The 41870-nt window shown below is 69.1% G+C and carries 36 protein-coding genes and 2 tRNA genes; 15 read left to right on the forward strand and 23 right to left on the reverse strand.

Annotated elements, in window-relative coordinates:
- From ACRDSQ_RS33430 to ACRDSQ_RS33440, 3 genes are all read left to right on the forward strand, one after another.
- Positions 1–269, forward strand: a 269-nt coding sequence (locus ACRDSQ_RS33430) for an RNA polymerase sigma factor (RefSeq protein WP_431426738.1), incomplete at its 5' end; no start/stop codon positions are given.
- On the forward strand, positions 269–658 hold the full coding sequence (locus ACRDSQ_RS33435) for a hypothetical protein (RefSeq protein ID WP_431426740.1): 390 nt from the start codon (positions 269–271) through the stop codon (positions 656–658). The genes ACRDSQ_RS33430 and ACRDSQ_RS33435, both read left to right, overlap by 1 nt.
- Positions 646–2709, forward strand: coding sequence for a CHAT domain-containing protein (locus ACRDSQ_RS33440; RefSeq protein WP_431426742.1), 2064 nt, complete (start codon positions 646–648; stop codon positions 2707–2709). Before ACRDSQ_RS33435 ends, ACRDSQ_RS33440 begins: the two co-directional genes overlap by 13 nt.
- Here the strand turns inward: ACRDSQ_RS33440 and ACRDSQ_RS33445 are convergent.
- Positions 2698–3777, reverse strand: a complete 1080-nt coding sequence (locus tag ACRDSQ_RS33445; RefSeq protein ID WP_431426744.1) for a S8 family peptidase — start codon at positions 3775–3777, stop codon at positions 2698–2700. The genes ACRDSQ_RS33440 and ACRDSQ_RS33445 overlap by 12 nt on opposite strands.
- Before the next feature lie 239 nt (positions 3778–4016).
- Here ACRDSQ_RS33445 and ACRDSQ_RS33450 point away from each other — a divergent pair, with 239 nt between their 5' ends.
- Complete coding sequence (locus ACRDSQ_RS33450) at positions 4017–4739, forward strand: hypothetical protein (RefSeq protein ID WP_431426746.1); 723 nt, start codon at positions 4017–4019, stop codon at positions 4737–4739.
- A 312-nt stretch (positions 4740–5051) separates the two neighbouring features.
- On the opposite strand, the gene ACRDSQ_RS33455 is transcribed toward ACRDSQ_RS33450, so the two are convergent.
- Positions 5052–6503, reverse strand: a complete 1452-nt coding sequence (locus tag ACRDSQ_RS33455; protein WP_431426748.1) for a PLP-dependent aminotransferase family protein — start codon at positions 6501–6503, stop codon at positions 5052–5054.
- Positions 6504–6563: 60 nt separating this feature from the next.
- On the opposite strand from ACRDSQ_RS33455, the gene ACRDSQ_RS33460 reads away from it, so the two are divergent.
- Positions 6564–7184 (forward strand): YczE/YyaS/YitT family protein, encoded by a 621-nt coding sequence (locus tag ACRDSQ_RS33460; protein ID WP_431426750.1) that lies wholly within the window; start codon positions 6564–6566, stop codon positions 7182–7184.
- Here ACRDSQ_RS33460 and ACRDSQ_RS33465 read toward each other — a convergent pair.
- Complete coding sequence (locus ACRDSQ_RS33465; protein WP_431426752.1) at positions 7181–7726, reverse strand: Clp protease N-terminal domain-containing protein; 546 nt, start codon at positions 7724–7726, stop codon at positions 7181–7183. The genes ACRDSQ_RS33460 and ACRDSQ_RS33465 overlap by 4 nt on opposite strands.
- Positions 7727–7936 carry a sigma factor-like helix-turn-helix DNA-binding protein gene (locus tag ACRDSQ_RS33470; RefSeq protein ID WP_431426754.1) on the reverse strand — a complete coding sequence of 70 codons (210 nt, stop codon included), beginning with the start codon at positions 7934–7936 and terminating at the stop codon, positions 7727–7729. It lies immediately after the preceding gene.
- Between the two features lie 64 nt (positions 7937–8000).
- Between ACRDSQ_RS33470 and ACRDSQ_RS33475 the strand changes: the two genes are divergently transcribed.
- Positions 8001–8819 (forward strand): hypothetical protein, encoded by an 819-nt coding sequence (locus ACRDSQ_RS33475; protein WP_431426756.1) that lies wholly within the window; start codon positions 8001–8003, stop codon positions 8817–8819.
- Positions 8820–8827: 8 nt separating this feature from the next.
- Here ACRDSQ_RS33475 and ACRDSQ_RS33480 read toward each other — a convergent pair whose 3' ends face one another.
- The 3 genes from ACRDSQ_RS33480 to ACRDSQ_RS33490 all read right to left on the reverse strand — a co-directional run bounded on the left by ACRDSQ_RS33480 (position 8828) and on the right by ACRDSQ_RS33490 (position 12800).
- Positions 8828–10156, reverse strand: a complete 1329-nt coding sequence (locus tag ACRDSQ_RS33480; protein ID WP_431426757.1) for a UDP-glucose dehydrogenase family protein — start codon at positions 10154–10156, stop codon at positions 8828–8830.
- A gap of 144 nt (positions 10157–10300) precedes the next feature.
- Entirely contained in the window at positions 10301–11494 is a 1194-nt protein-coding gene (locus ACRDSQ_RS33485) for a glycosyltransferase family 4 protein (protein ID WP_431426759.1), read from the reverse strand.
- Entirely contained in the window at positions 11484–12800 is a 1317-nt protein-coding gene (locus tag ACRDSQ_RS33490; RefSeq protein WP_431426761.1) for a nucleotide sugar dehydrogenase, read from the reverse strand. Before ACRDSQ_RS33490 ends, ACRDSQ_RS33485 begins: the two co-directional genes overlap by 11 nt.
- A gap of 84 nt (positions 12801–12884) precedes the next feature.
- Between ACRDSQ_RS33490 and ACRDSQ_RS33495 the strand changes: the two genes are divergently transcribed.
- Both ACRDSQ_RS33495 and asnB read left to right on the forward strand, forming a co-directional pair.
- Entirely contained in the window at positions 12885–14933 is a 2049-nt protein-coding gene (locus ACRDSQ_RS33495) for a glycosyltransferase (protein WP_431426763.1), read from the forward strand.
- The gene (gene asnB / locus ACRDSQ_RS33500; protein WP_431426765.1) at positions 14933–16768 is read left to right on the forward strand and encodes an asparagine synthase (glutamine-hydrolyzing); all 1836 of its coding nucleotides are present in this window, start codon (positions 14933–14935) and stop codon (positions 16766–16768) included. Before ACRDSQ_RS33495 ends, asnB begins: the two co-directional genes overlap by 1 nt.
- A 59-nt stretch (positions 16769–16827) precedes the next feature.
- Here asnB and ACRDSQ_RS33505 read toward each other — a convergent pair whose 3' ends face one another.
- Positions 16828–17553, reverse strand: coding sequence for a hypothetical protein (locus ACRDSQ_RS33505; RefSeq protein WP_431426767.1), 726 nt, complete (start codon positions 17551–17553; stop codon positions 16828–16830).
- 1 nt (position 17554) lies between these two features.
- Here ACRDSQ_RS33505 and ACRDSQ_RS33510 point away from each other — a divergent pair, with 1 nt between their 5' ends.
- From ACRDSQ_RS33510 to ACRDSQ_RS33520, 3 genes are all read left to right on the forward strand, one after another.
- Positions 17555–17716 carry a hypothetical protein gene (locus tag ACRDSQ_RS33510; RefSeq protein WP_431426769.1) on the forward strand — a complete coding sequence of 54 codons (162 nt, stop codon included), beginning with the start codon at positions 17555–17557 and terminating at the stop codon, positions 17714–17716.
- Positions 17717–18055: 339 nt separating this feature from the next.
- The gene (locus tag ACRDSQ_RS33515; RefSeq protein WP_431426771.1) at positions 18056–18937 is read left to right on the forward strand and encodes an NAD-dependent epimerase/dehydratase family protein; all 882 of its coding nucleotides are present in this window, start codon (positions 18056–18058) and stop codon (positions 18935–18937) included.
- On the forward strand, positions 18934–19482 hold the full coding sequence (locus ACRDSQ_RS33520) for a dTDP-4-dehydrorhamnose 3,5-epimerase family protein (RefSeq protein WP_431426773.1): 549 nt from the start codon (positions 18934–18936) through the stop codon (positions 19480–19482). The genes ACRDSQ_RS33515 and ACRDSQ_RS33520 overlap by 4 nt, the downstream gene beginning before the upstream one ends.
- On the opposite strand, the gene ACRDSQ_RS33525 is transcribed toward ACRDSQ_RS33520, so the two are convergent.
- Positions 19421–20791, reverse strand: coding sequence for an O-antigen ligase family protein (locus tag ACRDSQ_RS33525; RefSeq protein WP_431426775.1), 1371 nt, complete (start codon positions 20789–20791; stop codon positions 19421–19423). The genes ACRDSQ_RS33520 and ACRDSQ_RS33525 overlap by 62 nt on opposite strands.
- A gap of 8 nt (positions 20792–20799) precedes the next feature.
- Positions 20800–21516 carry a hypothetical protein gene (locus tag ACRDSQ_RS33530; protein WP_431426777.1) on the reverse strand — a complete coding sequence of 239 codons (717 nt, stop codon included), beginning with the start codon at positions 21514–21516 and terminating at the stop codon, positions 20800–20802.
- Between the two features lie 127 nt (positions 21517–21643).
- Here ACRDSQ_RS33530 and ACRDSQ_RS33535 point away from each other — a divergent pair, with 127 nt between their 5' ends.
- Together ACRDSQ_RS33535 and ACRDSQ_RS33540 are read left to right on the forward strand one after the other, a co-directional pair.
- Positions 21644–22540 carry a DUF6492 family protein gene (locus ACRDSQ_RS33535; protein WP_431426778.1) on the forward strand — a complete coding sequence of 299 codons (897 nt, stop codon included), beginning with the start codon at positions 21644–21646 and terminating at the stop codon, positions 22538–22540.
- A 179-nt stretch (positions 22541–22719) separates the two neighbouring features.
- Positions 22720–23598, forward strand: a complete 879-nt coding sequence (locus tag ACRDSQ_RS33540; RefSeq protein WP_431426780.1) for a DUF6492 family protein — start codon at positions 22720–22722, stop codon at positions 23596–23598.
- Positions 23599–23603: 5 nt separating this feature from the next.
- On the opposite strand, the gene ACRDSQ_RS33545 is transcribed toward ACRDSQ_RS33540, so the two are convergent.
- Both ACRDSQ_RS33545 and ACRDSQ_RS33550 read right to left on the reverse strand, forming a co-directional pair.
- Positions 23604–24395, reverse strand: a complete 792-nt coding sequence (locus ACRDSQ_RS33545) for a hypothetical protein (RefSeq protein ID WP_431426782.1) — start codon at positions 24393–24395, stop codon at positions 23604–23606.
- A gap of 184 nt (positions 24396–24579) precedes the next feature.
- Positions 24580–28407, reverse strand: a complete 3828-nt coding sequence (locus tag ACRDSQ_RS33550) for a PA14 domain-containing protein (RefSeq protein ID WP_431426784.1) — start codon at positions 28405–28407, stop codon at positions 24580–24582.
- A 268-nt stretch (positions 28408–28675) separates the two neighbouring features.
- Between ACRDSQ_RS33550 and ACRDSQ_RS33555 the strand changes: the two genes are divergently transcribed.
- Entirely contained in the window at positions 28676–29830 is a 1155-nt protein-coding gene (locus ACRDSQ_RS33555) for a glycosyltransferase (protein ID WP_431426785.1), read from the forward strand.
- Here ACRDSQ_RS33555 and ACRDSQ_RS33560 read toward each other — a convergent pair.
- Positions 29827–31287 carry a lipopolysaccharide biosynthesis protein gene (locus ACRDSQ_RS33560; protein WP_431426787.1) on the reverse strand — a complete coding sequence of 487 codons (1461 nt, stop codon included), beginning with the start codon at positions 31285–31287 and terminating at the stop codon, positions 29827–29829. The two genes, ACRDSQ_RS33555 and ACRDSQ_RS33560, sit on opposite strands and share 4 nt — an antisense overlap.
- Before the next feature lie 276 nt (positions 31288–31563).
- Here ACRDSQ_RS33560 and ACRDSQ_RS33565 point away from each other — a divergent pair, with 276 nt between their 5' ends.
- Entirely contained in the window at positions 31564–32622 is a 1059-nt protein-coding gene (locus ACRDSQ_RS33565; RefSeq protein ID WP_431426789.1) for a hypothetical protein, read from the forward strand.
- Positions 32623–32676: 54 nt separating this feature from the next.
- Here the strand turns inward: ACRDSQ_RS33565 and ACRDSQ_RS33570 are convergent, their stop codons facing one another.
- From ACRDSQ_RS33570 to ACRDSQ_RS33615, 10 genes are all read right to left on the reverse strand, one after another.
- A complete protein-coding gene (locus tag ACRDSQ_RS33570) occupies positions 32677–33573 on the reverse strand; it encodes a glycosyltransferase family 2 protein (protein WP_431426790.1) in 897 nt (298 codons plus the stop codon).
- A 1-nt stretch (position 33574) separates the two neighbouring features.
- Positions 33575–34549 carry a hypothetical protein gene (locus ACRDSQ_RS33575; protein WP_431426791.1) on the reverse strand — a complete coding sequence of 325 codons (975 nt, stop codon included), beginning with the start codon at positions 34547–34549 and terminating at the stop codon, positions 33575–33577.
- Positions 34549–35832, reverse strand: a complete 1284-nt coding sequence (locus ACRDSQ_RS33580) for a DUF4910 domain-containing protein (protein WP_431426793.1) — start codon at positions 35830–35832, stop codon at positions 34549–34551. Before ACRDSQ_RS33580 ends, ACRDSQ_RS33575 begins: the two co-directional genes overlap by 1 nt.
- Entirely contained in the window at positions 35829–36866 is a 1038-nt protein-coding gene (locus ACRDSQ_RS33585) for an NAD-dependent epimerase/dehydratase family protein (RefSeq protein WP_431426795.1), read from the reverse strand. The genes ACRDSQ_RS33580 and ACRDSQ_RS33585 overlap by 4 nt, the downstream gene beginning before the upstream one ends.
- A 5-nt stretch (positions 36867–36871) precedes the next feature.
- Positions 36872–37522, reverse strand: a complete 651-nt coding sequence (locus ACRDSQ_RS33590; protein ID WP_431426797.1) for a PIG-L deacetylase family protein — start codon at positions 37520–37522, stop codon at positions 36872–36874.
- The gene (locus tag ACRDSQ_RS33595; protein ID WP_431426798.1) at positions 37519–38295 is read right to left on the reverse strand and encodes a sugar phosphate nucleotidyltransferase; all 777 of its coding nucleotides are present in this window, start codon (positions 38293–38295) and stop codon (positions 37519–37521) included. The genes ACRDSQ_RS33590 and ACRDSQ_RS33595 overlap by 4 nt, the downstream gene beginning before the upstream one ends.
- Positions 38292–39527: a methyltransferase domain-containing protein gene (locus ACRDSQ_RS33600; protein WP_431426800.1), complete on the reverse strand. Its 1236-nt coding sequence runs from the start codon at positions 39525–39527 to the stop codon at positions 38292–38294. The genes ACRDSQ_RS33595 and ACRDSQ_RS33600 overlap by 4 nt, the downstream gene beginning before the upstream one ends.
- Positions 39527–40948 carry a sugar transferase gene (locus ACRDSQ_RS33605; protein ID WP_431426802.1) on the reverse strand — a complete coding sequence of 474 codons (1422 nt, stop codon included), beginning with the start codon at positions 40946–40948 and terminating at the stop codon, positions 39527–39529. The genes ACRDSQ_RS33600 and ACRDSQ_RS33605 overlap by 1 nt, the downstream gene beginning before the upstream one ends.
- 516 nt (positions 40949–41464) lie before the next feature.
- Positions 41465–41538: transfer RNA gene (locus tag ACRDSQ_RS33610), tRNA-Phe, on the reverse strand.
- Positions 41539–41744: 206 nt separating this feature from the next.
- Positions 41745–41818 (reverse strand) — tRNA-Asp (locus ACRDSQ_RS33615).
- Positions 41819–41870: the final 52 nt, after the last annotated feature.

The following is a 41870-nucleotide window of genomic DNA, read 5'->3' on the forward strand; positions in this document are numbered from 1 at the left end:
TGGTCGACCACGTCGGCGAGCACCGCTGGCCGGAAACAGCCACCCTGCGCGGCGAACGCGACGACACCCTGTGGCGCGCTTTCGCGGCGCTGCCGGACCGCTGCCGGTCCGTGTTGGGCCTGCTCGCGTTCGCGCCGGATTTGAGCTACGCGCAGTTGGGGCGGGCGGTCGGGATAGCGGTGGGCAGCATCGGCCAGACCCGCGGCAGATGCCTGGACGTGTTGCGGCGCAAGCTTGTCGCACTCGGCATCCCGGGTGAGGTGGCGTGATGACCGACGAGGAATTGCTCGCTGAGCTCGCGGGCATGTTGGACCGGGTTGATCCCGTGCCTGCCGCCGTTCGCACCGCGGCGATGTTGGCGGGGACGTTCTTGGGCGCCCGTTGGGACTGGCTGGAACTCTCGCCGTTGGCTGGGGTCGAGGTGCGCGGCGACGCGCGGATGTGGCGGTGTGGGGCCGGGGTCATCGAGATCGCCGACCGGGTTTGCGGGCTGCTGACCATTCCGGTCACCCGCGCCGAGCTGCACAGCGCCTCGGGGGTTGTCGTCGTCGCGGTGGATTCGGTGGGGGCGTTTTCCGTGCGGTTGCCCGCGGGGCGGATGCGGCTTGTCCTGCACCGGGCCGATGAGGTGCCGCTGGTCTCGGGGTGGTTCCGCTGACCTGGGCCCACCACCACCAGGCCGCGCTCGCCCACCAGGAACGCGGCGAGCCGCTGCGGGCCCGGCCACACGCGCGGCTGGCCCGCGAGCAGGCGGCGACACCGACGCAGGCGGCGGAGTCCGCGCTGGTCATGGCGTGGATCGCGCAGCAGGTTGGTGACCACGACACGGCGGGCTCGCTGATCGCCGAAGCTCGGCCCGCGCTGTCCGGGGAGCTGCTCGCCCGCGCGGACTGCCTGCATGGACTAGCGCTGTGTATGACGGCCGAGCACGAGTCGGCGCTTACCGTCCTCACCCGGGCGGCGGGGCGGCTGCCCGACGGACACTGGCGGGCCAACGCCTTGGTCGGGCTCGGCGTGTCGGCCGGATACCTGCGGCGCACCGCCGTGGCGGAGGATGCCCTCGACCGGGCGCACGCCATCTATCTGGCGCACGGCAAACCGGAGCGGGCCCGGACTTGCTTGCACAACAAGGGATTCGTCGCCGCTCAGGCCGGTGACTTCAGCCGGGCCCTGCGCCTCTACGACACGGCAGGCATCGACGAGACCAAGCGGCCGGAAGTCCTGATCGACCGGGCGAACGCGCTGCTCGGCGTCGGCCTGGTCAACAGCGCCGGTCGAGCCCTCGCCCGGGCGGCGGTGGCGCTTGGGGCCAACGGACGCGGGCCCGCGTTCGCCGAAGCCACCCTCGCCCACGCGCACCGTGCGCTGCTGTCGGGTGATCCCGACACGGCGGCGGAGGCGGCCGTGACCGCCGCCGAGCTGTTCGAGGAACAGCGCAACGCCGGGTGGTCCGCGCACGCCCAGGCCGTGCGGCTGCGGGCCATGGGACGCACCTCGACCGACATCGCCGACCGGTGTGAGCGGGCGGGCTGGGCCACCGAGGCCGCTGAGCTGCGCCTGCTCGCCGGGCGGCTGCACCTCGTGGAGCCACACCGCTTCGCCGCCGAACCCGGCTTGCGCGCGCTCGGCTGGTTGGCCCGAGCCCGCGGCGCACGCAACCCACGGGCGGCCTTCGCCGCCTGCCGCGCCGGGGGTCTCGGCGACGCGCGGCTGGCCGCGGTCGGGGTGGACGCCGCGGTCTCGGGCGGGCGCCCTCGAACGATCTTCACCTGGGTGGAGCGTTTCCGTGGCGCGGATGCCCCCGCACACCGGGAAATCAGTGCGGCACTGGGCGACCGCGGGCTGCTCGACTTCTTTGTCCACAACGGACAGGTGCGGATGGTTTCAGTTTTCCACGGGCGATTCCGTGAACACGTCATCGGATCGGCGCGCACCGTCGCCGAGGCCGCCGAAAGCCTGCGGGTAACGTCCACATTGGACGCACGCACCGGCGACACCGCGGCTTCGAAGCGCGCGGCACGGCTACTCGATGCGACCTTGTTCGCGAAGGTGGTCCGGGGTCGGGAACTGGTCGTGCTTCCCTCGGCGGACTTGTCGTCGATCCCGTGGGCGGCGCTGCCGAGCCTGGCGGGCAGGCCGGTGTCGGTGGCACCGGCCGCGGCCGCCTGGCTGCGCGCGAAACTCGCACCCGAGCCGACCGGGCCGACCGCGTGGATCGCCTGCCCCGGCTTGACCCACGCGACGCGCGAAGTGGCTGCCCTGCACGCACGACACGGCGGCACCCTGGTCACCGGCCGGGAATCGACCGTCGCGAACGTGCTCGCGGCGATGAACGGAGCGGGCCTGGTCCACATCGCCGCCCACGGACGCCACCACCCGGCGGCCCCGCGGTTCTCCGCCATCGCCTTGGCCGACGGCCCGCTGCACGCCCACGACATCGAGCGGCTCCCCGAACCGCCCCGGCGGCTCGTGCTGTCGTCCTGTGAGTCGGGCAAGGCCGAGTTGCCGGGGCTGATCGCCGTGCTGCTCGGCCTGGGTGTCGGCACGGTGATCGCCAGCACGCTGCCGGTCCCGGACGACCTCGCGGTCCCGCTCATGACCGCCCTCCACGAGCACCTCGCGGCGGGCACGGGCCCGGCGAAAGCGCTCGCGGACGCCCAGGCGGCGCACGGGCACCTGGGCTTCACCTGCTACGGCTCACCGGGATGACCTCACCGGCGACACCCGTTCCCGCGCGGCCGCGTGGGTCAGGCCCTCCTTGATCGCCGTGGCGATCTCCGCCGCCACCCTCGGCGCGGCGAAGGAGGTGCCGCTCCAGCGGGCGGCGCCATAGGTGCGGCCGGTTTCCGACGGGCGGACGTGGGCGCTGACGACGTCCACACCAGGCGCCGCCGTGTCGACCCACGGGCCGTGACCGGAGAACGGGGCGGGCGCGCCGTCCGGCTTGGTGGCGCCGACGGCGACGACCGACGGGAGGGCGGCGGGCCAGAACGGGCGGGACGTCCCGTGGTTGCCCGCGGCGGCGACGACCACGGTGTCGGTGAAGCGGGTGAACTCGTGGACCAGTGCCGGCGGGCAGCGGTCGTCGGTCGTGTGGCAGCCTGCGGTGAGAACGACGACATCGATGTGTTCGCCGCGGCCCGCCGCGTGTTGGCGGGTGCGGCGCAGGGCCATCGCGACCGTGCGGTCGTCGGTGAGGCCGTGGGAGCTCAGCACCCGGTGGTGGCGCAGGACGGCCCCCGGCGCGTGCCGCAGGGCCACGCCGGTGACGAAGGTGCCGTGGCCTGCCTGGGCGTCGGTGACGCCGTCGCCCTCGAAGTCGAGGGTTTCGGGGGTGGGACCCCACTCGCCGAACCAGGGGCGGCTGGTGAACCACGGGTGCGGGTCCACGCCGGTGTCGAGGATCAGCACCGTGACCGGCTTGGGCCACGTCTCGGCGAGCGGTTCCGGGGGCAGCTCGACGGGCTCGGGCTTGGCGCCGGTGCCGTGCAGGATCGGGGCGCCGACCATGACCGTGTGGACGTGGTTGGCCGACACCTTGAGGCGGTCGGCGTAGTCCGCGGCGATCCGGACGGCGTCCGCCGTCGGGCGCAGCCGCAGCGTCGCGTGGTCGGCAGGGTCCACGCGGTCGATCCAGCGGCCGAGCGCGTCGACGGCGGCGTCGAGACCGCCGAGCGGCACGAGGAGCTGGCCGCGGTGGACCAGGCACTCGGCGGGTCCGCCCGGGTCGTGGTGCTGGAAGGCGGGGTGGCGCTCGGCGATCTCTTGAGTGTGCACAAGGGACACGCTCCCGTCGCAAGGGGACATGCGCGCGCGGGAAGGCCCCGAGTCACCCGGAGTGGTGATTTCCACACTCTGTGATGACAGGCCGCCCGGAGTGCGGCCGTTAGCCGTCTTTCCGGGTGGAACGAGCCCGGTTAGGGTGCAGAAATACGGTCAAGTCGTGGATAGTGGCTTGGTTGCGCCGGGTAGTCGGACCGAGTTCGCGGATGGTGGTGACGAACGTGGATCGGACAGTGAGCGTGCTGTTGCTCCGCGTCGCCGCCGTCGCCGGGCTGCTGATGGCGTTCTGGGTCGCGATGGTGCTTTTCGCGTCGAACGCGTCGGCCGAGGACCGGCGTCCGCCGCCGAAACCCACCCGGCCGAGCGCCGGACTGCTCGGTCTCGTCGGGAACACCATCAACGTGGCACGCCCGCTGGCGAGCGGGCTGGTCGGCACGGTGTCGGAGGTTCCACTCGTCGAGGACCCCGTCGACCTGCCGATCCTGGAGCCCCAGGCAGGCGCCAGCCAGTCCAGTGAGACGTTCTCGGCGCCCGCCGCGGTGTCGGTCAAGCCGCCCGCGCCGCCGCGCAAGGTCGTGGTGAGCGTGCCGGAGCCGGTCAAGGCCGCTCCGGTTCGGCCCGCGCCCAAGGTCGAGCGGCCGGTTGAGGCCCCGCGACCGGTCGTGGTCCCGAAGGCACCCGCCCCCAAACCCACCTTCGAACTGGTGGCCGGCTCGTCGGATGAAGAAGCCGACAAGCGCACCGCCCCCGAGCCGCCCGCCGCGCCCGCGGCACCGGCCGCTCCGGGGTCCACCGCCTCCGCCGCCTCCGACGGCGGCGGTCACGCCCGCGGCCTGACCGGCATGCTCGCCGGTCGCGCCTCGCTCACCCCGCCCGCGTCGGCGGGAGTGGCGGGAACGCGCGTCACGGACGCGGCAGGCAGATGCGCGGGGCTTCCCGCGTCGTCCCCCGACTGACCCAGCACCTATATCGGGGACAGGTGTGCCCATAGGGCGCCCGTGTCCACCTTCCGACCATCTCCACAGCCCGATCTGCCGACCGCGCCCGTGCAGATCGGGACCCTGGCCCCGGCGCCGCGATGCCCCCGCGGCGCCGGGGCACCCACTGGCCGTCCACCTTGATCGGCACAACGAGGGGCTGTGCCGAATGACCTTCATGGTGGACGACCAGGTCGAAGTGCGCTGGATGGCGACAGACCCGGAAGGGTCAACGCGTTACGCCATCCAGCGCACTGCGCTTTTTAGCGGGTAAAGGGGTAGGAAAGCTAGTCAAGCGACCGGAATGTGCCCATACGGACTTATCGGCGCGGGCGATCCGGTGACGTTCTCGGCCACCAGCGACAGTCTGCGCACGGCTTCGGCCAGTTGTGCGGGGGGCAGCGTGTAGGGCAGCCGGAGCCAGCGTTCGAGGCCGCCGTGGGCGGCGAACCGCGATCCGGGCGCCACCCGCACCCCGAAGTTCTGCGCGGTCACCGCGAGCCGGGTGCCGATCGGCTCGGGCAGCCTGCACCACAGGCTCAGGCCGCCGCCCGGCACCTCGAAAGTCCATTGTGGACAATGGGTTCGAACCGCTGCGACCAACGCGTCGCGGCGGGTCGCGATCTCCGTTCGGCGTTCCCGCAGAACCGGGTCGGGATCGGCGTAAAGTTCAGCCAGGACAAGCTGTTCGAGCACCGGCGAACCGAGATCGTAGGCGTGTCGGGCGGCGGCGATCCGGCGGATGACGTCCCGCGGCGCGCGCACCCAGCCCAGCCGCAGCCCACCCCAGTGCGACTTGCTCGCCGACCCGACAGCCAACACCGTGGCCTCACCGAACGCGGGCAGCGGCGCGGGGCCGTCGAGCGGGTCGCCGTCGAGGTCGAGTTCGACGAGGGTCTCGTCCACGACGACGGGCGTGCGCGCGCGGCGCAGCGCCGAGACAAGCCGGGCCCGGCCGTCGGCGTCGAGCCTGCGGCCGGTCGGGTTGTGGAAGTCGACGATGAAGTGGGCCAGCCGCGGCGACGCCTGGCGCAGCGCCGCCTCGATGCCCTCGTGGTCCCAGCCGTCCTCGACCAGTGGCACGGCGACGGGGATGGCGTGCGCGGCCTTGATCGCGTCGATGGCGTTGGGATAGGTGGGGAGTTCGACCAGGACCCGGTCGCCGGGGTCGGTCATCGTGCGCAGCACGAGGGCGAGCGCGTGGTGGGCGCCGTTGGTGATCAGGACTTCGGCCGGGTCGGTCGGCAGACCGCGCGCGGTGTACCGCTCGGCGATGCGCTCACGCAGGATGTCGACGCCGTAGTCGTGGTAGCCGTGGCCCGCCAGTTCGGCGGCGAACCGGGAACGCACGGCGTCGATGGCCTTGGCGATGCCCGGCACCGCCTCGGGCGCCGCGCGGGCCAGGTCGAGGGGCTGCTCGTCGAGCGACGCCCAGGTCCGGTCGGCGGCGACCGGCAGGGCGGTCCACGAGCCTGACCCGCGCCTGCTGACGATCAGGCCGTCGGCGCGCAGCAGGTCCCAGGCGGTGCCGACGAGCGTGCGGCTCACGCCGAGAGCCTCGGCGAGTTCGCGTTCGGCGGGCAGGACCGTGCCGGGCGGGAGTTGCCCGTCGAGCACCACCAGCTTGATCCCGGCGGCCAGTCCGGCCGACCCCTGCCTGCTGCCGTGGGCCCGCCACTCGCCCAGCAAGCGGACCAATTGCTGCCGGGACACCCGTCCACTGGGTGGAACACTCGACGCCATGCGGCCAATTGTCGCAGATTGGCTCTCGAAAGGAAGGCCAATCGTTGTCAGGATGGCCGCATGGCCTTGGTCGACCTCCAACATGTCCCGGTCCGGGTCGCGCCCGGACGCCGTCTCACCCAGCTGTTCGCCGGGCTGGCGCTCTACGGCGCGAGCATGGCGCTGCAGATCGAGGCCGTTCTCGGCCTCGCGCCGTGGGATGTGCTGCACGAGGCGCTGAACAAGGTCACCGGGCTCAGCTTCGGCACGATCACCGCGATCACCGGCGTGATCGTCATGCTGTGCTGGATCCCGCTGCGGCAGCGGCCCGGCGTCGGCACGATCGCCAACATCGTGCTGATCTCGGTGTCGGTGGATGTGACGCTGTTCCTGCTGCCCACGCCGGAATCCCTGTCTGCCCGGATCGCGTTCCTCAGCGCCGGGATCGTCCTCAATGGACTCGCGACCGCGGCGTACATCGGCGCCCGGCTCGGACCGGGCCCGCGCGACGGACTGATGACCGGGATCTCCGCCCGGTTCGGGCTCTCGATCCGCTGGGTCCGCACGGGGATCGAGGTCGCGGTCCTCGCCACCGGCTGGCTGCTCGGCGGCACGGTCGGAATCGGGACCGCGCTCTACGCGGTGGCGATCGGGCCGCTCGCGCAACTGCTCCTGCCGCTGGTTTCCTGGAAACAGGACTAACCGGCCTGGGCCAGCTCCGCGCTGACGGTTCGGTGGGTGACGCCGAAGCCTGCCAGGATGTCGGCCACGACTCCCGACTCGGCGAGCAGCGCCAGCAGGACGTGCTGGTCGCCGATCGTGGATTCCTTGCGGGCCAAGGCTTCCCGCAGGGTGGCCTCGATGACCTTTTTGGATTCCGGGGCGATCGGGACGCGCCACCGCGGGCCGAACATGCGCCGCCGCTTGGCCGGAGCCAGGGCGCCTTCGCCGTGGGTGGATTCAAGCGCCTCGACGACCGCGTCGACGTCGATGCCGACCTCGCTCAGCGCCGCGGTGTCCGCTTGGGACAGTCCGCCGCGGCGGTGCGCCTGAGCGATCGCTTCGGTGACCGCGGCCGCGGTGACCCCGTGCGCGGCGAGGATCTTCGCGCTGGTCGTGTCGTCGTGCTTGAGCATGGCCAGCAGCAGGTGCTCGGGCCGGATCAGCGCGGCGCGCTCCTGTTCGGCCAGGTGGACGCCGTCGCGCACGATGACGCGGGCGGACTTGGTGAATCGCTCGAACATCTACTTCCTCCCATATTTCCTGTGCACGGCCTGTTTGCTCACGCCGAGTTCGGCCGCGATCTCCTGCCAGGACCAGCCGTCGATCCGGGCGCTGCGGACTTGGACGGCTTCGAGTTGTTCGAGTAGTCGGCGCAAGGCGGCCACCGCGCGCAGGCCGACCCTGGGGTCCTTGTCGCCCGCCGCCGTGGCCAAGTGGGTTGCTTCAGCCATGTCGTCAACATAGGTTGACGACACCGGGGTTGTCAACCTATGTTGACGGAGGCAGGATCAGGGCATGCCGGGATTCGCAATCGCTGAAGCGGCCGGGGTAGGGCCGGACGGGCACGATCGGCCGAGCGAGGACGTCGTCGTCGTGCTGCCGGACGCGGTCGTGCTGCTCGACGGGGCATCGACCTCACGCACCGATCTGCCCAGCGGCGGGGCGTACGCCCGGGAACTCGCCGCCCAGGTCGCGGCCCGGCTGTCGGCCGCGCCCGAACTCGACTTGGCGCACCTGCTCGCGGGCGCGATCCGGTCTGTGGCCAGGCACAATGGGTTCGCCCCCGGCGAGAGCCCTTCGAGCACTGTGTCGATTGTGCGGTGGGACGAGCGCATCGTGGAGGCGCTCGTGCTCGCCGACAGCCCGGTGGCGGTCTTCCTCGCCGACGCGGTGGAGGTGGTGGCCGACGACCGGCTGCGGCACCTGCGACCCGGGAGCTACCGCGATCGACTCAGCGCCGGCGGTGGGTTTGGCCACGACCACGTCACCGCGCTGCGCGAGTCCGCCGAGCGGGTGGCCCGGTTCCGCAATCAGGAGGACGGGTTTTGGGTGGCCGAGGCGGTGCCCGCCGCCGCGCACCGGGCGATGCGGGCCTCGTGGCATCGGGCCGACGTGCGTACGGTGCTGATGGCCACCGACGGCGTGTCGTGCGGCGTCGACGACTACGGGGTCTTCGACTCTTGGGACGGCATGCGCGCGCTGGCGGCGGCCGAGGGGCCGCAAGCGGTACTGGCGGCGGTACGGGCCGCCGAATCGTCCGATCCGGACGGAAGACGCTGGCCCAGGGCGAAACCCCACGACGACCAGGCGCTCGTGCAGATAGATTTCGAGTGAACGCCTCGTCAGCCCGCCCGGTGCTCGGGCTCACGTCCCACGCCGATCCAGTCGAACCCGGCGCGGCGCAGGATATCCGCGTCGAGCAGATTGCGAGTGTCCACCACCACCGGGTTGGCCACCACCTCGGCCATCCGCGCCCAATCCAGTGTCCGGAAATCGGGCCATTCAGTGAGCACGACCACCACCTCGGCGTCCCGGGCGGCCTCGTACGGATCGTCGACCAAATCGACAACGCCTAGCTCCGGGCGCCGTGCAGCGGGCGTGAGGGCCGGGTCGTAGCCGCGGAGATGGGCACCGGCCTGACGTAGCAGCGCGGCCACCGCCAGCGCGGGCGAGTCGCGCACGTCGTCGGTGCCCGCCTTGAACGTCATGCCCAGCAAGGCGACCCGCACCTTCGACAGCGACCCGGTGCGCTTCCCGGTCACCGCCAGCCGAACTTTGTCGACCATCCGCTGCCGCTGCCGCGTGTTGGTGTCGATGGTCGCGCGCAGCAGGCGGAACTCGAAGTCGACCGAGTCCGCTACCTGCAGCATCGCCGCAGTGTCCTTGGGCAGGCAAGAACCGCCCCAGCCGGGGCCGGGCGACAGGAACGCCTGGCCGATGCGCTTGTCGTAGCCGATGCCCTCGGTCACGTCGTTGATGTCGGCGCCGAGCCGCTCACACAGCTCGGCCACGGCATTGACATAGGACAGCTTCATCGCCAGGAAGCAGTTGGCGGCGTACTTGACCAACTCGGCGCTCTCGGCGTCGGTCAGCACGGCAGGCGCGCCGAGCCGCGCGTAGAGGGCCGCGACCCGCTCAGCGGCGTCCTGCTTGTCACAGCCAACGACGATCCGGTCCGGGTTGAGGAAGTCGTGGACCGCCGAGCCCTCGCGCAGGAACTCTGGGTTGGACACGACGGCCAGATCGCCTCGGCCAAGCAAATCGGCGGTGCGCTGGGCGGTGCCGACAGGAACAGTCGACTTGTTCACCACGACGCAGTCCTGCCTGAGCAGATCCCGGCATTCGGACACGACGGACTCGACCGCCGACAAGTCGGCGACACCACCGACGCCCATGGGCGTCGGCACGCACAGGAACAGCACCTCAGGATCGAATTCAGTGACCGCCGCGGCCGCACCCAGCACGAAGGTCAACCGGCCGGAGGCCAGGCCCTCGGCCACCAGGTCAGGCAGCCCCGGCTCGAGGATGTCGACCTCGCCCTGACTCAGCCGCTTGATCTTGTCCGGATCGATGTCGGCACACACGACGCGGTGTCCGAGCGAGGCAAGACACGCGCCCGTGGTAAGCCCGACATAGCCGGTGCCGACCACCGCGATCCGCCGTACGAACATCCGTGCCACCCCCGAAGTCCCGGTTCCGGACCCGATGGTGGCCACATCTGGGCGCGCGAACAAGAGATATGCCTGGTAGTTGGGCCTCCGGTCAGCAGCATGGCTGCGGCAGGTAACGCGCCGGCCACCTGCGGCCCGTGCCGTTTACCGGGACATCGCCTTGGCGTACGCGGCGACCAGTGTGCGCGCGGAATGCGCCCACGACAGCGGTCCACCCACCCGGGCGCGGCCGATCTCGCCCATCCGAGCCCGCTCGTCCGGGTCGTCGAGCAGCCGCGCGATGAGCTTGGCGAACTCGGACTCGTCGTTGGCCTGGGCATACAAGGCCGCGTCGCCCGCGGAAACTCTGGCCTCCCTCAGGTCGAACGACACGATCGGCCTCGACATCGCCATGTACTCCATGATCTTGTTCATGGTGGACACGTCGTTGAGCGGGTTGAGCGGATCCGGCGCCAGACAAACGTCCGCTGTGGACAGATAGCGCAACAAGTCCTCGTCCGGGATTCTGCCAGTGAAGGTGACCATGTCGGCCAGGTCGAGATCCGCGGCCAGGGCGACCATCGCGTCGAACGTGTCACCCGCGCCGACGAACGCGGCATGCCAGTCGGTCCGACCGAGTTCGTCGCGCAGTTTGGCTAGTGCCCGCAGCGCGTAGTCGACTCCGTCTTGCGGACCCATGACACCCAGATAGCACAACAGGTGCGGCTTGCCCCGCTTGATTGTGTCGTCTCGCGGCGCCTCGCGGAACCGCTCGATCGCAGGCGCGCTGCGCACGACGAACACCTCGTCCGGCAGCTTCCCGCCTCGGCTGAGCGCGGCTTCGCGGTAGCTCTCGTTCGTGGCGATCACCACATCGGCGGCACGGTAGGTGGCCCGTTCCAGCCTGCACACAGCCCGGTAGAGGAAGTCTTCGCCGCGGTTGAATCGCGACAGGTACAGCTCGGGCACCAAGTCGTGCTGGTCGAACACGAACCTGGCACCTGTTCGCTTCAATCGCTTGGCGATCAAGTAGAACAGGTCAGGCGGGTTGCACGCGTGCACGACGTCGATGCGGCCGGAGCGGCGCCGGATCCGGCGGGCGAGCCGCCAGGTGTGCCACAGCGCCGAGCCGTACTCCTTGACATAGCCGCGCGGACCGCCAGTGGCGGCCCTCAACGGGTAGCGGTGGATCTTGACTCCGTCGATCTCGGCGAACGCCTCAGTGTCCCTTTTGGTCCCCTGCGGACAGATCACGTGGACGTCCCAGCCCGCGTCGCGCAGCGCCTTGCTCTCCTGCCAGACGCGACGGTCGAACGGCACGGACAAGTTCTCGACGAGGATGAGTGCTCTACCAGCCAAGGCCCACGTATCCAGGGTCGGCCCGGCGCACGTGCGCGTCGGGGAGGCGGACGAGGTCGATGACGGTGCGGTCGCCCGAGTCACGCAACGCGTCCACCACGAGCTGGTCTTTGGTGCCCACGACACACACCTCGGCGTGCGTGAGAACGTCCGCGACCGAGCTGGTCAGCAGGTCACCCAGGTGCGGGAGGCGACTCTCGATGTACTCGCGGTTGGCCCCCATCAGCCGCGATAGCGTCACGTTGGCGTCGTAGATGCGCAGATCGTATCCCTTGCCGAGCAGCCGCTCCGCGAGCTCGACCAACGGGCTCTCCCGCAGGTCGTCTGTACCCGGTTTGAAAGACAGGCCGAACAACCCCACCCGGCGCCGACCGGTGGCCGCGATCAAGTCGAACGCCCGGCGCAGATGCTCCTCATTGGATGGGAGGACATGCGCGAGGACGGGCACGGCCACATCGGCGCGCCGCGCGGCGTACAGCAACCCGCGCAAGTCCTTGGGCAGGCAAGAACCGCCGAACGCGAATCCCGGGCGAAGATAGGCCGGGCTGATGTTGAGCTTGCGATCGGCCAGGAAGACGTCCATCACCTGGTGTGAGTCCAGGCCGAGCGCGTGGCTGACCGCGCCGATTTCGTTGGCGAAGGCAATCTTGAGCGCGTGGAAGGCGTTGTCTGCGTACTTCGTCATCTCGGCGACCGGGATCGGCACCCGGAACACCGCACCGGGCAGCCCCGCGTACAGCTCTGCGACGACATCGCCGCTCGCCGCGTCGAACTCACCGATCACCGTCTTCGGCGGGTCGAGGAAGTCACGCACACTGCTGCCTTCGCGCAGGAACTCCGGGTTCACCGCCACCCCGAAGTCGACGCCCGCGGTCCGGCCCGAGAACTTCTCCAAGATCGGCACGAGCAGGTCGAGGCACGTGCCGGGCAGCATGGTGCTGCGTAGCACCACGGTGTGCCTGCCGTCCTTCTTGGCCAGTGCGCCACCGATCTGCTCAGCAACCCGTTCGAGGTACTCAGTGAACAGGCTGCCGTTCTGCGCCGACGGAGTGCCCACGCAGATGAGCGACACACTCGTCGCCACTATCGCCTCGACGGCGTCCGTGGTCGCACGTAGCGCACCCGACCCGACAACCTCGGCGGTCAGCTCCCCGATCCGCTCCTCGACGACGGGCGCGTGGCCGCGCGCGATCAGGTCGACCTTGACCGGGTTGACGTCGACCCCGATGACCTCGTGGCCGCGGGACGCCAGACATGCCGCGGAAACGCAGCCGACGTAGCCGAGACCGAAGACGCTGATTTTCATCACATGGGGAGTCGTCTGCCGCGTAACCGGCGTTACCTCGACGTTTGGGGTAACAGCCGAGGCCAGGCGCTCGATCTACCGGACGTGCCTGACGCCAAGCAGCGGCCCCTGGTCGCAGTCGTCGTGACCTACAACAGCGCGCCGGTCATCGGCGACTGCCTCGCCGCACTCGCCGCGGCGGGCGAGCTAGTCAGGGTGATCGTCGTCGACAACGCATCGACCGACGACACCGTGGCCAGGGCGGCCGCCACACCGGGAACGCGGATCGTGCGCCGCCCGGACAACGGCGGGTTCGCCGCGGGCGTCAACGCGGGCATCGCCGCCGCGGAGGGTTGTGACGTGCTGGTGCTCAACGCCGATGTCCGGCTCGCGCCCGGGTCGATCTCCGCGCTGCGCGCCGCGGCGCGAGCAGGCGACGCGGGGATCGTGGTGCCGAAGCTGGTCAGTGCGGACGGGACGCCGCACCCGTCGCTGCACCGGTCGCCCGCGGTGTGGCGAGCGTTCGCCGAGGCGGTGCTGGGCGGAACCCGCGCATCGCGGATCGGCGCTGTCGGGGAGACGATCGGTTCGCCCGCCGCCTATTTGAGCCCGCGCTTCGTGCCGTGGGCGTCCGGCGCGGCGTGGCTGGTCACGCGAGACTGCCTGGATGCGGTCGGGCGGCTGGACGAGCGTTACTTCCTCTACTCGGAGGAGACCGAGTACATGCTGCGGGCGGGGGACGCCGGTTTCCGGGTGTCCTTCGAGCCCTCGGCCGTGGCGGTACACCTCGGCGGTGAGTCCCAGACCTCGGCGAGGTTGTGGGCGCTGCTGGTCGCCAACCGGGTCCGGTTGCACCGCGAACGTCACGGCCCGCTATCGGGCGCGGGCATGTGGCTCGCGGTGGTCCTCAACGAACTGCTCCGGGCCCCGCTGCGCCCACGGCACCGGGCCGCGCTGCGCGGGCTACTCACCCTGCGCCGCTGGCCCAAGCCGCTGCGCGAGGTCGGGGCGCAAGGCTACGTGTGCTTCGCGGCGCAGGACTGGTGGTACCACAACCGTGCCCACTCCGACTTCCAACTGATCCGCCGGGTCGCCGAGCACCGCAGGGTGCTCGTGGTCAACAGCATCGGGATGCGCATGCCGATGCCCGGACGCAGCACCCAGTTCGTCCGCCGGATCGCGCGCAAGCTGCGCAGCATCGCCATGCTGGTCCGCCAGCCCGCGCCCGACTTCTACGTGATGTCGCCACTGCCGTTCCCCTTCTACAGCAAGCCTTGGCAGCGCGCGGTCAACGCCAGGCTGGTGCGCGCGCAGGTACGGCTGGTCTGTCGGGCGCTGCGAATCCGCACCCCGGTGATGGTCGTCACCATCCCCACCGCGTGGGACGTGGTCCGTCCGATGCGCAAGCGAAGCCTGCTGTTCAACCGCTCCGACCTGCATTCCGCGTTCCCCGAGTCCGATCAGCAGGCGATCCGGGGGTTGGAGGACTCACTGTTGGCCGAGTCGGACCATGTGCTCTATGTCAGCCGCGCACTGCAAGCCGACGAGCGCGACCTGGCAGGCGATCGGGGGCACTTCCTCGACCATGGCGTGGACCTCGACCACTTCCGGAAAACCGAGCACCTGCCCGCCGACCTCGCGGCGATCCCCGGCCCCCGGATCGGGTTCTTCGGCAGCCTGGACGACTACCTGGTCGACTTCGACCTGCTCGAGCGCGTGGCAAGCGAGCTACCGGACGCCTCGCTTGTGCTGATCGGTGACGCGACGTGCTCGATGGAGCGCTTCAAGAAGTACCCCAACGTGCACGTCCTCGGCTTCCGGCCGTACGAGCGCATTCCGGCCTACGGCTCGGGGTTCGACGTCGCCCTGATGCCGTGGCTGGACAACGAGTGGATCAAGTACGCCAACCCGATCAAGCTCAAGGAGTACCTCGCGCTGGGACTGGCGGTGGTGAGCACCGAGTTCCGTGAGGCGGATGGGTACCGGCAGGTGATCCGGGTGGGCCGCGACCACACCGAGTTCATCGAGCTGGTCCGCGACACCCTGGCCGATGGTGGGCCTGGGGATCCGTTGTCGCGCAGGCAAACCGTGCTCTCGGCATCCTGGGCGTCCCGCGCGGCCGACCTCATGGCGCTTGCCGAGGGTCGTCGCTGATGTGCGGCATCGCGGGCGTGCGTAGGCTCGACGGGACGCCGGTCGACCCGCGACTGCTCGCCGAGATGGCCAAGCAGCTGACCCACCGCGGCCCCGACGACACGGGGCTCTGGGCCGCGGGACCGGTCGGCCTGGCGCACACCCGGCTGTCCATCATCGACCTCGACTCGTCCGCACAGCCGATGGCTGCCGACGGCGACCGTCTACAACTGGTGTTCAACGGCGAGATCCTCAACTATCGGTCGCTGCGAGCGGAGCTGTCCTACCCGTTCCGGACCGGCGGCGACACCGAGGTGCTGCTGGCCCTGTACCAGCGGGACGGAGCCGCCGGGGTGACCCGGCTGCGCGGACAGTTCGCCTACGCGATCCACGACGCGGTCACGGGCGAGACGCACCTGTGGCGCGATCGGATGGGCATCCTGCCGCTGTACTACTACCTCGACGAGCACGTGTTCGCGTTCGCCTCGGAGATCAAGGCGCTGCTCCCTGTGCTGCCGAGCGTCCAGGTCGATGAGGAGAGCCTGCACGGTTACCTCGCGCACCGCTCGGTGCCCGCGCCGCACACGATGATCAGCGGCGTGCTCAAGGTCCCGCCGGGCCACCACTTGGTGCTCGACGTCGCCGGAAGGGTGCGGATCGAGGCCTACTGGCAGCTGCCTGCCGAGCAAGCGACCAAGCCGATTCCCGCCGAGGAAGCGGTCCGGCGAGTCGGCGAGTCGCTCGACGCCGCCGTTCGCGAGGCGCTGGTGGCCGACGTGCCGGTGGGCACCTACCTGTCCGGCGGAGTGGACAGCAGCTTGATCACCGCGCTGGTCGCGAAAGCTCGCGGGGGCGCCGGGCTGAACACCTACGCCGCGGGCTTCGGTGACCCCAGGATGGACGAGCTGCCGTGGGCCAGGAAGGTGGCCGAGATCGTCGGCAGCGACCACCACGACGTCGTGGTCACCGCTGATGACTTCCGCGACACCTGGACCAGGCTCAGCTGGCACCGGGACGCGCCGCTGTCCGAGCCTGCCGACGTCGCGGTGTTCCGGCTTGCCGAGCTGGCCCGTCGCGACGTCAAGGTGGTGCTGTCCGGCGAGGGCAGCGACGAGCTGTTCGGGGGCTACCCCAAGCATCGCTTCGCCCGCGCGACCCGGCTGGCAGGCCTGCTCCCCGCCCGCCGCACCGCCTTGCGCGGTCTGGAACGCCTCCTGCCCGCCCGGGCCGCCCGGCTCGGCATCGCCTTGCGCGCCGTCACCGAGGCCGAGTACGCCGAGCGCATGCGCGCCTGGTTCGCGCCCTTCACCTCGGACGAGCGAGCCGCGCTGCTGGCCCGCGAACCCGTGCGCGACACGCTCGCCCCCTACCGCGCGGGCGGCGGGGACGCCTTGCGGCGCATGCTTTACGCCGACGCGCACACCTGGCTGGCTGACAACCTGCTCGAACGCGGGGACCGGATGTCGATGGCGGCATCGCTCGAGCTGCGGCCGCCGTTCCTGGACCACCGGCTGGTGGAACTCGCGTTCAGCCTGCCGAGCTCGGTCAAGGTCCGCCGGGGTGTCACGAAGTGGGTGGTCAAGGAGGTCGCGCGGCGGCATCTGCCCGACGACATCATCGACCGGCCGAAGTCCGGCTTCAAGGTCCCGCTCGACGCGTGGTTCCGCCATGGGCTGCGCGACATGGCGCGGGACCTACTCACCGGACCGTCCTCGTTCGTGGGGAGCCGCCTCGACCAGGCCGCGGTCCAGGGCCTGCTCACCGCGCACGAGTCCGGTGACCGCAACGAGCAGCCAAGACTCTGGACGCTGCTGTCCTTGGAGGTTTGGCATCGGGAACTGGCCGCCCGAAGGTAGGCCGGTGGCGCCGCGAGCCGGGGCTGCCCGGCACCACCGGCCCGCGTCAGGGCCAGACCCTAATCGTGCACCTCGGGAGGCGGGATCGGCTGGCCGGTGTCGTGCCAGACGTTGCCGGTGTTCTGGCTGAGCTTCGATTGGGTGCTGAGCAGGATCGGGCACTTGAAGAAGGAGTTTCGACCGAAGCGGTTGTCGCGGATGTAGAGCCCGGTCAGCGGCCCGTTGAGCGGCTTGTGATTGAAGTTGAGCGTGCAGCCGCCGCCATCGAGCAGGTTGTTCTCGACCACCGTGTTCGACGCCGATGACTGCAGTGCCGCGTTGGCGTCCTTGGTGGTGGACATGTCGATCGTGTTGTGTCGCAGCGTCACGCCCGACTCGCCCGCGAAGGACTGGGCGCCGTCGTTGTGGGTGGGGCCGCCGCCCTGGTTGGGGTCCGAGGCGAACCACGCCATGTCGTGGATGTAGGAATCCTGGATCAGGGTGCCGCTGTTGGCCTTGATGCCATCCACCCCACCGTGGATGTTCGCGCGGTAGATGCTGGTGTTGCGGGTCACGAGGCCGTCGATGACCGGCGCCGGGTGCGACGGGACGAACTCGGAGTCCTCGACGACCGTGTTCGTGCCACGCTCGGTGTCGAGCAGCGCCCGGTTGGTCGTGGTCGCTCGGCCGCGGAAGATGCTGTTGCGGAACGTCACGTCGCGCGCGGTGACCCGGACGAAGCCGCGAAACTCTTTGCCCTCGATGACCTGGCCGTCGGTGGCGAAGGTCTGGTCCCCGCTCACCACCGTGAGCACGGTGCCAGGGATGACGCCGGTGGTGGCTGCGGTGGGGAAGCCGGTGGACGGCGGCCGGGTCGTGGTTGGCGGCCTGCTGGTCGACGAGCTGGGCGCCGAGTTGGTCGACGTCGTCGGGGCCGTCGTGGACACGTCGGACGTCGTCGTGGTGTGAGTGGTCGTCGTGGGCACCGCGGTCGTCGGCGTGACGGACGAGCTCGTCGGGGCGGGAGTCGGCCGCTTGTCGGCCACCGGCTCGCATCCCGACAGAACCAGGGCGGCGGCGGTGACCGCCCCCGCTAACACGGCAGGACGCAAGTACCGAATAACGCTTTTAGTATGCAAGACACTTTCCTGTCAATTGGACACACCGGATTGTGCTCGCTACTGCCTACTACCGTTACCTGATCGTAGTCATCGATGGTGGTAAGGGTCACAGTGAAACGGACTCGCCGCCCGGCGAGATGTTCCAGTCGTGCAATCCACTCAATCTTGGCGCGGCCGGCGCGCGCTGGTGACCGGAGCGACGGGCTTCGTCGGCGGCCACCTGACCAGCAGGCTGATCGCTCTCGGCGCCGAAGTGCACGCCGTGACCAGGGGGCACCAGACCCAGCGTGCCCACAGCCCCGCCTGGCACGTGGTGGACCTCGCCGACGCGGAAGCGGTCTCCAGCCTGCTCCGGTCGACCGCACCGGACGTCGTCTTCCACCTCGCGAGCGCGGTCACCGGGACGAGGGACGCGGCACTGGTTCGCGCGGTGCTCGACGCGAACCTCATCAGCGCGGTCAATCTGCTCACCGCGGCGGTCGGGGCGCCGGGTATCAGGCTGGTCCTGGCCGGATCGGTGGAGGAGACCCGAGACGCGGAGGTCACGCCGTCCTCGCCCTATGCGGCCGCCAAGTCGGCCGCGACGGCGTACGCGCGAATGTGCCACCAGCTCTGGGACGTGGCGGCGACCGTGCTGCGGGTGGCCATGGTCTACGGCCCCGACCAGCCTGACACCACCAAGCTGATCCCGTACACAATCCTGGCCCTGCTTCGCGGCGAGGACCCCGAGCTATCCAGCGGAACCCGGCTGGTCGACTGGGTGTACGTGGGCGATGTCGTCGAGGCGTTCCTCGCCGCCGCCGACACCGACAAGGCCGCGGGACAAGTGCTGGACGTCGGCTCGGGCACCCAGGTGTCGATTCGGGACACGATCGAACTTCTGGCGGCGGTCATCGGCGGCTCGGGACGGCCGCGGTTCGGCGCCATCGCGGACCGGCCGCTCGACCACGCCCAGATGTCCGACCCGCGGCCGACGGCCGAGATCCTGAGATGGCGCCCCGAGACCGGTCTGGAAGAAGGCCTGCGGCGCACAGTCGCGTGGTACGCGGCAGACAGGATGGAATCGTGAGAATAGAACCGACTGCCCTCGACGGTGTGCTGCTGTTCCAGCCGACCCCCAGCCGCGACGAGCGCGGCCTGTTCACCCGCACGTTCGACGCGACGGTCGCGCGGCGCGCCGGGCTGGACCCGCACCAGTTCGTGCAGGACAGCCAGTCACGGTCGCACCAGGGCGCGATCCGGGGCCTGCACGGCCGGTCCGGCCGCGGCGAGGCGAAGCTGGTGCGCTGCGCCCGAGGAGCGGTCCACGACGTCCTCGTCGACGCCCGGCCGTCGTCACCGACGTTCGGCAAGCACATCGCGGTCCGGCTCGACGACTCGGACTTCGCCCACCTCTATGTGCCGCCAGGGCTGCTGCACGGGTTCCAGGCGCTGACGGAACACGCCGACGTGTGCTATCGGATCGACCGGGAGCACGACCCCACGGAGGACATCTCGGTTCGCTATGACGACCCGGAGCTGGGCATCGCCTGGCCGCTGCCGGTCAGCGTGATCAGCGCGCGCGACCTGGCCGCGGGCTCCTGGGCCGATCTGGTGGCCGTTCTGCCGTCGTGACCCGCAGCAGCGCGCCCGCGATCCCGATCAGCAAGAACGACAGGCCCTCCGCGGTCTTGAACGAGACCATGTCGAAGGTGGCGCTGCCGAGCAGCGGGACGACGAGGCAGGCGGCGATGGTGAGGCCCAAGTCGCGCCGAACCGGGTCAGTCGACCGCGACCGGACGCGCAGCACGGCATAGATGCCGCAGACGAACACCGCGATGAACGCGGCGGTCCCGACTACCCCACCCTCGACCAGGTGCAGGATGTACTGGTTGTCGAACACCTGGTGTTTGGGCGCGTACCAGGTGCCGTAGCCGCGCCCGAACCACAGGTGCCGCAGCACCTCGGTGCTGGCGGCCGGATAGTCCCAGGTCCGCCACTTGACGCTGTCGTCGGTTCCGGCGTTGGAAAACAGGCTGACCATGTTGCTGATCAGGCCGGGAGTGGCCAGTTTCATGACGACCAGGAAGCCGAGCACGGCGAGCAGCGCATGCGCCCGCCGACGTGCGGGCCAGCCGATGAGCAGCACGATCGCCACCCCCAGGAGTCCGACCATGGCCGATCTCGAGGCCGAGAACATCATGCCCGTCGCGACCAGGCCCACGCAGATCCACCAGCGCGGCGTCGGCTGGGCACGCTGCCGCGCCTGAAGCGCGAAGTGCGCGGCCAACGGCAGGATCATCGCCAGCACCACACCGAACTCGATCGGGTGGCCCATGGTTCCGCCGACCCGACGCAGCCCGTTGCGCTGAACCTCGATCAGGGTCTCCCCGGACTCGTACCGCAGGATCGGCAGCTTGAGCAGCTGGGTCAAGTCCACATTCAGGAGGAACTGGAAGATCCCCACCACCGCTGAGATCGAGCCGCACACCACGACCGCTTTGAGCACGAAGTCGATGCGGTCGATGCCCCGCACGCCATCGCACACGCCCAGGGCAAGCCCGAGGGAGGCGAGCATCAGCACGATCGCGTGGTCGGCCAGGCTGACCTCATCGGCGGGCAGGTAAACCACCATCGAGGACCAATACGTCGCCAACAGCGCCGCGCCGTAGGCGAACACAGCAGTGCGCACGACGTTGCGACCCTTGGCCGCGCCCAGCGTGTGGGTGCATTGCGCGCACAACCAGAACAGGCCGATCACCATGGCCGCCACCGCTGCAGGCGAGAGCGCGAGTGGAAGACCGCGGAAGACAAGCCGGGCAGGGATCACCAGGAGGGCCACGACGAACAGCACGGCCACTGTGGCGCCGTCGGCTCGCTGGGCAGGCGGGCGGAGGAAATCATGTTCGGGGAGTCGGGTCCCGCGCGCAGCGGTGGCGGCCATGATCGGGCTCAGCCGGAAGCGCTGGGTTCGAGTGTGGGCGAGCCGGAACGCGTGGGCCGCGCGGCGCCTGCCCGGCGGCGCGTGCGGGCGCTCATCGCGCTCTCGAAGCCGAACGTGGCGACCAGTGCCGCCAGGACGCCGAGCACCCCCGCGGCGGCCGCGGCACGTATTCGGCTCCCGCCGTGCGCGGCGGGCGTCGTCGGCGGCACCACCTCGATCGCGCTGATGAATGTCGACGACGGGGCGTTGACCTGCCGTTGCCTGCTGCCCAGTTCGACCTTCGCCCGTTCGGTGACTTTGGCCACGATCTCCCGCGCGCCCTCGGGGGTGTCGCTGCTGCCCTGGACGAACACGAACGGTCCGGTGATCAGCAGCTCGGGATTAGTGCTGCCATTGGTCACCTCGTACCAGGTCTTTCCGCTGGGCGCGACGCCGAGTTGAGCGGCGATCCCCGGGTCGCGCAGAGCCTCGATGAGGATCGTGGCCGAGATGGACAGGCCACGGTCGAAGTTGAGCAGCGGATTGGTCTGGTCGGGCGTCCGATCGGGATCGGCGGACTGGCTGGCCCCGCTCGGGGGCAACATCAGCACCAGCACGGTGGTCGACTGGTACACCTTGGGCGCGGTCGCCCATACGGCGAGCGCGAGCAGGATGGACAGCGCGAACGCCGGCAGTGACACATACCACCGCCGGAGCACCACGAGGATCGTCTGCCAGATGTCCATACGGTCAGTGCATCGCTCGCCGACCAGGGGGGTGTTACCGGTAACGGCGGATACGACACACCGATACCGATGAGGATGGGCATCCCGCCAGCGACCCTGATCTGGCGCCGACGTGGAGCTACTGGAAATGACCGAATTGGCCGTCGTAACGCCGAGCTACGCCCCCGACGTCGATCTGTTCGCCGAGTTGCACCGGTCCGTGCTGCGGCACACCGGCGATCGAGTGACCCACCACGTGATCGTGGCCGACATCGACCGGGGGCTATTCGCGCGGTTCGCCGGCCCCCGCTGTCGTTTGTGGACAGCCTCCGAACTGCTGCCGCGGCGCTACCTGCCGCTACCGCGGTCCGGGATGCGGATCAACGCACGGCGCCCGTGGCCACCGGTGCGCGGCTGGGTGATGCAGCAAGCCCTCAAGATCGCGACGACCGCGGCACTGGACGCCGAGGTCGTGCTGATGGCCGACTCCGACGTGGTGCTCGTCCGCGATATCACCGCGGCGACGTTCGTCACCGAGGGCAGGCTCCAGCTCTACCGGCTGCCCGCCGCGGTGCACGAGGGGATGGCTGACCACATCCGCTGGCACCACGTGGCACGCAGCCTACTGGGCCTACCGCCCGACCAGGAGCTGCCATTACCGGACTATGTGAGCGCGCTCAACGTGTGGAGTCCCGGCGTTGTTCGGGCTATGCAAAGGCAAGTCGAGGAGGTGACCGGTCGTTCATGGATCGACGCGTTCACCCGCAGGCTGCAGATCTCGGAGTTCATCCTGTACGGGGTGTTCGTCGACAAGATCGCGATGGCCGACGAGCGGGCGCTGCCCGGGAACAGCACGATCTGCCACAACTACTGGGACACCCAGCCGCTGGACTCCGCGAGAGCGCTCGCCTTCGCGGACCAGCTCGGCGATGACGCCGTGGGGATGATGATCTCCGCCAAGTCGAACACCCCGCGAGACATCCGGCATTCGGCCATCCAGCGGTGCGTGGAAGCCGCGGGCGGCGATCACTCCTTGGGACGCTGACCGCATCCCCCGCATGGGCTACCCACAGTCACCACACTGCGGGATCACGCCGACTGATACACAAACCGCTGACAACCGATACGGTTGGTGTTCTTCGTTATGGGCGATATGGGCGAATCGAAAGACGGGCGACGGATGACCGAGCAGCGTGCCGACGGAGTGTCCATGCCGGAGCAGACATGCTCGCGGTGATCACGCCCACCTGGCGACCGGACGCGCCGCTGTTCGCGGACCTTCATCGCTCGGTGCTCGACCGCACGCCAGAGGACACCGTCCACCACCTGATCGTGCCCGCGGCGCACAGGTCGACGTTCGCCAGGTACGCGGGCCGCCGCTGCCGGATCTGGACCCACCCCGAGCTGCTGCCCCGGCGCTATGTGCGCTTTCCGTCGGGAATCTGGCTCAACGGTCGCCGACCGTGGCCGCCAGTGCGCGGCTGGATCATGCAGCAGGCGGCCAAGATCGCCGCGGCGGCCACCGTCGAGGCCGATGTCGTCCTGATCGCCGATTCGGACGCGGTCCTGGTACGCCACACGAGCGACGACCGGCTGCGCATCGATGGCAGACCAATGCTGTACCGCATGGAGAATGGCGTCCACAGCGACATGCGCCGACACGTCCACTGGCACCAGGTCGCCCATGACCTGCTCGGACTGCCCTCGCCGCCACCGCCACCGCTGCCGGACTACGTCAACGCCCTCGGTGTGTGGGATCCGGCCATTGTGCGCGCCATGCTGCGGCGGATCACCGAGACGACCGGCAAGCACTGGCTCGACGCCTTCACATCGCAGCTGCACATCTCCGAGTTCATCGTCTACGGAGTGTTCGTGGACCAGCTCCTCGGTACGGCGCGGCAACCCGCGGGCGACAACCTGTGCCATGCCAACTACGAGCAGACCGCCCTGAACCTCGATGACGCGCTCAGCTTCGCCGATCAGCTCAAGCCTGAGGCCATCGGCATGATGATCGCGGGCAACTCCGCCACCCCGCACGCGATTCGGCACGCGGCCATCCGCCGTTGCGAGGAGATCGTGTCGCAGGACGGCGACGGCGCCTGATCGGGTCAGCGGCGGACGTGTTCGCTAGCTCCCGAACCGTTGACCTTGGCTTCCGTGGCCTGGTTGCCGTTGGCGGCCGGCCTCGGCACAGGGGCGAACTTGACTGTCGCTGTCCCGTCCACATTCTGCTCAACAGCGGGCTGCTCCGGCGTCAGCCCGCGTCGGGCGGCGCGTGTGCGCCCGACGCCGTAGACACCGGCGAGTCCGGCCACGAAGGTGAAGACAAGCGCGGAGAGAGTGAGCTGGATCTGCGTCCCGCGCACTGTCTCGGGAGCCGAGGGCTGCACAACGTCGATGGCGGTGATGAAGCTGCTCGGCGGGGCGTTGAGTGCCTTCTGCCGGTTGAGCAGCTCGTCCCGGACCCGCTGCAGCGCCCGATCCACCAGCATCCGGGTCTTTTCGACCGACAAGCCGACGGCTTCGATGTAGACAAATGGGCCGTTGGAGCCGTACATCTCCGGCCTGCCGCCGCCGTCGTTGACCACGAGCTTGCCGGAGCCGTCGCCCGCTCCCAACTCGCGCTGGGTCTCCCGGGTGTTCAGCACCTGGATCAGGATGGCGGAAGTGGTCTTGAGACCGTCGTCGAAGTTGAGCAGCGGATTGGTCAGGCCCGTCGGTCGGTCCGGGGTGAGCGTGGCGCCGGACGCGGGTGTGGTCAGCACGAGCATCGTGCTGGAGGTGTAGCGCGCGGGCACGATCAGGAAAGCCAGCGTTCCCATCATGACGGACGCGGCGAGCAGCGGGATGCCGACCCGCTTCCGCCGAATGAGGGACAGGATGGTTTTCCAGAAATCCATCTTCCCTCGACCCCTCTAGTCACACGCCGGAACACAGCGGGCCCTACCGATCCCCTTCGGCTGGGAAATCGCTTGTTGACAACACACCGTTACAACGATCGCATGGTCCAGGTCACCCATCCAGCCTCACCAGCACTCTGCCGCGTAGCTGGATCGCGGTTTCGTCCTGCCGTCAAGCACAGTGCTAAAGCCTGGTTTCCGAGTAACGCGCGATCGCGCCGCCGGTGCGGTCGTAGTATTCGATGACCACGGTGTGGTCGCCCGCCGCGAGGTCGACGTCGGCGGTGTAGGAGGTCAGCCACTGGTCGCGCCAGCCGTCGATCACCAGGACGCTGTCGACGCTCAGCCGGATGCCGTCGTCCCCGCTCACGGTGAACCGGTAGGCGCCCGCCGGGTAATCCTTGGTCCGGGTCCACCGCGCTGAGAAGAAGTCCGTGGGCACCGCTGGGTCGGGCGAGCCGGACTGCCCCCAGTCGAAGTCGATCGCGACGTCGGACCGGGTCACGGTCGGTGGACCGGCCAGGTCCGGGTTGCCGAAGTACTCCGCCGCGAACGGGTCCACGGCCGGGGGCGGCGGCTCCGTGGTCGGCCCGTACTCCAACAGCGCCGTCGCACCCGCGCCCGCCTCGAAGTACTCCATCACGATCTGGTGAGGGCCTTCGGCCAGCGTCACCACAGCCGAATGCGCGGTCGGTCCTTGCAGCACCCAATAGTCGATGACAAGCGCGCCATCGACGAACAGCCGGACGCCGTCGTCAGTCGTGGTGGTGAACTTGTAGTCGCCCGCGGGAACCCGCACGGTCTTGGTCCACCGCGCGGAGAAGTTGTCCACCGGGACCTGCGGGCCAGGCGACGCGCCCGCCCACCTGTGGTCGATCCGCGGTTCGTCGCGGATGAGCACCGGAGCGCCTGCCAACTCCGAGTTGCCGAAGTAGTTGGCGGTGAAGTACCCGTCCTCCGGTCGCACGTCCCCAACCCGGCTGTAGGAGACGACCGCCTGCGCGTCGCCACCGCTTTCGAAGTACTCCACCCGAATGTCGTGGGGCCCGGCGGTGAGAACCTTGTCGACGCTGAATGGGGCGCTCTGTGGCTGCCACAGGTTGACGATCGGGATGTCGTCGACGAAAACCCTGATGCCGTCGTCGCTCACCCCGCTGAACCGGTAGAGCCCCGCCGACAGCACGTCCGTGCGCGACCACCGGGCGACGAAGTTGTCCGGGGTTATCGGCGCGCCAGGCGATCCGCTGTACCAGACGCCGTTGACCGCTTCCTCGGCCCGGGCCAGATCGGGGGGGCGAGTAGGGATCGCGGGACCGCTGCCGCCGTCCGGGTTGTTCCAGTACTCGGCCTGGTAGGCGGGTGGGTCCGGGATCGAGCCGATCCTGCGGACCGCCAGCTTCGCCGTCGCGCCGAACCCGTGCTCGTAATACTCCATGACCAAGCTGTGCGGCGCGCCGTCCATCGGCAGCCGCGCGGTGTAGGTGGACGGGGCCTGGTCGACCCATTTGTCGATCACCGCCGCGCCATCGATGAACAGCCGGACGCCGTCGTCCGCGGTGGCGGTGAACTCGTACTCCCCTGGCGCCAGATTCAGCGTCCTGGTCCACCGCGCGACAAACAGGTCGGGGCTGACCGTGGCGTGCGGAGATCCGCCGCCCCACTCGTGGTCGATCACCGGTTCCGCGCGGCTGAGCGTGGGCGGCCCAGCGGGAATCGACGGCGGCCCGGCCAGACTCGCCAGGTTCCAGTACGCGGCGTGGAAGGACTGATCCGGCTGGTCGACCGTGCCCGCCCAGGTCATCGATGCCGATGCTCCGCCGCCGCCTTCCCGGTACTCAACCCGCACCGTGTGCTCTCCCTCGCCGAGATCAGCGGTGTGGGACGAGTCGACCGACGCCGGGCCGTTCCACTGGTCGATCACCGGTCTGTGATCGAGGTACAGGCGGATGCCGTCGTCAGCCCGCACGGTGAACTTGTACCTTCCCGCGCCGAACCACTGCCGCTTGGTCCAGCGCACGGAGAACCCGTCCGCGGGCATCCCGGGGCCCGGCTGGCCCTCGCCCCAGGCGAAGTCGACGGCCGGGTCCTGCCGGGTCAGCACTGGCGCGCCCGCCAAGGTCTGGTTGTCGAAGTACTCACCGGTGTATGGCACGTCGGGCACGTAGGTGGCGGTGTAGGTGGTGTCGGTGTCGGGGGTGGCGACGGTGTGCCGGATCGGGGCGCCGTCGGACCAGCCGGCGAACTGCAGCCGGGCGCCGTCCGCCCCGGTGGCGCGGTCCGGCGCGGTCAGGCCGCGCTGGAACCCAGCGACGCCCGCGACGGTGTGCGGAGTGGCGACCGGGATGCTGTCGAGCAGCACGCCCAGCCCTGGGGGCGAAGTGGCGAAGGTCAAGTCGGCCGTGCGCGGCCGGATGGTGACCGACCTGGACGTGGACAGCCCGTTGCTGTCGGTCGCGGTGACCGTGAGCTCGTAGGACGTGTCGGCCGATGCCTCGCCGGTGGCCGGGATCGTGAAGGAGCCCGCGCGGCCGGTCAGCGGCCCGACGAACGGGTGGTAGTGGGTGCCGTGGCGCAATCGGACGACGGTCTTGAGCCCGGCGTCGTTGAGGTCGAAACCCGCGCCGTCGGTGGCGAACGCGGTGTAGTTGATCGTGTCGCCCGCCCGGTAGAGCTGGTCGTCGACAGGCGTGGACACGGTGAGAGTGGGCGGCACCCCGACCTGGATCACGATGGGCCGTGCGGGCGTCGAGTCGCCTGCCGCGGACACGGTGAGCCGTGCGGTGTAGACACCCACCGCCGAATAGGTGTGTGTCGGGTTGGCCTCGGTGCTGCCCGCGCCGTCGCCGAAGTCCCACTGATAGGTCAGCGGGTCGCCGTCGGGATCGCTGCTGCCCGCGCTCGAGAACTGGGCCGTGAGCGGTTCGACGCCCTTGGTCAGGTCGGCGGACGCGGACGCGACGGGCACGTGCGAGGTGGTGCTGTAACTGACCCGGTAGAGCGCGCCCGGCCAGTAGGTGACGTAGTAGAGGGCGCCATCCGGCGCGACTTTCATATCGACGACGGACCCGGCCTGGGTGTCGAAGTCGTGCACGGAGGCGACCGTGCCGTCGGGGTTGAGCACCGCCCGCTTGATGAACCCCTGCGCGTAGTCACCGAAGAACAGGCTGCCTTGGTACTCCGGGGGGAACATCGTGCCGCGGTACACAGGGCCACCGGTCACCGCGGCACTGGCGCCGTTGTGGTTGTAGGCGTGGATCGGGTCGATGTAGCCCGCGCAGTCGGCTTGACACGGCCCCTCATGCCGAGGCCAGGCGTAGTTGCCGCCGCGGACGATGTGGTTGACCTCCTCCCACGTGTAGTTGCCGACGTCGCCGCCATACATCTCACCCGTGGCCGGGTCGAACTGGAACCGCCACGGGTTGCGGAAGCCGTAGGCCCAGATGGAGTCGAGCTTGCCGGGCTGGCCGACGAACGGGTTGTCCGCCGGGATCGTGCCGTCCTTGTCGATGCGCAGGATCTTGCCGTGCGGATTCCCCAGGTTCTGGGCGTTCTCGCCGTCACCGTTGTCCCCCACGGCGAAGTACAGCTTCCCGTCCGGCCCGAACCGGATGCTGCCGCCGACGTGCAGCAGGTGCGACGGCGACTCCGTCTGGAACAGCTGGTACGGACCGTCGGTGCCGACATCGTCCGCCGCGCTGAACCGCACCAGGTGGTTGAGCAGGTCGTTGCCGGTGTAATAGAAGTAGACATAGTGGTTGGCCACCCCGAACTCGGGATCGAACGCGATGCCGATGAGACCGCGGTCTCCCGTGGTCTCCGAGGGCAGATCTGCGAACGGTGTGGGCAGGAGTTGGCCGTCCTTGACAACTTTGATCTTGCCGCCGCGTTCGAGGATGAAGATCCGGCCGTCCGGCGCGATCTCGAATCCCGAAGCGCCGTCAAGGCCGTCGCCCACGACCAGGGAGGTCTGGAAATCCGATGGCGGGATCGCGGCGGCCGGCAACGGTGTCAAGATTGTTCCTGTGGCCACTGTGGACAGCACGAGGAACAGCGCCGCCACTGTTCGCGCCAGAGCCCGCTCCGTCACTTTCCGTACTCCACTCGCCGCGCGGAAACCGGCCGAGCGGCCGCCCGGACGGTGATATGACCTGGATCGGGAGATCACCCAATCGTGTTACCGCAAAGACCAAATCGCGATCGACAAACGGCGTTTGGCAGATCGGTAACGGGGAACCCCGCCACCTCGATCTAGGCGATGTCCCCCAAGGAGGAACAGCTTTATGCCGACCATGACCGATGTCGTCTTCACTTACTCACTTGAGATGTTCGAAGACACGGTCAACCGTGAGTTCTGCAGGCCACCGGACCAGACGCTGCTCGCGCTGGCCCGCGACGAACGGGTCGACAACCTACTGGTGGCCGACCCTTGGCGGTCCTATCCGGCATCGGTGGCGCGGGGGCGGCGAACGCGGCTGACCGAGCCGCTGACGATCGGTGGGCGGTCCGCGTTCCGGGTGCGACCGCACCGCGCGCGCACCGCCGACCCGACCGGTATCGGCGCCGTCGAGCGGGCGTACCGGGCCTACAGCGACCTACTTGGCCGTGCGCTGGGCCGTGTGCGCGGTGAGCGCCTGCCCGCGCCGAAGTCGGCGGCTCTCGTCACCTATCACCCGTTCGTGGCGGCATTCTGTGACGCGCCCTGGATCAGCCGCATCGTGTACTTCGGCCAGGACGACTGGGCGACCGGCGAAGGCGTGCGCCCGTGGTGGCCGGTGTTCCGCGAGGCGTACCAGGTCATGGACGAGCGCAAGGTCGCGATGTTCGCGGTGTCGGAAGAACTCGCCACGCGCATGTCGCCCCGGGTGACGGTCGTGCCGAACGGGGTCGACCCCGACGTATGGCGGTCGCACCACCCCGCCCCGCCGCGGATCGCCGAACTGCCGGGTCCGCGCGCGATCTACACGGGCACCATCGACGACCGGCTGGAACGCGACCTGGTGCGGGCGACGGCGGCCCGGGTCGGATCCCTCATCATGATCGGCCACCATGGGGATCCCGGCACCGTTCGCTGGCTGCGGACGCTCGACGGGGTCCACGTTTTCGACAGCGTCGGCCAGCGGGAGCTCGCCGCGACCGTCCAGGCCTGCGATGTGGGCGTCATCCCGCACCGCGACCAGGCAGGCATCCGCGCGATGTCACCGCTCAAGCTTTACGAGTACCTGGCGGCCGGGCTGCCTGTCCTCTCGGTGGACAACCCGCCGGTTCGCGGCGTGGACGACGAACGGGTGCTACTGCGCGGACCGGAGGACTGGGCCACCGCCTTGGCGAAGGCGGTCGTGATGGGCCGGGCAGGCGAGGAGCGGCGTCTGCGCTTCCTCGACGAGGTGTCCTGGCAGCGGCGCATGCGACCCGTGGTCGACGCCGCGATCGACTAGATAGCCGCGGGCGCCGACCGCCTGCCCACGATCCGGGCGGCCATGTAGGTCAGCTCGTCGAGTTGGGGCCGGTGCGCCAGGCGCAGAACCGCGAAAGCGACCGCGCCTGCCACCGGCAGCCCGACCGCCAGCACGAGCGCCTTCGGCCCCTGGATGGTGACCGCGACGAGCAGGTAGGTCGCGGCGGCCCACATGCCGATGTGCAGTCCCGGCACAAGCGCGCCAGCCTGCCCACAGACGCTGAGACCGAGCAGCCTGCGCCGGATCGCCCACTCGACCGGCACGAGCAGCGCGGTGGCCGCACTGTAGCCCACGGCGACCCCCAGCGGACCGAACGGCAGGCCTGCCACGATGCCGACGATGGACACGATCGTGGTGAGCCAGGCGTAGCGCAGGTTGAGCCCAGCGTGACCCAGCCCGAGGACCAGCGGGGCGGTCGACGGGTGGTAGATCGCCTGCATCGCCCCGGCCATCGCCAGCACCTGCACGATCGGCACCGCGGCGGCCCAGTCCGCGCCGAAGAGCAAGAGCACGACCTGTGGCGCGGCGGCCGCCACGAGGGCCATCGCGGGCAAGGCGAGCACCGCGAGTGCCCTGGTGGCACGACTCAACTCGACGCGCAGCGCGGCCAGATCGCCCGCGAGCCTGGAGAAAGCGGGGAACAGCACGGCCCCCACCGTCTGGCTCGCCAATTGCACGGGCAGCAGGAGCAGCCGGTAGGCCAGGCCGTAGTACGCCAGCGCCTCCGGCCCCTGGAACCGGCCGACCAGCAGGTTGTCGATGTTGCGCGACACTGAGTTGATCAGCAGTCCGGCGGCGAACGCGCGCCACGAGAACCCCGCGATCTCGCGCAGGCGGTGCAGACGCAGGTTCGGCCTGCTGCCCGCGCCGACGAGCAGCAGCACCGCGACCAGCACGACATCGGTGCTGACGATCTGCACGACGATCGCCCAATAGCTGCCGCCGAGCAGCGCCACCAGCACGCCTAGGGCGCCACCCGCCACCGCGGCGGCGATGTCGGCGATGCCGATCTTGCGGAAATCCATACCGCGCAGGAGCATCGCTCGCGGGGTGATCGACATGGCCCGGATGAACAGGCTCGGCGCCAGGGCGGCCAGCACCCAGCTCAGCTCCGGGGTGGACATGAAGTCGGCCCAAAGCGGCGACACCACCAGAGTGAGAGCCGTGAGAACGACCCCGACCGCCAGATTGACGGTGACGATGGCGCCCGGCATGTCCGGCTCGACCCGCGGACGCTGGATGAGCGCGCTCGAGAAGCCCTGGTCAAGCAGCAGGCCGACGATGCCGATGTACACCACGGCCAGCGCCACGATGCCGAACGCCTCGGGGCCGACCAGTCGGGCCAGCGCGATGGTGAACAAGATCCGGGACAGTTCCCGGCCCACCATCGAGATGCCGCTCCACCGCACGCCCGCGGACAGGCCGGCCTCAGCCATCACGGCCCACAGGTCTCACCGGACTCCTCACTGGCAGCGCGCGTACGCTCCTTCGTCGGTATGTTCGCCGCGTGCGGGCATAGCGTTACCGTGGGGATATTCGACAATCCATTCCGGTGAGAAAATTTCCACTGCGCCAGTGTCGGACTTGGTCATGAAATTTGCTAGACTAAATGCCGTAAATCACACGTATATCTATTTGTTATCAAGCCGTGTCGGGTTAGGGTCCCACGGTCTGAAGTCGCATACCAAAGGGTTTTGATGTTTCCTCGGAACATGATCGGCGTTGCCCTGCTCTGTACGGCGCTGGCCGCCTGTCAGCCTGCAGGCCAAGCGCTGCCCACTTCTGGCCCAAGCAGCCCACCCGGCACGACGACCACCTCGGCCTCGGCCTCGGCCTCGACCACCAGTACTGAGCCCTCACCGAATCCCACGGCGACCTCGGATCTGTCGACCACCCGGAAGCTCACCACCACGACGGCCCCCGCACCCAACTCGCAGCCCGGCACCAGCCCCTGCGCGGGCTACCCCTCGGCGGCATGCACGGGCGTGCGCCCAGGGACCGTCCTGCGCCAGCACGCGGGCAACCTGTTCGTGAAGACGCCGGGCGCCGTGATCGACGGCATGCACATCACCGGCACCCTGCTCATTCGAGCCAATAACGTGGTGATCCGCAATTCACAGATCGACGGCTCCGTCCTGAACTACGACGACAACGCCGACATCGACGGCGCTTTCCCGTTCACGATCACCGACTCCACGGTGGGCACCACAACCTGCAAGAGCACCGACACCGCGATCGGCACGGGCAACTTCACGGTTGAGCGGGTCCACATCCGCGGGTTCGGCGACGGCATCCGAGCAAGCGCCCCCAACATCACCGTTCGCGACAGCTTCATCAAGCTCTGCACGAACGATCCGTCGACGCATGCCGACGGCATCCAGGACTACCCGGCGTCGGGCAACCTGGTGTTCGACCACAACACCGTCGACCTCTGCGGCGGTCGTGTTCCCACCGACGGCGTGTGCGACCTCAAGATCGGCTACAACGCGCCGATCTACGTGCACTCCAACACCAACGGTGGCACCCGGGGCGCCCGGATCACCGACAACCTGATCATGGGTGGGGTCTACTCGCTGTTCCTGTGGCCGCAGCCGGGCGCGTCCTGGGTGGTCACCGGCAACCGGGTGGTCAACGGCACCTGGACCTACGGTCCGGCGCACACCGAAGGCCTCTGCGGCGAGATCGACCAGTGGGCGGACAACACCGCCGTGACGATCGACTCCTCGTACCGGCTGACCAGCACCAAGCAGGCAATCCCCTGCCCAGCCTGACCTGATCCCTGAGAGCGCATCTCAGAACTGGCGTGCCAGTTCTGAGATGCGCTCTCAGCGCACCAGGGCCGCGGCCATCCCGACGAGCTTGCGACCGCGGTGGGCATAGGTCCGGCGCTGGCGGCGCAGGTACATCCGCCCCACCGCGACCTGCGCGGAGCGCAACTGCTCAGGCGTCAGTCCCGCATGCGGAAGCCAGCGAAACATCTCCCGCGCCTGCAGTGCGCTCGACAGATGCGCCTGCCATGGCGGCACGCCCAGCCTGCGGGCGATCGAGGCGATGCGCTCGGTGCGGGTGTTGCGATGGGCCAGAACCTTCGGCACATGCCCCCAGGGGCCCGCCAGCGCCAGTTTGGTGGCGAACACCTCGTCCTCCTTGAGCATGTTGCGGCGCGGGATGGGCGCCACCGGCCCGCGGCGGACCAGACCGTACAGCGGATCGATCAGCAGCGGGCTCTCATTGAGCAGCCGCAGGATCTCGGTGAACCGCACGATCGGGTCGGCGGATGCGAGCTTGACCCCGTCGTAGCCGTCGTCGGTGCGGGTGATCCCATCCGCACCGGTGTAGGCGACCTGGGTTGTCACCAGCACGCGCCGATCGTCGGCGGCGAACTCGGCGAGTGCGTGGGAGACGCAGTCCGGCGCCAGCCAGTCGTCGTCGCCGACCCAGCGGAAGTACCGACCCTTGGACAACCGCATCGCCCCGACGAAGTTGTTCAGCAGCCCCACGTTCACGGGATAACGGTGGTAGACGACCCTCGGGTCTGACCGAGCCAGCTCCCGGCACACTTGCTCGGTGCTGTCGGTGGAGGCATTGTCGGAGATCACCAACTCGATGCGTTCGTGGTCCTGCGCGAGCACCGACCGGACAACCTCCTCCAGCCGCTCGGCTCCGTTGCGCACCGGAAGACAGATCGACACCAGCTCGCCAGACAGGCTGTGCCCGGTCATCTCACACCCGCTCCAACCAGACCTCGCGCCAGAACGGCACGAACTGGCGCGGACAGTTGCCTTTGTACGCGCCCGCGCAGACCAAGCCGTCGAGCACTATGCACGGGCTCTTCATGGTCAGCATGCGACCCGTCTTCTCGTCGATGCACCGGTCCACGCGGTTGAGTACCCGCGCGGTCGAACCGCAGAAACGTGCCATCTCCTCATCGAAGCCCATGCCTCGATTGAGCCGGTTGACGTCGAGCGTGCGCTCGATCTCCGCTTTCGACCGGATCCGCACCACCTCACCGGGCTGCAGGTCCAACTTGCCTGACGGCGTGCGGCCGGTCACCCGTCCGCGGATGAAACCCCACGGCGCGCCACCCTTGATCAGCAGCCGGTTCGGCAGCAGCTTCCTGGATATGTACTGGTAGTGATTGAAGAGTCCCACGAAGATCGCCCGCAGCGTGGCCATGACGCCCGCGTTGCCGCTGCGCACGTCCCGCACATACTGTCCAGGGCTCTTGAACGGCAGACACAGCGGTGTCGCGCGCACCAACTCCGTGGCCTGGCAAGAGAAGCGCTCCGCGCCGTCGGCGTCCGGCTCCTTGCAGGCGTTGACCTCGACCAGCTTGAGCAGCGGACGGCCCGTCGCGAGATCGTCCGACCGCGCGGGAGCGGGTCCATCGACCTTGCGAAGCCAGCTGTCCTTCCAGTACATCGAGCACGCGGTCTGGCAGCCGCCATGTCCCGAGCCGTCGCACCGGGCGCCGGTCAGATGCACCGCATCGGTCATCCGGCGCAGTCCGCCCGCACCGCTGACCGTGTCGCACACCTTGTGCGCGACCTTGTGCACGGTAAGCCGCTGGCCGCAGTACTTCACCATCTCCGGCATGAACGGCAGATTCTCCAGCTCGCCCCGCTCGTTCAGGGTGGCCAGGATCTCCGTCTCGCTGAGCACCTCGACCCAGTCGCCGACGCGAAGATTGAGCGTCATCAGATCTCCTTGAGCAGGTCGGCTCCGAGCAGCGCGTCAGAGGCGGCGACCACCGCGGTGAACGGCAGTCCTGACCGCTCGGCGATGTCGAGCAGGCTGTGCCCGCCGTCTGACAGGTTCAACACCCAGAGCATCGCCAGCTGCGCCTGTTTGGTATCAGTCCAGCCACCGAGAGCGTCGTATAGGCCGCGTTTGCCGAGCTGCGGCTCGCCGAAGGGGCTGAGGTTGACGTAGTTCCGGTCGCCCTCAAGCACACCGACCACGTCCGTGAGCGTGTCCAAGGTGTCCAACATGGCCTCGGGTTTGACGAGGTCAGGGGTGTCGCCCGAGGTGTGGTACTCGGGATAACCCGCGTACGGGCTCCTGGTCAGGGAGCCCACCGCGAGATCGAAGCCAGGCGAGCAGAACTGCCGCTCGTCGTATCCGTACGGCGAGAAGTCCACGATGCGGTGCGGGCGGCCCGAAGTAGCCAGAACATGCCGCACGGCTTGGTCGATCCGGGTGTCCCCACGCCTGCTGCTCTTGTAGGTCAGTGCCCCGGAATCGCCCACGCACGCCAGGACCAAGCCGTGCTTGAGCAGGCCGATCCGTTCCTGGTTACGGGCCAGCCAGGTGATCGAGCCGATGGTGCCGGGTGCGAACAGGAACCGATAGGTGTACCGCGGCGTGGTGCCCGCGAGCCGTCGGGCGAGGGCTGTGGCGACGGCGATCCCGGCCAGGTTGTCGTTGGCCAGTGACGGGTGGCAGACGTGGCACGAAATCAGCACCTCATCGGCAACCTGCCCCGGCACGACGTGCTCGGCGTAGGTCAGGTGCCCGTCTGCCAGCGTCGAGTCGATCACCACCCGGTACTGGCCCTCCTGCAGCTCGTCCAGCGTCCGCTGGGTCAGGCAGAAGCCCCAATCCTCCCGGTAGTAGCTCGTCCGGTAGGGGATCAGATCGGGCTGCCCGGGCAGCGTGTGCAGGTGCCCACGCAGCTCGTCGAGTGACATCGTGGCGTCCACCGGCGTGCTGTAGCCGACCACGTGCAGGTTCGACGCTTGGAAGTCGACCACCCGCCTGCCCCGCGCATCCGCGATGTAGGCGTCGCGGATGTTCCACTCGCGTGGCACGGTCCAGTCCAGCACCTCGGTCCCGGTGGGGACCTCGTGCGTGGTCAACGGAATGAGCTCGTCGACAATGGCCAGGGTGGAGCGCACACCATCGCCGGTGATGCTGCGGCAAAGCGGATACAGCCGTTCCACCAGCGCGTGCAGCTCCTGCCCCAGTTCGTCCGATCTCACCGGTCCTCCCTCGCCGGCATCCGCAAGGTCTCGTCCAGCTTGCCCGCGTCGCGGCGGTCGGACAGGTACGCGAGGCGGGTGAAGCGACGGTCGAAGTCCTGCTGGCTCAGGCCGAATCGCCGATAGGCATCAGCCAGTTCCAGGGCCCCGGCCTTGACCGTCCACACCGCGTCGAAGTCGGGCACCGCGGCCCGGATCCGGGAGAAGTCGACCCGGTAGGAGCGCGGGTCGGCCCCACGCTCGCCAGTGATCACCAGCTTGGCGCCGGGCACGGCCTCGACCACCTCACCCGCGATCTGCGCCACGGTCAGGTTGTTCTGCTCCCACCCCACGTTGAACGCCTTGGCGTGCACGGCTTCGCGTGGTGCGGCAAGGGTGGCCACGAATGCGGCGGCGATGTCCTTGGCATGCACCAGCGGTCGCCACGGGCTGCCGTCGGACAGCACTCGCGCCTCGCCGCTCAGACAGGCATGCCCGACGAGGTTGTTCAGCACGATGTCCGCACGCAGCCGCGGAGAGAAGCCGAACGCGGTCGCGTTGCGCAGCGACACCGGGGTGAAGTCATCGTCAGCGAGGTCGACCAAATCCCCCTCGACCCGAACCTTGGACTCCGCGTACGGGGTCACCGGGCGCAGCGGGGCGTCCTCGCCCACCACGTCGTCCGCTCCGGACGCCCCGTAGACGGAGCAAGTGGAGGCGTAGAGGAACCGCTGAACCCCGGCGTCCCTGGCAAGGCGGGCCAGTCGGACCGACGCGCGGTGGTTGACGTCGTAGGTCAGATCCGGGGCGAGCGAGCCGAGCGGGTCGTTGGAGAGAGCAGCCAAGTGGATGACGGCGTCGACTCCGGCCAGCACTGAGCCAGGCACGTCCCTCAGGTCCACCTGGTGGCCGGGCGGATCGACAGGCTCGGGTCCGAGCACACAGCTCGCGAACAGGCCCGAGTCGAGCCCTACCACCTCATGGCCGGCCTCGGCGAGCATGGGCGCCATCACAGTGCCCAGATATCCCTGGTGCCCGGTCAGAAGAACACGCATCGAACTCACCTTCCAGCCAGGTCGAGGACGACCTTGTCGACATGGAACGCCTCTGCGTACCGAGAACCGCACTCGATGCCGCGGATCCGTGCCAGACCGAGGAAGACCTCCCGGTCGTACCATGGACGGTGTCGCTGAGACGGGTAGTTCCGTTGCAGCAGTGCGATCTTCGTCTCGGCAACCGCCGCTGTCATGGGCTGGTAGGCGGCGGGTCTGCCCAGGTCACCGTCCCACTTGACGACCTCGTAGCCCAGCACCAGATGGTCGCGGAACACCTGCGGTACCAGTTCGGCCAAGCCCCGGTGGTCCTGGTGCGCGTCGGACCGGTTAGGCCCCAGCAGCAGATCCGGGATGGTCCGTCCACGCAGGTCCACCAAGGCGTCCTTGGCTTCCTCCCAGTGCGCGGGCAGCCTCCCGTCAGGCAGTTTCAACACGGTCAGCCGGACATCAGCTCCAGGGCAGAACGCCGCGAGCGCGGCGTGTTCCTCCTCCTCGCGTGCTGTGCCGCCGCCCGATAGCACCAGCGCATCCACCCGGACTCCGGGATTCGCCGAGCACACGGTGAATAGCGTTGCGCCGGCACCGATGGCAATGTCGTCGCAGTGCGCGCCCAGCGCGGCGATCCGGCTGAGCCGCGGGGTCGAGAGACTGATCACCGGGGCTCCCACAGAGCCCACGGCCGGTCGCCCCGGGAGTACGCCTCATCCAGCGCCACCCGCTCCTTGACCGTGTCCGTGGGCCGCCAGTAGCCCCGGTACGGGTAGGCGAGCAGGCTACCGCGCTTGGCCAGCTCGGTGCACCCGTCCGCCACCAGGTCGCCGTTCTCCGGAATGTGGTCGAAGACTTCCTGGCGAAGGACGAAATAGCCGCCGTTGACCCAAAGCGGCATCTCCTCGACCGGCGTCACGCCCTCCACCAGCCCGGTTTCGCCGATGTCGACGCAGTGGAAGGTGCCCGGGGGCGGCACGACCATCATCGACGCGCCGGCGTCGGACTGGGTGAACCGGTCGATGATCGCGGGAAGCGGCGCGTCGGTCAGCACGTCGGCGTAGTTCGCCAGGAAGATCTCGTCGCCGTCAAGCAGGTGACGGACCCGACGCAGCCGCTCGCCGATCGGCGACTCGATCCCGGTCTGCACGAACGAGATGGTCCAGTCGGAGATATCCGTCGCGAGCAGTTCGAGATCGCCACCGCGGAGCACGAAGTCGTTGGACTCTGTCTCCCGGTAATCCAGGAAGAAGTTCTTGATGTGATGCGCGCCGTAGCCCAGGCACAGCACGAAGTCCTTGTGCCCGAAGTGGGCGTAGTAGCGCATGACGTGCCAGATGAGCGGCCGCGGGCCGACCATCTGCATCGGCTTGGGCACATCGGCCGTCGTGCCCGTACGCATCCGCGTTCCGTAACCGCCGCAGAAGAGAACAACCTTCATGACCCCACCTCGACGATTTCCAGGTTCGGGATCGGGAAGACCAGCTTCCCGCCCCATTCGGCCACATAGGACAGTTGGTCGGTCAGCTCGGCCCGCAGGTTCCACGGCAGGACGAGGACGTAGTCGGGCTTGTCCTCGGCGATGCGCTCCGGTGCGCTGATCGGGATGCGCGTGCCGGGGGTGAACCGGCCGTGCTTGTACGGGTTGCGGTCCACCGTGTACGCCAGCAGGTCGGGCCGGATGCCGCAGTGGTTGAGCAGCGTGTTGCCCTTGCCGGGCGCGCCGTAGCCGACCACGGTCTCGCCGCGCTCGGCCGCCGCGGTGAGGAAGCTCAGCAGCTCGCGGCGCACCCGCGCCACCCGCTGGGCGAACTCCGCGTACCCCGACAGCTCGTGCAGGCCCGCGGCCTTCTCCCGGGAGAGGACATCCTGGACCCGCGTGCTCGGCTCGCCCGCCACCTCGTCCGGACGCGCCCAGAGCCGGATGGAGCCGCCGTGGGTGGGCAGCAGTTCCACGTCGACCACCGTCAGCCCGCCGCAGGCGAGGGCGCGCTGCGCGGACGCGACCGTGTAGTACTGGAAGTGCTCGTGGTAGATCGTGTCGTACTGGTTGAGGTCCATCAGGGTGAGCAAATGCTGCACCTCGATCGACACCCAGCCGTCGTCGGCGACCATGGCCCGCAGGCCCTTGGTGAACCCGATGACGTCCGGGATGTGCGCGTAGACGTTGTTCGCCACGACAAGATCGGCGGGCCCGTGCTCGGCACGCACCTCCGCGCCCGTCTCCGGGGTGAGGAAGGCGTTCTTGGTCGGGACGCCCTTTTCCCGGGCGACCGCGCCGACGTTGACCGACGGCTCCACCCCGAGGCACGGCACCGAACGGGCCACCAGGTGCTGCAGCAGGTAGCCGTCGTTGCTCGCCACCTCGACCACGAACGACGATGAGTTCAGCTCGAGCCGCTCGACGGTCTCGGCGACGAACGTCCGCGCGTGCTCGACCCAGGACGTGGAGTACGACGAGAAGTAGGCGTACTCGGTGAAGGTGTCCTCGGGGCTGATCAGCGGCGGGATCTGGGCGAGCCAGCAGCTCGCGCACACCCGCAGGTGCAGCGGGTAGGTCGTCTCCGGCTCCTCGAGCTGCTCGGCGGTGAGAAACCGCTCGCAGGGCGGAGTGGCGCCAAGGTCGACGACATCGGCGAGGTTCGTCGAGCCGCAGAGTCGGCACATCATCATCAGTAAGCCCCTTGACCGCTGAAAACAGCACGCATCGTCTTCCACAAGATCACCGCGTCGAGCGCGAGCGACCAGTCCTCCACGTACCGCAGGTCGAGCCGGACCGACTCGTCCCACGGCAGGTCGCTGCGACCGCTGACCTGCCAGAGGCCGGTGAGCCCCGGCTTGACCAGCAGCCGCCTGCGCGCGTCCGGCTCATACCGGGCGCACTCCTCCGGCAGCGGCGGCCGCGGGCCGACCAGCGACATCTGGCCGAGCAGCACGTTGAACAGCTGAGGCATCTCGTCGATCGAGAAGCGGCGCAGGACGGCGCCGGAGCGGGTGATCCGAGGATCCTTGCGGATCTTGAAGAGCAGGCCCGCGCCTTCGTCGCACGCCTCGAGGTCGTGGACCATCCGGTCGGCGCCGACGACCATCGTGCGGAACTTGACGATGGTGAACTCCTGGCCGTCCTTGCCGACGCGGCGCTGGCGGTAGAACACCGGCCCGCGGCTGTCGAGCGCGACGACGGCGCCCGCGACGATCATCACGGGCAGCAGCAGGGCGAGCAGCACGAGCGAGCCGACCCGGTCGACCACGTCCTTGACGACGCGGCGCACACCGGTGAACGCGGGGGCGCTGACGTGCAGCAGTGGCATCCCGAGCACGGCGCTGACGTGCAGCCGGGGTCCGGCCACCTCCATCAGCATCGGCGCGACGACGAGGTCGGCGCCGCTGCCTTCCAGCTTCCAGGCAAGTTGCTGCAGCCGCTTCGGCGTCCAATACGGGTCGGGGGCCACGGCGAGGATGCGGTAGCCGCCGCGGCGGACGCGTTCGGCGACATCCTCGATGCGCCCGACGACGGGCACGCCGTCGAGGTCGGTGTCGAGGGCGTCGGAGGTGCAGGCGGCCTCGACGCGCCAGCCCAGGTGCACCGACTGCTTGGTGCGGGTGATCAGGTCGAGCGCGGCGGTCGCGTTGCCCGCGACCATGACCGGCAGCAGGCACTGGCCTTCACGCCGGGACCGGTGCAGCAGCTTGCGCAAGACGTAGCGCATCGGGAAGGCCAAGAGCCCGACGGCGGGCACCACGAGGAAGACCCAGGGCCGCATGGTCTCGACGCTGAAGGCGAGACCGCCGAGACCCAGGGCGACGTCGGCGTAGAACAGCCCGCGGCCCAGGCGCGCGAACTCCTCGGCGCCCTGGCCGAGCGCGGACCGGTTCCACGACCGGTTCATGGCCACGGAGCACAAGACCACCGCGACGGTGATCAAACCGAGAATCAGCGTGCGCGGTCCGGACAGTCCCTGGCTCGTACCCACGAGCGGACCGATGGCGGCCACGACGAGGATCGCGCACAGGACGTCGCTGACGATGACAGAGCGGCGGTAGCGGTACTCCCACGTGGAGACCGGCGGCGAGGAAGGTTCGCCTGAGGGCAAAGGTGGTCGGGAATCGCGAGGCATCTGGAACCCCGCCTCGGAAGACCACAAAGATCTTCGTCGCGGGAACCCCACTTGGTCACGCATTGTGTTCCCCCGGTCAGCTGGATCGGGTGTGCGGCACTGCGGGGCGTCCCCGAGAGCCCCTGCGAACTTTTGAATAGTCTGGTCAACCGGGGTGTCTGGTCGTCCGACCGATACCCGGTGTCGGTTACTTGATTCGTTAGCGCCCACGGAGCCGTTACACGCACAGTGAGTTTTTCTATAACCCGCAAGGATGAATTCAGGTTAGGCGTCACCGCTACAACCTGCGACGGCACTACTCCTCGGCACGGGCGGGATCGCCCGAAAGCCGGACGAATAGCCGTTTTCGGCCATCTACCAGCCAGTTCGTCGCCACGAACGGGTGACCGCCCTGCCGTGCAGTCACGGGAGACCCCAGCGGCCGCTCCCCAATGGAGCAACACGGAAGAGGGCCGCCCCGGCGTCGGGACGGCCCTCTTGTCGATCACACTGTGGCCAGGGGCGGGGTCGAACCGCCGACCTACCGCTTTTCAGGCGGTCGCTCGTACCAACTGAGCTACCTGGCCAAGCCACTACACACAGTCACTACGGTACTACACTCACGCGCGATCAAACGAAATCGCTTCCCCTGATACCGAAAGGTGCGACCTACCAACAGAACCACGCTGGTTCCGCCGGCCGCCGCACCGTGGGGGTCTGGGGGGTCGCCCCCCAGTGCTTCGGCGAGCGCCCCTGTCCATGCTGTCCATGGACAGGGGGCACCCAAAGCGAGCGACCCAGACGGGACTCGAACCCGCGACCTTCGCCGTGACAGGGCGACGCGCTAACCAACTGCGCCACTGGGCCTCGCTTGCGTGCCCCCAACGGGATTCGAACCCGCGCTGCCGCCTTGAAAGGG

It is taken from the genome of Actinokineospora sp., assembly GCF_050699995.1.
Classification (GTDB): Bacteria; Actinomycetota; Actinomycetes; order Mycobacteriales; family Pseudonocardiaceae; genus Actinokineospora.

Bases quoted from the DNA above. Each gene is read 5' to 3' on its own strand.
- ACRDSQ_RS33465 (WP_431426752.1), bottom strand. From the start codon at position 7,726: ATGTTCGAGCGATTCACCAAGTCCGCCCGCGTCATCGTGCGCGACGGC.
- ACRDSQ_RS33475 (WP_431426756.1), top strand. From the start codon at position 8,001: ATGCCGGGATTCGCAATCGCTGAAGCGGCCGGGGTAGGGCCGGACGGG.
- ACRDSQ_RS33455 (WP_431426748.1), bottom strand. From the start codon at position 6,503: ATGGCGTCGAGTGTTCCACCCAGTGGACGGGTGTCCCGGCAGCAATTG.
- ACRDSQ_RS33480 (WP_431426757.1), bottom strand. From the start codon at position 10,156: ATGTTCGTACGGCGGATCGCGGTGGTCGGCACCGGCTATGTCGGGCTT.
- ACRDSQ_RS33560 (WP_431426787.1), bottom strand. From the start codon at position 31,287: ATGGCTGAGGCCGGCCTGTCCGCGGGCGTGCGGTGGAGCGGCATCTCG.
- ACRDSQ_RS33535 (WP_431426778.1), top strand. From the start codon at position 21,644: ATGACCGAATTGGCCGTCGTAACGCCGAGCTACGCCCCCGACGTCGAT.
- ACRDSQ_RS33530 (WP_431426777.1), bottom strand. From the start codon at position 21,516: ATGGACATCTGGCAGACGATCCTCGTGGTGCTCCGGCGGTGGTATGTG.
- ACRDSQ_RS33435 (WP_431426740.1), top strand. From the start codon at position 269: ATGACCGACGAGGAATTGCTCGCTGAGCTCGCGGGCATGTTGGACCGG.
- ACRDSQ_RS33575 (WP_431426791.1), bottom strand. From the start codon at position 34,549: ATGACGCTCAATCTTCGCGTCGGCGACTGGGTCGAGGTGCTCAGCGAG.
- ACRDSQ_RS33595 (WP_431426798.1), bottom strand. From the start codon at position 38,295: ATGAAGGTTGTTCTCTTCTGCGGCGGTTACGGAACGCGGATGCGTACG.
- ACRDSQ_RS33555 (WP_431426785.1), top strand. From the start codon at position 28,676: ATGCCGACCATGACCGATGTCGTCTTCACTTACTCACTTGAGATGTTC.
- asnB (WP_431426765.1), top strand. From the start codon at position 14,933: ATGTGCGGCATCGCGGGCGTGCGTAGGCTCGACGGGACGCCGGTCGAC.
- ACRDSQ_RS33545 (WP_431426782.1), bottom strand. From the start codon at position 24,395: ATGGATTTCTGGAAAACCATCCTGTCCCTCATTCGGCGGAAGCGGGTC.
- ACRDSQ_RS33470 (WP_431426754.1), bottom strand. From the start codon at position 7,936: ATGGCTGAAGCAACCCACTTGGCCACGGCGGCGGGCGACAAGGACCCC.
- ACRDSQ_RS33540 (WP_431426780.1), top strand. From the start codon at position 22,720: ATGCTCGCGGTGATCACGCCCACCTGGCGACCGGACGCGCCGCTGTTC.
- ACRDSQ_RS33600 (WP_431426800.1), bottom strand. From the start codon at position 39,527: ATGATGATGTGCCGACTCTGCGGCTCGACGAACCTCGCCGATGTCGTC.
- ACRDSQ_RS33585 (WP_431426795.1), bottom strand. From the start codon at position 36,866: ATGCGTGTTCTTCTGACCGGGCACCAGGGATATCTGGGCACTGTGATG.
- ACRDSQ_RS33570 (WP_431426790.1), bottom strand. From the start codon at position 33,573: ATGACCGGGCACAGCCTGTCTGGCGAGCTGGTGTCGATCTGTCTTCCG.
- ACRDSQ_RS33460 (WP_431426750.1), top strand. From the start codon at position 6,564: ATGGCCTTGGTCGACCTCCAACATGTCCCGGTCCGGGTCGCGCCCGGA.
- ACRDSQ_RS33490 (WP_431426761.1), bottom strand. From the start codon at position 12,800: ATGAAAATCAGCGTCTTCGGTCTCGGCTACGTCGGCTGCGTTTCCGCG.
- ACRDSQ_RS33525 (WP_431426775.1), bottom strand. From the start codon at position 20,791: ATGGCCGCCACCGCTGCGCGCGGGACCCGACTCCCCGAACATGATTTC.
- ACRDSQ_RS33565 (WP_431426789.1), top strand. From the start codon at position 31,564: ATGATCGGCGTTGCCCTGCTCTGTACGGCGCTGGCCGCCTGTCAGCCT.